The organism is Vibrio nereis NBRC 15637, assembly GCF_001591105.1.
Classification (GTDB): Bacteria; Pseudomonadota; Gammaproteobacteria; order Enterobacterales; family Vibrionaceae; genus Vibrio; species Vibrio nereis.
Window position 1 is genome coordinate 461372 of record NZ_BCUD01000001.1, and the last position, 57671, is coordinate 519042.

Consider the following 57671-nt stretch of genomic DNA (forward strand, 5'->3'; position numbering starts at 1 on the left):
TTTGATTTGCCCAGCGAACATAGGCTTAATAGCGTACGAATCATTGTCAAACAATATTCTTAACTTGCGCTCTTCTGCTGCTTTTCTAGCGGCTCCACAGCCATCATTGTCGACAAGAGACCCTAGAGGAGTTTCAGGACATATATCTCGTGCATTGACAACGCCATCGCGATCATCGTCAGTGAGGTCAGAAATCTGATCAGCAACCGGAGGGGGCATATAATCGTACTCTTCTTTCATATTTTCAGCGCTGGCTTGCAGTGAAAAAATAAGAGCCATAGAGAGCGGGATGAGGTATAGCTTTTTCATATTAATACTCCACTCGTTCAGACCATTCTTCAGGTGTATCAACCAAGAGTGCGTCAAGCAACGTTCCCGTCGCGTTCATCACCCTGTATTTTGCATATTGTTCAGCGTAATGCGCGTCTAGGTAATCTTTTCGAGCCTCGAAGAGTTCATTTTCGGTGTTGAGCAAATCGAGTAATGTGCGCTGTCCAATCCGATATTGTTTTTCATAGGCGATAACGGTTTTAGACGCCGAGTCCACATGGTCAGCCAAGAACTCTTTCTGCTGAAGTGTTAAATCCAAAGCACTCCAAGATAGACGTAAGCCTTCTTCAACTTGTCTAAATGCATTGTCACGAAGATCTTTTGCTTGGTTGAGCTGGAAAGCGGCTTTGTCTGCAAGGTCCCTATCTGAACCACCATTAAACAGGTTATATCTCATTCTTAGCATGGCGAGTGTTTCATCGCTTCGGCCTTCATCTCCGCCTGCATCATCCCGCCATGATTGACTAGCCTCAATGGAAAACGTGGGATAATAAGTACCTTTCGATTGCTTGTACTGGAAGCGGGCAGAATCTACGTCAACCTGGGAAACCTTAATTACAGGATGGTTCTCAAAAGCTTCGTCCAATGCTTCCGTCAGTGACAGAGGCAACTTAGATTCGTCGGCTCTTGGATAAATTAAGCCTGATGGAGATTGCCCAACTAAGCGGGTAAATTGCGTGTGGGTATCAATCATGTTGTTCTGTGCCGCCAGCAAATTGCCGTGTGCTTTGGCTATTCTAGCCTCAACTTGTGACACATCGGCGGTTGAACCTACGCCAGACTGAGCGCGGCGTTTGATGTCACGATAGATATCTTTGTGCACGGCTAAATTGCTTTCTGAAAGGGCCAGTACTTCTGTCGCTTTCACTGCTTCTAGATAGACACTGGTTACTTTGAGTGCCAAGTCTGAGGCATCCGAAATCAATTGTTGTCTGACAGACTCTGCATCCGCCGCGGTTCGGTCCATATCATTAAGCGTAGCAGATCCGTCCCACAGCAACTGGTTTAAGCTTAGCGTGGCTTCTTTACGCGTTAGATCCGTGTCCTGTCGCCCTGTTGAGTCAGCAGGGTCTATTCCTTCGTAACCAATGCCAGCATCTAAGTCCAAACTAGGTAAATAGGCACCACCGGCAGCAGAATTTTCTTTTACAGCACTTTGGAATTCGTTATATGTCGCTTTTATTTCTGGATTAGTCGCTAAGGTGATTGCGACCGCCTGTTCTAGTGTCTGGCCATAAGAGTTCATACTCGCCAAGAGAATGCAGCTCGCCAGCATTGATTTTTTCCAATTCAAAGTAGCCTCCTTAATCGTGACTGCCAACCTTTTGAAGTGTGGAATCAAGCATTAAAAGTGATAGTTGCAAGTGGGTGTTTAAGAAAAGCGTAGCCTATAAAAAATGGAAAGTTAGACGCTCGACAAAAATAAAGGCCATTTAAATTATCAAATTATCATTTTTCGTTAGGACTTTTATGTCATTCGGTGGATTGTCGCTTTGTGGAACACTAGCTTTAAAGTGTGCATAAATGCGCTGAAACGGTGGCTGTGCAGTGATTTTTAATAACAGCATCGTGAGCCAAATAACTAGGAAGTCTGGCTATGAAAACGAACAACCTTGCAACATTATTAGCACTATCAAACACCACCGTGGTGATTGATATCAACGGACAAATTCGAGAGCTACTACCAGGTGAAGTTCCAGGTCCTGGAGAGGTCATCGTGGTGTTGGGTCAAGGTGCAACGGCTGTATCCGATCTTGAAGCTCAGTTGGTTGTGGATGATGGCACAGCAACGAATATTAATATCGATGATGAGATAGCAGCTGTTATACAGCAAATTGAGCAGGGTGGAGACCCGACTCAAGACCCGGAACTAGCAACCGCAGCTGGCGGAGAAGGTGGATCTAGCCCTACAACTACAGGGGCCATTCAAAGAACAGGTGCCGAGACACTTGCTTCCACTATGTTCGAAACAACAGGCTTAGAATCTCAAGGTCTTTCTGAAACGCAAAGCTTGGCGCTTTTGGATATCCTTCGTCAAAACGCGGTTTTAGGGGCGGACGATGGTGGTGATGACAACGGCGGTGGTGGTGACAACGGTGGTGGTGGTGACGAGCCGCCAGAGGAAGACAACACGCCGCCTAACGCAAACTCGTTTGAAGTCGATGTTGATGATTCGGAGTCAGTGCCTATCATTTTCGACTCTGACAATCAGTGCCTAGATAATATATCCGATTTAGAAGATGATGCAGCTGGCATTCAGCTTAGCATTATGATCACGAGTCTTCCTGCCAACGGCACACTGTTTTATACGGATGATGAAGGGGCAACCCGAGCACTAACTGAAGACGACTTACATGTGCTAGGAGCTGAGGTTGACCCAAATAAATTATTCGATCCAGACAGCATTAGCTATGTGCCAGATAGCAATGACGACTCAGTCGAAATAGGCTGTATTGGTGATCCGAGTGACGTTGTTTCAGGAGAGGACGGTTTTTACAACTGGGGTGAGTTTGTCAGTAAAACTGAACGTCTGGTAACACTAGAGAACGGTAATACGATAGGTATTTCTCTGGTAAACAATAATGGTAAAGAGTTGGTTCAGTATGACGATCTTGACCCGCACATAGGCTGGGGGCTTGGGGACAGTGATGGTAATGGCTTAAACAAGGACGAGACGCTAATTATTGACCTAAGTGATAACCCTCTGGAGACAGTTAGCTTTGGACTCGATGGCTGGGGTGGGCATTTTGTTTCCACCAGTAATCTCTATGTCGAAGTTACCTACACTTTGCAAGACGGCTCCGTTTACGTTGAACAATATCAGAAAACAGAAGGTGATGTAGGGAATGACACTATTCTCTACGAATTCAGTTATGCGTCACTAGACAACCCGATAGTACAGATGGAAATGACGTCAAATGGTGGTAATTGGGTTTTAAGATACTTGTCGAGTGAGCCTGACGTACCTGAAGATGACTCTTTTACCTATGTTGCAGTCGACTCTGAGTTAGCAACCAGCGAAGAAGCGACGGTTACTTTAGATATGGATGATTCATCGGACTGCACAATTGTATGGGCAGAGCACGGGGATGAGGTGATTGTTGGTGATGAAAGCGTCAACTGGTTCACTTGGTTGGACGATGCTTTGGATAATGGTACCGATGTTGTGCAAAACTTTGATTTAGGATGTGACTTGATTGACATTACAGACATACTTGAATCAGACGAAAATATCTCACTTGAAGCACTGATAGAGCGGGTGGATGTAAGTCTTGATGAAAATAATCTAGTGTTCACAGTCAGTGACAATGGCAGCGAGCAAACCATCGTGCTGGAAGACTGTGTTGACGCATTTGCTGAAGCGGGATTTATTCAGGATAACAGCATCACCAACGAGCTGGAAATGCTTGCGCAAGTACTGAAAACAGATGCCGCATAGATCTAAGAAAACGACAAATATTTAAGCTGGCTTTTGGGCCAGCTTTTTTTGTTAAAGCTAATAACACAACTGTAGTTTAGGTATAAAAAATGGTTGCCAGAATATTTTAATTTGTGATATTTTCGCGCGCAATCTCGGAGTTGAGTCTAAGCAGACATTCTGGGGGATACGCGAGGTGACTATTCGGGCTGAGTAGGCAGCACGTAGGGTAGGTATCGATAAGGCCTTTTATCGATAGACGGGATACTATTGTCGCGTTGCGACAAGTGAATGGGAAACCCAACATTGAACTCACTTAATAAACACACACTAATCAGCTTAGTTCTTCCTGAATGCCCTGTTTTAGAAGACAGATGCATTACTGAACCTTGATTTGTTTACCGGACAAGTACTCCATCTAATGATGGAGCAATTTTGCACGCACGTTGTTTAAAATAACGTGAAATGATCTGCTTTATTTCTGTAGGTGAATTCCTGCAAGAAAGACGAACTCATTTCAAGGGATAATCATGAGCACAGCCTTTGAAGTCGATACGAATACTATCGCAACCCCATTTTCTACTCAGATCCCAGCAGTAGAAGGTATTTATGATCTAACTCCAGACCAAGTGTTGTTGGATCAAGAGCAGCACGAATCTGAAGTTCGTTCTTATCCGCGTCGCTTACCGATTGCTATTAAGCAAGCGTATGGCGCGTTGGTTGAAGATACACGTGGCCAGTTGTTCTTAGACTGCCTTGCTGGTGCCGGTACGTTGGCATTGGGTTACAACCACCCAGAAATCAACCAAGCGTTAAAAGATCAACTAGACAGCGGTTTGCCTTATCAGACGCTTGATATTGCGACCAAAGCAAAAACGGACTTTATCCAAGCGGTTAAAAACTTCCTGCCACAGCAACTAGCAGATAACTGCGTAGTGCAGTTCTGTGGTCCTTCAGGCGCAGATGCAGTAGAAGCTGCGATTAAGCTGGCAAAACAAACCACTGGCCGCAATACCATGTTTGCGTTCCGCGGTGCCTACCATGGTATGACTAATGGCACCATGGGCATGATGGGGAACTTGGGCACTAAAGCGCGTCGCACTGGCTTGATGTCAGACGTACACTTTATGCCATTCCCATATAATTTACGCTGTCCGTTTGGCCTAGGTGGTGATGAAGGTGCGAAAGCAAGCATCCGATACATCGAACGTCTTCTAAACGATGATGAAGCGGGCATTATGAAGCCAGCAGCGATTGTTGTTGAGCCCGTACAAGGCGAAGGCGGTGTTATCCCGGCTCCGGCTTTCTGGTTACGCGAACTTCGTCGTATCTGTGATGTGCACGGTATTCTTCTTATCCTTGATGAGATTCAATGTGGTGTCGGCAAGACGGGCTATAACTTCGCCTTTGAAGAAGCTGGTATCGTTCCTGATGTTCTCTGTTTGTCAAAAGCGATTGGTGGTGGTATGCCAATGTCGCTTCTTGTGATCAACAAGCAGCACGATACTTGGAAGCCAGGCGAACACACAGGGACTTTCCGTGGTAACCAACTGGCTATGGTCTCTGGTGCAAAAGCCTTAGAGATCATTGAACGCGATAACTTGGTTGAACACGCCAATATTGCTGGTCAATACTTACGTCATGGCCTAGAAGCGATGCAAAAGCGCGTAGACTGTATTGCAGAAGTGCGCGGTAAAGGCCTGATGCTGGGTGTTGAAATCCGCAAGCCAGGTAATGAACTTAATAAATTTGGTGAGCCAGTCGCGGACGGTGAACTGACGCTGAAGATTCAGCGTGCAGCGCTAGAGCGTGGCTTAATGGTTGAGAAGGGTGGTCGTGAAGGCTCGGTGATTCGCTTCCTACCTCCGTTAATCATCTCTTTTGAACAAATCGACTTTGCGCTGCGCGTCATGGAAGAAGCAATTCTTGTGGCTGGTGGCAACAAGGTTGATGCTGAACACACGAATGAGAGCTGGAAGCAACATTTCATCCATACGGGTGAGATGGGCAGTGCAGAGTTCTCTAAAGTGATGAATCACACCACAGCAGCGATGAAGTCTGTATTTGAGCAAGTAAAAGCGCCTTACTCGGGTCTTGAACCTAAGTTGTTAGAACACGCGATTAATGCGGTAGACCTAGATAACAAGAACGCGCCACTGATCGATGTTATCGGTGAAACTGCGGACTTGGTAGCGAAGAATTCTATCTTTGTTCAGCATCCAGATTGCATTGCGCACCTGCACACTCCACCGTTGATGCCAGCAGTAGCGGCAGAAGCAATGATTGCGGCTCTTAACCAATCGATGGACTCTTGGGACCAAGCGTCTTCTGCGACTTATGTAGAGCAGAAAGTGGTTGATTGGTTGTGTGATAAGTACGAGCTAGGCGAGAAATCAGACGGCATTTTCACTAGTGGCGGTACGCAGAGCAACCAAATGGGCCTCATGCTGGCTCGTGACTGGATTGCAGATAAGTTAAGCGGCCATTCTATTCAAAAGCTAGGGCTTCCCGATTACGCCGACAAGCTACGTATTGTCTGTTCGAATAAATCGCACTTCACGGTACAAAAGTCAGCGTCTTGGATGGGGTTGGGTGAAAAAGCGATTCTTGCCGTCGATGCCAATGCTGATGGTACGATGGACGTAACTAAGCTAGATGCTGTGATTGAACAAGCGAAGTCAGAAGGTTTGATTCCTTTCGCTATTGTGGGCACTGCTGGCACGACTGATCATGGCGCTATTGATGATCTCGACTTCATCGCCGATATGGCTGAAAAACACGAAATGTGGATGCACGTTGACGGCGCTTATGGTGGTGCATTGATTCTAAGCAGCCATAAAAATCGTCTGAAAGGCATTGAGCGCGCAGAGTCAGTCAGCGTGGATTTCCACAAGCTGTTCTACCAAACAATCAGCTGTGGTGCGCTGTTGGTTAATGACAAAGCCAACTTCAAGTTCTTGCTTCATCATGCAGATTACTTGAACCGCGAACACGATGAACTACCAAATTTGGTAGACAAGTCTATCGCAACGACTAAACGTTTTGACGCCTTGAAAGTCTTTATGACGATGCAAAACGTAGGGCCGAACACACTTGGTGAGATGTACGATCACTTATTGGGTCAGACGCAACAAGTTGCAAATCTTGTGCGCAACAGTGATGGATTTGAGCTATTGGCAGAGCCAGCTTTGTCGACTGTATTGTTCCGCGCGGTAAGCAGCGAAGCTGTCGATTTAGATGAACTCAACAAAGCTCTAAGACTGGAAGCGCTGGTTCGTGGCGTTGCGGTACTTGGAGAAACGGTAGTGGACGGCAAATCGGCGCTGAAATTCACTATTCTAAACCCTTGTTTGAAGATTTCGGATTTTGAATCTTTACTTAATAAAATCAACATTCTAGCGGCTGAGCTAGTTAAATAAAGGTAACGGAAAACTATGGCAGTTCTACAGATTGGTGCAGGCGGCGTTGGCTGGGTAGTTGCACACAAAGCAGCTCAAAACAACGACGTTCTGGGTGATATTACAATCGCATCACGTACCGTTGGTAAGTGTGAGAAAATCATCGGGTCTATTCAGAAGAAAAACAACCTGAAAGATTCAACTAAGAAGCTAGAAGCTCGCGCAGTAAATGCTGACGACGTAGATTCATTGGTTGCTCTTATTAAAGAAGTTCAGCCTGACCTTGTGATCAACGCAGGTCCTCCATGGGTAAACATGTCCATTATGGAAGCGTGTTACCAAGCGAAAGTGTCTTACCTAGATACTTCAGTAGCGGTTGACCTATGTTCAGAAGGCCAGCAAGTTCCACAAGCTTATGACTGGCAGTGGGGCTACCGTGAGAAGTTCGCAGAAGCGGGCATCACAGGTATTCTAGGGGCTGGTTTCGATCCGGGCGTAGTGTCTGTATTTGCTGCGTACGCAGTGAAGCACCTGTTCGATGAAATCGACACAATCGACGTGATGGATGTAAACGCAGGTGACCACGGTAAGAAGTTCGCAACGAACTTTGACCCAGAAACCAACATGCTAGAGATCCAAGGCGATTCTTTCTACTGGGAAAGCGGCGAGTGGAAACAAGTACCTTGTCACTCTCGTATGCTTGAGTTTGAATTCCCGAACTGTGGTTCACACAAAGTGTACTCAATGGCGCACGATGAAGTTCGCTCTATGCAGGAGTTCATCCCAGCTAAGCGTATCGAGTTCTGGATGGGTTTCGGTGACCGTTACCTGAACTATTTCAACGTAATGCGCGATATTGGCCTATTAAGCCCAGATCCGCTAACGTTGCACGATGGTACAGTGGTACAGCCTCTACACGTATTGAAAGCGCTACTACCAGACCCAACGTCACTAGCTCCGGGTTACACTGGCCTAACGTGCATCGGTACATGGGTTCAAGGTAAGAAAGATGGTAAAGAGCGCAGCGTGTTCATCTACAACAATGCTGACCACGAAGTGGCTTACGAAGATGTAGAACATCAGGCAATCTCTTACACCACTGGTGTACCAGCGATCACTGCTGCGCTGCAATTCTTCCGCGGTAAGTGGGCAGACAAAGGCGTGTTCAACATGGAGCAACTAGACCCAGATCCGTTCCTAGAAACAATGCCATCTATCGGTCTCGACTGGCACGTTCAAGAGCTGGAACCAGGTCAACCTGTGATCCACAAATTAAAATAAGAACTTAACCACTCTTATCTGAAATATAAATTTAAGCCGATGCGTTTGCGTCGGCTTTGTTCGATTTTATAGTGCCTCCGTTTAGGCGAGGGGCCCAAGGTAGTAACATGCAACAAAACGAACTAAAAACCCCGTACTTCATGATCAATGAAGACAAGCTGATTGCAAACCTAGAAAAAGCGAAGCAGCTAAAAGAAATCTCAGGGGTGAAGCTTGTCTTGGCACTGAAGTGCTTTTCGACTTGGGGCGTATTCGACATCATCAAGCCATACCTAGATGGGACAACCAGTTCTGGTCCGTTTGAAGTGAAGCTTGGCCACGAAACCTTTGGTGGCGAAACACACGCTTACAGTGTCGGTTATAGTGAAGATGACGTCCGCGATGTGGCTGACATCTGTGACAAGATGATTTTTAACTCACAATCACAACTTGCGGCTTACCGTCATATAGTAGAAGGCAAAGCTTCAATTGGTCTGCGTCTAAACCCTGGTGTGAGCTACGCTGGACAAGACCTGGCAAACCCTGCTCGTCAATTCTCTCGTCTTGGTGTTCAGGCTGATCATATCAAACCGGAAGTCTTTGAAGGGATTGACGGCGTGATGTTCCACATGAACTGTGAGAACAAAGATGTCGATGCGTTTATCGGCTTGCTTGATTCAATCTCTGAGCAGTTTGGTGAGTACCTAGATAAGCTGGATTGGGTGAGCATGGGCGGTGGTGTGTTTTTCACGTGGCCGGGTTACGACATTGAAAAGCTAGGTCTAGCACTGAAAGCCTTCTCTGAAAAACACGGCGTACAAATGTACCTAGAGCCGGGCGAAGCGATCATCACCAAGACGACTGACCTTGTCGTAACAGTGGTTGATATTGTGGAGAACGTGAAGAAAACCGCGATCGTGGATTCAGCAACAGAAGCACACCGTTTGGATACCCTTATCTATGATGAACCTGCCTCGATACTTGAAGCTTCAGAAAATGGTGAACACGAATACGTGATCGGTTCATGTTCTTGCCTAGCCGGCGACCAGTTCTGTGTGGCGAACTTTGATCAGTCTCTTGAGATTGGTCAGCGTCTACACATTTTGGATAGCGCAGGTTACACCATGGTTAAGTTAAACTGGTTTAATGGTTTACGTATGCCTTCGGTTTATTGCGAGCGTTCAAATGGTGACATCCAGAAGTTGAATGAATTTGACTATTCAGACTTTAAACGTTCACTATCGCAGTGGTCAGTAAAATAAAAAAGAGCAGCTTCGGCTGCTCTTTCTGTATCTACCTTCTATTTTGGTTTTGAGCTATGCTTCTACCATCACTTTGGTATCTTCACTCAGTGATTCAAGCTCATTGGCGATGTCATCAATGTCGACTTCAGCGGGTAACCTAATGGCCATGTTTGCGGTAAATAGGCTTGAGCTGACTCCACCTCCACCTGCAATGAATACGCGTTGGCAATCCATATCTAGAATACTCACTCCTTGTCCATCCAAGATATGAGTGATTTCATTAACAATACCGGCGCGATCATTCGAGTCTAATCGGAGTTGGTAGATAGTGTCTGTATTGTAGTTGTGTGCTTGCGAATCAATAATCTGAACAACCAAGCCTTGCTGATCTTGGAAAGCATCTTTCACGAGGTCGGCATTCTGCACAGGCACCTCAACTTTGATGACCGCGGCTACTTGATCTTCTATAAAGTTCACTTTGCTGATCAACCATTTCCCACCGTTCTCGTGAGTGATTGCAGCGAGCTGTTTGATCGTATTGGGCGTCGCTCTACCGACAAAATTAACAATGAATGTACTGTTCACGTGCGGACTCCTACAGGAAATAGAATTAACGGCTTAAATCCAAGTGTAGGGTAGCAGGCACAATAAGGCATGACAGAGTTCAAGATTTTAAGCTAATCCTTTGTCCGATATACAGTTATTATACTGCGAGCACAAAAAAGCGACGTCGTAACGTCGCTTGTAGTAGTGAATTGTGATGGTTGTCTGTTGGGCTAAAAGCTTATCTTCATTTCAACACCGTAGAACACGTTGTCGTACTGAGCACCAGACTCCAACGCAAACTTGGCAGCTTGATCATTACCAAACCAAGGATTGCTGCTATATTGCAGTTCTGCACTACCACCCCAAGTATTGCTTACCCAACCATGGATGTGGCCCACAGGGTTGAGGAAAAACAAAGTCACGTCGCCCATGGTGGCAGAACCCAAGACTTCACCGCCCGAAGTAATGATATCTTGCTCGGCTTCTAACATCAGCTCACCAACAACAGCACCAAAAAATGGGGTAATGAATACATCTTGCCAGGAAGGAACTTCAGCAAATGCTTCTACGCCATACTCCCAAAAGAAAGTCGACATGGTTGCGGAGTATAGGAACGACTCAAACTCATTAAACCCTGCATGACGCGCAGCAGTATAATAAACACCACCAAAGTATGGATGCATAACATAGTTAAGATAATGTTCATCTCGGTCCCACACGGGGCCTGCTGTTACATTGTCTTTCCATTTTGAGCCTAATCCGCTGAGGTTACGGTCTTCTTCATCCCATTTGGTGATGGATTCTGGAAGTAGAGTCATTAAACCTACTGTTGCGACACTTAGGCCCAAAATTGTGTAAGTTTGGCCTTTTAGGTACTCCCAGTCTCTTTCGTCTTGTACCGTAAGGTATTTGGCTACGGGTTCTTCATCAAGCTTCAATGCGCTTTCATTTGCGTTGAAATTATATGGGTCTAATAGAGCGGTAGAGTTGCCATTGGTATAGAAAGGGTAATTTTGAGCTTGATCAACCGTGTATGACAACTCAATATGTTGACTTGAGTAATCCATACTCGCATTGCTAAAAGTCGAGTATGACAAGATTAAAGCGGTTAGGCCGGTCTTTAACACGGAAGGCTCCAATAGCGGTTTTTAATGATCTGGCTCACAATTATCTATTAAAGTCAGTTCAATGAAAACATGAATTTAGGCTAATAGTCTACTTCGTGTACTTTTCTTCGCTAAGAATCAAAAATACAACAAGCATGTTTACACAGCATGCAATCAGAAAGGATGAATAATGTTAAAAATTGCAATGTTAAGTACAGGGGAAGAAGTCCTTCATGGAGACATTGTAGACACCAATGCCGCTTGGCTATCTCAGTTGTTTTTTGAAAGTGGTTATTCATTAACAAAGCGCTCAACGGTAGGAGATGAAAAGTCATCTTTGGTCGAAGAACTGGTGATGCTTAGTTTCAACAGCGATATTGTTATCGTTAATGGTGGGTTAGGCCCAACAAGTGATGATTTAAGCGCAGAAGCGGCTGCTCTTGCGGCAGAAACAGACTTAGTTGAATGCTCAGAGTGGGTTGAGCGTCTTAAGGCGTTTTTTGCTGCTCGTGGCGTAAATATGCCAGCAAGCAATATGAAGCAGGCGATGTTACCTAGAGGCTCGACCATGGTCGATAACCCAGTTGGCACCGCTTGTGGTTTCAAAGTAACCATTAACGATTGTTGTTTTTATTTTACGCCAGGTGTGCCGAGCGAGTTTAAGCGCATGATTGAAAGCGAAATCTTGCCGGATATGAGAAAGCATTTTCCTATTGAAAGTGGGATGGACTGTAGCAAACTGCATACGTTCGGGACTTCAGAGTCGGCACTGTCCGATAAGCTAGATAAAGTTGAGCTTCCTGAGGGGTACTTCCTTGGTTATCGCTCTTACATCCCATACATTGAAGTTAAGTTATTCGGGCCGAAAGGGGATGTGGATCGCAGAGTTAAGCTCCTGCAGATCATCTATAAGTTAATAGCGGAGCATGTAGTGAGTGTTGATGAGTCCATGCAGCAACATGTCGCTCATTTGATGCTAGAAAAGAAGCTGTCGATTTCAACGGCGGAGCAATCGACACACGGTAGTCTGTCAAAGTGGCTGCATTTCGACGAAGCCGCCGCGCAATTCTGTGGACATGGGTGGGTTTTGAGTAGTCAAGTGGATGTAGGACAAGAGGAAGGAGACTCACTTGCCGCTGCATTTGCACTTGCTGGTGCGACTAAGGAAAAATGCGGGACTGATCTATCTATTGTTACAGGTCATGTATCGGACAGCACTTTTTCGGTTGCTATTGCGAGTAAAGAGGGAGAATGGGGGCAAACGTTGACGTTCGGTAGAAAATATTCGAGAGACGATCAAACGTTAGTTATCACGACAGTTGCAGCTGACATGCTAAGACGTTACTTCGCTGGTCAGGCTATGTTCCCAACCTATAGCTCCCTAAAACGCGTCAAAGAGATGTTTGTGCCACAAAGTGCGATTCAAGGCTAGTTATGACAGATAACATTATTTAACTCTATGAATAACTTATTTATTCGTTTATCACTCGAAAGTCAGGATCTTAGAATAAAATAGTATAATAGCTATGTCATTGATTTAAATAATAAATATTAACTTACTCCAGATTGAGCCGGAAGTTTTAACATTTGCGTCTTAGACTTACTATTCGTCTAATTTTCACTCTGTGAGGTAGTCATGTTCCATCACTCAAAAATTTTAGTTTGGTATCAGATTGCTGGTCAAAAGGTTATTTTAGGGGAAGCGGTGAGTAATGAGTGCTTTGATGCAATTTCTTTGTGGCTAACTGCACCTGAAGAGGCCGATCAGGAGGGAGGGCTGGGCTACCGTTTATCATTATTTGATGATGATGGCAGACAAATCGCGAATAAAGCAGTCTCAATGTTGACGGCTGATGCATTACTTTCAGGCAGTAACAAAACGAGTGTGACACGCTATTAAAAAGCCCGGTAATCCTACCGGGCTCAATCCACACAATTGACGCGTTATGCGCGTTTTTCTTTCAAGGTGTAATTGACATTTTCAAGTTGAACGTCAGATTTAGCCTTTGAGATGCATGGCAAGATTTCGTCTGTTTGCGTATACGCCATAGCAAAACCAACGTACTCTACCTCTCCTGAAACCAACTTACATCGACACGCACCACAGTGACCATCTCGGCAGTTATATTCAGGTTCAATACCAGCTTTTTCCATCGTTTCTAAAATTGTATTAGAAGGGTTGGACTGAATAGCTGAAATTCCGTTGATTTTGATACTGGGCATTACAGTTCGAAGTCCTTAAAGTCATCCGCACGTACATCACTATCGATTTGACCAACAAGGTAAGATGAAATCTCAGCTTCTTGAGGGGCAACCTGAACGTTGTCAGAAGATAGCCATGCATTGATCCAAGGAATCGGGTTCGTGGTCGCCTCTGGGTAAGCTGCACCTAAGCCAACTGCTTGCATACGTATGTTAGTAATGTACTCAACATACTGGCACAAGATGTCTTTGTTCAAACCGATCATTGAGCCATCTTTGAATAGGTACTCTGCCCACTCTTTTTCTTGCTCTGCTGCGGCTTTGAACAAATCAAAACACTCTTGCTTGCACTCTTCAGCAATCTGCATGAACGCAAAGTCATCTTGACCGTTGCGTAGCAAGTTGATCATGTGCTGTGTACCAGTTAGGTGCAGTGCTTCATCACGAGCGATAAGCTTGATGATTTTCGCATTACCTTCCATCAGTTCACGTTCAGCAAACGCAAAAGAACAAGCGAAACTTACGTAGAAACGGATCGCTTCCAGCGCGTTCACTGACATCAAGCACAAATAAAGTTGCTTCTTCAGATCTTGCAGACTGATCTTCACCTCTTCACCATTGATTTGGTGCGTACCTTCACCGTAACGGTGGTAGTCGTTAGTCAGTTGAATCAGCTTATCGTAGTAGTGAGAAATGTCTTCTGCACGCTTTAGGATGTGCTCGTTTTCAACGATGTCATCAAACACGATGCCCGGATCGTTCACGATGTTACGGATGATGTGCGTGTAAGAGCGAGAGTGAATAGTCTCAGAGAATGACCAAGTCTCAATCCACGTTTCTACTTCCGGCAGAGAAACCAGTGGCAGCAGTGCTACGTTAGGACTACGGCCTTGAATCGAATCAAGTAGAGTCTGGTACTTCAAGTTAGAGATGAAAATGTGCTTTTCATGATCTGGAAGCTTGTTGTAGTCGATGCGATCACTTGATACATCGACTTCTTCTGGACGCCAGAAGAAAGAAAGCTGTTTCTCGATCAGCTTTTCAAAAATTTCAAATTTCTGTTGGTCGTAACGAGCGACGTTAACGGATTGACCCAAGAACATTGGTTCTTTTAATTGATCGTTCTTGTTTCTGTTAAAAGTACTGTAAGCCATAGTGCCTCAATTCCTTTTAAGCCCCTCTCGCTGAGGGGCATAATTTGTTAAACCTGAATAAACCCTATTAAGTGTGGGTTATGGATTAAATCTTACAACCGCCGCCTGAACAATCGTCGTCTTGTGGTTGTACTGCGTCTTTCTGGTCATCACTCGCGCCATCACGAGTGTTATGGTAGTAAAGTGTTTTCACACCGTACTTGTACGCAGTCAACAGGTCTTGCAGCAGTTGTTTCATTGGAACTTTGCCACTTTCAAAACGCGTTGGGTCGTAGTTGGTGTTTGCTGAAATCGCTTGGTCGACAAACTTCTGCATAATACCAACTAGGTGCAGGTAACCATTGTTTGAGCCAATGTTCCACAGCAACTCGTAGTTGTTTTTCAGGTTAATAAAATCAGGTACAACTTGTTTTAGGATACCGTCTTTTGATGCTTTAACAGAGACATAGCCTCGTGGTGGTTCAATACCGTTTGTCGCGTTAGAAATCTGCGAAGAGGTCTCCGATGGCATCAAGGCTGTTAGCGTAGAGTTACGCAGGCCGTGCTCCATGATCTCTTCACGTAGCGTGTCCCAGTCGTAATGAAGCTCTTCGTCACAAACCAGATCGATATCTTTCTTGTATGTATCGATTGGCAACAGACCTTTCGCGTAGTTCGTTTCATTGAACGATGGGCATTTACCTTGTTCCTTTGCCAGCTCTACTGATGCTTTTAACAAGTAGTACTGAATCGCTTCGAACGTGCGGTGAGTCAGACCGTTTGCGCTACCGTCAGAGTACTTAACGCCATTCTTCGCTAGGTAGTATGCAAAGTTGATTACACCTACACCTAGAGTTCGGCGGTTCATTGTAGACTTGTATGCCGCCGGAAGAGGGTAGTCTTGGTAGTCAAGCAGTGCATCCAGAGCACGTACAACCAATTCAGAAAGCTCTTCAAAGTCATCTAGAGACTTAATCGCGCCCAAGTTAAAGGCCGATAGAGTACACAGTGCAATCTCACCAGAGTCATCTTCAACGTTTGTTAAAGGTTTCGTTGGCAGTGCGATTTCCAAACACAGGTTAGACTGACGAACAGGTGCCACTTTCGAGTCGAACGGGCTATGAGTATTACAGTGGTCAACATTTTGAATGTAAATACGACCTGTAGAAGCACGCTCTTGCATTAACAGAGAGAACATCTCGACAGCTTTAACGGTCTCTTTCTTAATCGAAGGATCGTTTTCGTATTTCACGTATAGACGTTCGAATTCGTCTTGGTCTTCAAAGAACGCGTCGTATAGACCTGGTACGTCAGATGGCGAGAACAACGTAATGTTGCCACCTTCCACTAGGCGTTGGTACATCAAACGGTTTAGCTGAACACCGTAGTCCATGTGACGAACACGGTTTTCTTCAACACCACGGTTGTTCTTCAGAACCATCAGAGCTTGAGACTCACCGTGCCACAGTGGGTAGAATACTGTCGCTGCACCGCCACGAACACCACCCTGAGAACAGCATTTCACTGCTGTCTGGAAGTATTTGTAGAATGGGATACAACCAGTGTGGAACGCTTCACCGCCGCGGATTTCAGAACCCAGCGCACGAATGCGACCCGCGTTGATACCAATACCTGCGCGTTGAGATACGTAACGAACGATAGAGCTTGCCGTTGCGTTAATTGAATCTAGGCTATCACCACACTCGATCAGCACACATGAGCTGAACTGGCGAGTAGGGGTACGTACACCAGACATGATCGGTGTAGGTAGAGAAATTTTGAATGTTGAAGTCGCATCGTAGAAACGCTTGATGTAATCCAAGCGCGTGTCTTTTGGATACTTAGCGAACAGACAAGCGGCAACCAGAATGTATAAGAACTGAGCACTTTCGTAAATTTGGCCTGTTACACGGTTCTGAACGAAGTATTTGCCTTCAAGCTGTTTGACTGCTGCGTAAGAAAAATCAAGATCGCGCTTGTGATCAAGGTAGGCACCTAGCTCATCTAACTCTGCTTTCGAGTAATCTTCCAGAATGTGCTTGTCGTATTTTCCTAATTCAACCAGTTTTGAAACATGGTCAAACAGTGTTGGTGGCTCATATTGGCCATAGGCTTTTTTACGCAAGTGGAAGACGGCCAGACGCGCCGCCAGATATTGATAATCTGGAGTTTCTTCAGAGATCAGGTCTGCCGCAGACTTGATGATCGTTTCATGGATATCTGTGGTCGTAATGCCTTCGTAAAACTGGATGTGAGCGCGCAGTTCTACCTGAGATACAGAAACGTTATCTAGGCCTTCCGCGGCCCATGTAATTACTCGGTGGATCTTTTCTAGATCAATATTTTCTTTGCGGCCATCACGTTTAGTAACGGTTAGTCGTTGGTTCATTCTGCTTCATTTCCCTAGAAAAACTGATAAAAGCCGTATTTATGTATAATTCTTGTAAAATATGTACGGGCTTTGTGATCGAAGTCTATCTATATATTGTAGTTCAAACACAACATATAGGGGTGCATGTGATTGCGGGTTACAAGATAGTGCTATCGATGGCTATTTTCAAGTTACAGATCTTGGATGACTTGTGGATAACTGTGAAAATAAAAAAAATCTGTAAGTAACTACTAACCGATGAAATTAGGGCGGACAAGATTGTAGAAAAACACGAGTTGAAGATCGCTTCAGAAGTAACCGAGAGTAAAAAAAAATATCTTGATCTTTAGCAAAAACTAAGTCCGATTTATGGCTTGGTTAAATTGAGAACAAGAACTCAAAAATTGTTTAAAAATGCACTAAAAAAGGCGGAGATCTTGTGCTACCGCCTTAAAAATAACCACTACATCTAGATGGTGAAAAATGTTAAAACTTCTGTGTATGCACGATATAGTTTACATCCACATTGTTGCCCAGTTTGTAGGTGTCCGTTAACGGATTGTAGTGTAAGCCCGTAATTCCCATCTCTGTGAGATCGGTACGGTCGATCATTTTGATTAACTCGGAAGGGCGGATGAACTTTTCATGCTCGTGTGTACCTTCTGGTACAATTTTCAATAGTTTCTCTGCACCCACAATCGCAAAGAGATACGATTTGATGTTGCGGTTTAGAGTCGAGAAGAAAACGTGGCCACCTGGTTTCACAAGTGCCGAACACGATCGAATAACAGAAAGTGGGTCTGGCACGTGTTCCAACATTTCCATGCAAGTGACGACGTCGTAGGTGCCCGCATTTTCGGCTGCATGGTCTTCAATTGTACTTTGGATGTAAGTTAGCTTGGTGCCCGTTTCAAGGGCATGCAAGCGAGCAACTTCTAACGGCTCTTTGCCCATATCAAGGCCAGTCACAGTCGCTCCCTCTTTAGCCATACTTTCGGCTAAGATGCCTCCACCGCATCCGACATCAAGAACGGTTTTGCCAAACAAGCCTTCAGCATTCTCTAAAACATAGTTCAAGCGCAGTGGGTTAATTTGGTGAAGAGGTTTAAACTCGCCTTCCAGATCCCACCAGCGTGAGGCCATTTCCTCAAACTTCTTGATTTCCTTTGGGTCGACATTTTGTGATTGGGTCATAACTACTCTGTTCTATATGTTAAAGGCTTCCATAAAATATGAGTGCATTATAACCCCGAATATTGAGTAGCGCATAGACTAGGCCACTTTTATCTAATTTTGGCTAAAATATAGCCTGTAATCAGAAACATAAATTTAGAATGTGCAATTTCTCGGCATTTGATTCACAACCAAGCTCACAACCTGATAAAAGGCGAGGGAAAGTGATGCCGAAGAGTTAATTTGTGTGTTATATTTTTGCACCTTAAACGTATTGTACATACGATCAAAAAATAGAGGGATAATGGCTCTATGAGCGATCTAGCTAAAGAGATCACGCCCGTAAACATTGAAGATGAGCTAAGAGGTTCGTACCTCGACTATGCGATGTCCGTAATCGTGGGTCGTGCTCTTCCAGATGTGCGTGATGGCCTAAAGCCAGTACACCGACGCGTACTTTATGCGATGAATGTGCTGGGCAATGATTGGAATAAACCATACAAAAAATCTGCCCGTGTTGTTGGCGACGTAATCGGTAAATATCACCCACACGGTGATAGTGCTGTGTACGACACTATCGTACGTATGGCTCAGCCGTTCTCACTACGTTACATGCTCGTTGATGGCCAAGGTAACTTCGGTTCTATCGATGGCGACTCAGCGGCAGCAATGCGTTATACCGAAGTTCGCATGGCAAAAATTGCTCATGAACTTTTGGCTGACCTAGACAAAGATACCGTCGACTACGTACCTAACTACGATGGTACCGAGCAGATCCCAGCGGTTCTTCCGACTAAAATTCCAAACCTACTGGTTAACGGTGCTTCTGGTATCGCGGTAGGTATGGCAACCAACATCCCGCCACATAACCTTGGCGAAGTGATCGATGGCTGTCTTGCTTTCATCAATAATGAAGAAATCACTATTGATGAACTAATGGATTATATTCCTGGTCCTGATTTCCCAACGGCAGCACTTATCAGTGGCCGTAAAGGCATTGTAGACGCGTACAAAACAGGTCGCGGCAAAATCTACATGCGCTCAAAAGCGGATATCGAAGTGGAGAAGAATGGTAAAGAAACCATCGTCGTCACTGAAATCCCTTACCAGGTAAACAAAGCTCGCTTGATTGAGAAGATCGCAGAGCTAGTTAAAGATAAGAAAGTAGAAGGCATCAGTGCACTGCGTGACGAGTCTGATAAAGACGGTATGCGTATTGTTATTGAATGTAAGCGCGATGCTGTGGGCGAAGTGGTTCTAAACAACCTTTATGCTCAAACTCAGCTGCAGACCACTTTCGGTATCAACATGGTGGCGTTAAACAATGGCCAGCCTCAGTTATTCAACCTGAAAGACATGTTGAAGTGCTTCGTTGATCACCGTCGTGAAGTTGTAACTCGCCGTACTATCTTCGAACTACGTAAAGCGCGTGAACGTGCACACATCCTTGAAGGCTTAGCGCTAGCGCTTGCCAACATTGATGAGATCATTGACCTTATCCGTAAAGCGCCAACACCAGCGGAAGCAAAAGCGGGTCTTATTGCACGTGGTTGGGACTTGGGCAACGTTTCGGCAATGCTTGAACGCGCAGGTACGGATGCGGCTCGTCCAGAATGGTTAGAGCCTCAATACGGCATCCGTGATGGCCAATACTTCCTAACGGAACAGCAAGCTCAAGCAATTCTAGATCTACGTTTACATAAACTAACAGGTCTAGAGCACGAGAAGATTCTTGGTGAATACAAGACGCTTCTAGAAGAAATCGCTGAACTAATGCATATCCTTGCAAGCACTGAGCGTTTGATGGAAGTGATCCGAGAAGAACTTGAAGCCGTTCGTGATGGCTTCGGTGACGCTCGCCGTACTGAAATCACAGCAGCGAGCCATGACATTGACATGGAAGAGCTGATTGCACGTGAAGATGTTGTGGTTACTTTGTCTCACGGTGGTTACGTTAAGTACCAAGTACTGAGCGACTACGAGTCACAGCGTCGTGGCGGTAAAGGTAAGAGCGCAACTAAGATGAAAGATGAAGACCACATTGAGCGTCTTCTAGTGGCGAACACCCACGACAACATCTTATGCTTCTCTACTCGCGGTAAGACATATCGTCTGAAAGTTTACCAATTGCCTCTAGCGAGCCGTACTGCTCGTGGTAAGCCAATTGTGAACATCCTTCCACTAGAAGAAGGTGAGCGCATTACGGCGATTCTACGTGTTGATGAGTTCTCTGAAGATAAGTTCATCTTCATGGCAACTGGTGACGGTACTGTTAAGAAGACGCCTCTGAATCAGTTTGCAAACGTACGTTCAAACGGTCTGATCGCGGTGAACCTACGTGATGACGATTCACTAATCGGTGTCGATATCACTAACGGTAGCAGCGATATCATGTTGTTCTCTAAAGCCGGTAAAGTGGTTCGCTTTAGCGAAGACAAAGTACGTGCAATGGGTCGTACTGCTGCTGGTGTACGTGGCATGAAGTTAGGTGAAGAGGACCAAGTGGTATCTCTCATTGTTCCTTCAAACGAAGGCGACATCCTAACCGTAACTGAGAACGGCTACGGTAAACGTACAGAGCTTGCAGAGTACCCAACAAAAGGTCGTGCAACTCAGGGTGTTGTATCTATCAAAGTTTCTGATCGAAACGGCCCGGTAGTTGGTGCTATTCAGGTTGTAGAAGGTGACGAGATGATGATGATCACTGATGCAGGTACGCTTGTTCGTACTCGTGTTGGTGAGGTAAGTCAGGTTGGCCGTAACACGCAAGGTGTGACGCTGATCCGTACTGCGGAAGACGAATCTGTGGTTGGTCTGCAACGTATTGAAGAAGTTGATGAAGCTGATTTGCCAGAAGGTGAAGAAGCTCAAGAAACGGAATCAAATGTTGAGAACACACCTGAAACTCCAGCAAATGATGAAGACGCGCAAGAATAACTTCTAAGTGTCTTAACTAAAAACCGAGCATCCTAGCTCGGTTTTTTTGTGTCTGAAATTGAGCATACGAAATTACCTTACTTTTTCAGTCTTTGAATTTAAAGCCCATGGTGAGAACTTGGTTCAATCATGTGCGCAACTAATATTCTAAATGACGTGCATAGAGGCGAGTTTGTCTATAGAATTTGCGCAACTTGTCGCATCTTCAATCAAAATAACTAACTCAAATGAAAATATCACTCAAACAAAAACTGATTGGTGCCAGCTTATTAGCTGTCGTGCTAATGGCTAGCGCATTAACTTGGCTTTCTGCTGTTAAACTCATGAATCAAACTCGTCAGAGCGTGCAAGAGCGTGCGGCCAGTCTAGCAACAACAGCGACTGAAGGCGTTTCAGATTGGATCACTATTCGTAAAAATATCGCAAAAGCATTCAATGACTATAGTGAAGAAGCCGATGTTGTACCGTACTTGCAACAAGCGAGAAAAGCGGGCGGATTTGACGACATCTTTTTAGGCACCCCATATGGCGGTATGTACCGTTCTCACCCTGAACGAAATCGCGCAGATTACGATCCTCGTACGCGTCCATGGTACAAAGACGCCAATGCGGCAGGTAAGCAAATTATCACGACGGCCTATAAAGATGCGATCACTAGTGCTCTATTGGTCACGATTGCAGAACCTGTTCGCTTGAATGGTCAATTCGTTGGTGTGGTTGGCGCAGATGTATTGCTTGAACAGTTGATTGAAGATGTTATCAATCTTGATGCGGGTGACAATGCTTATGCGATGCTTATTGATGGTCAAAATGGTACGTTTTTGGCCCATCCAAATAGCGACCTTCTGCTTCAGCCAGTGTCGACGCTTTCTAAAAATATGACGATGAATGTGATTGAAAATTCAGAACGTGATGGCGTGATGAAGTACATTCAGCGTGATAACACGGATAAGATTTACTTCTTTAAAGCAGTACCAAATACTCAATGGATTTTAGCTATTGAGATGGATCGTAAAACGGAAGAGGCAGCTTTCTCTGCGCTTCTTACTGAGCTGGTGATTACCGCTGCTATCATTACGTTGATCGTTGTACTGGTTGTCTCGTGGTTGGTTAGCTTCCTGTTCCGAGATCTTGGCCGCGTATCAAAAGCGCTTGAGGAGATCGCATCAGGTGAAGGTGATTTAACGCAACGACTAGAACCAAGAAGTGATGATGAAGTTGGTCAACTAGCTACAAATTTCAACACCTTCGTTGCGAATATGCACGCCATGGTTTCTAAACTTAGCTTAGTTTCTTCGTCACTGTCAGAGCAGTCTAAGCAAACAGCTCAACATGCAGAAGAGCGTAGCGCGCGTATTCGTCATCAGCAAGACGAAATCAACATGGTTGCTACGGCGATTAACGAAATGGCTGCCGCGACTCAAGAAATAGCAGGTAATGCAGATCACACAGCGCAAAACTCGTCAGAAGCTGTCACAGCTTGTGTACACGGTGGTGAGCAAGTCGTTCAAACTCAAAGCTCTATTCAAAACTTGGCGCAAGAAGTACAAGTAGCGACAGGTGTTATCCAAGAGCTTGAAGAACATGGCAATAGCATCAATACGATTCTATCAACAATTCAAGGCATTGCTGAGCAAACGAACTTGCTTGCATTAAACGCGGCGATTGAAGCGGCGCGAGCAGGTGAGCAAGGACGCGGTTTCGCTGTTGTTGCGGATGAGGTGCGAGTGCTTAGCCAGCGCACACATGCTTCGACTCAAGAGATTCAGCAAATGATAGAAACGCTGCAAGGGACAACATCGAAAGCAGTAGGTATTATGGGCGATAGCCGTCAACTGGCAGATACTAGTGTGGCAGACGCGGATTCCGCAGCAGTGAGCTTAACGCAAATTCAAACGGCGGTTGAGCGTATCAGTGATATGGCCACTCAGATTGCCTCAGCAGCAGAGGAGCAAGCGTCAGTTACCTCTGAAATCACACGTAACACCGTTGGTATTCGCGACGTTTCGAATGATTTGGCTGATGAAGCGCACGATGCTGCAGCCCAAGCAGCTCAGCTATCTGAACTGTCACATCAACTTGAAAACGAAATTCAACGTTTTAAGTTGTAACCAAGCTCCAAATCGTAGACAAATAGAAAAGAAAAACGCCCGGCTGACAGCCGGGCGTTTTGTTAACGACCAAATTTAAGAATCAAGGAATTAATCAATTAATCCGTATTGGGCACTTAATATATCAATGATTTCTTGCTTTGGGTTAGCACTCAGGTTGATTGGCTTGCCAGTAATTTTTTCTGCAATACCAGTATATGTTCTTGAAATATCCATCAATGCATCGAGTGGAAGGGCATTATCACGTGCGAGTGCTTCACGCTCTGGCATACGCTCTTTATTTAAAAGTATATCTGGATCAGGGAAGTGGTTGAGCAAGAATTGGCGGAACCCTTCTTTTGAGTTCTCGACGATGTTTCCAGCCTGATATTCTTTCTCATCCCAAATGCGAGAAGAGTCTGGGGTACCGACTTCATCCATGTAGATAAGCTTTTCGTTGCCTTCGGCATCTGTTACGTAGCCAAATTCGAATTTGGTATCAACAAAGATTTGCTCAACCTTAGCGAGAGCATCGCTAATCACACCAAAACCTTCGCGAAGTAGCTTCTCATATTGGGCGATGTCTTCCGCTTTAGAAAAGTTAAACGCCGCAAAGTTATCTTCAATGTTCTTGCGTGTAATGTTGACATCATCCGCTTCTGGTACGCCAGGGATGCCTTTTAGGATCCCCTTTGTGGAAGGCGTCATTAGCAAGTCTGGAAGCGCTTTATCTTTCTCTAAACTTTCAGGAAGCTGGATGCCACAAAATTCACGTTCGCCTTTTTCATATGCGCGCCACATTGACCCCGTGATGTACTGACGGCAAATGGCTTCTATCATGATCGGTTTCGCTTTTTGAACGATCCAAACCAGTGGGTGAGGGATATCAAGGATATGGCTATCGGCTAGACCGTTATCTTTGAACAGCTTAAACCAATGGTTTGAAATAGCATTAAGTGCGGCCCCTTTTCCTGGCACCCCTTGCAATCCACCTTCTGCGTGCCAAATGCAATCAAAGGCTGATATTCTGTCGCTGATCACCATGATAGCTAACGGAGCATCCGGGGCGACATTGTAGCCTTTCTCTTTTATTAGACGTTTGCTGTCTTCCTCGGTCAGCCAATACACTGAACGTACTTTCCCGCTATGAACAGGCTTGTTAGTACGAATTGGAAGATCATCATTTACGGCAAGAACTTGATCTGCAAGACTCATTTAGACATTCCTATCTTTGTCAAAAATGGGGTGACAGCCTGAATTAGGCAATCGATTTGCAGTGCATGATACCAGAACTATTTTGTGCTGCCAGAGAAAAAGCAAACGTTTGCTTTGTTTTTTAAAATGCCAAGAAAGAGATAAAAAGAAGCCTCCCAAGATAGAGAGGCTAAAGACAGTGTTGTTGCCAAGCTTGTTAGTGATACTTATATGAGCTGCCCTCGACAAAAAATACTTCGCATTGATATTGACGCCCCAAACTGCGAAGAAGCACTTGGTCGATGCTTGTAATGTTTCTGGATGCGACAACGGCACTGGCATTGCCTGACTTGATCGCCTTCATCACAATTTCCAGTTCTGATTGGGTTTGTGACGGCTTCATGTGAATGATCTTTGTACAGCTGATCTTGTATGAAGAGAATTGAGCGAAATCTGGACGAGGACACTCTGCAGTAAATAAAATCCACTGATTCTGATTAGACAAACCCGCCAAGCGAGCAAGGGATGAATCATCAATATCAAGGGGATGTGTTGGCTGAGCGAGAGCATTAAATTTTGATACTGAACGATGGTGTGGCTGTTGCTGAATCATAATACTGTCCCTATACACATGCTGTATGTGTGTACAGTAGTTTGTTTGAGGTAAGGGATCAAGTACTTTGGGATATAATATGAACGCTAATATCAATGTCTCATTAAGAGATTTATTGATAACTAATTGAATTTATTGTTTATTATTCTATTGAGTTTTCTTTGTGCTAGATACGCTGATATAAAAAATGTGAGGTTGAACACGTTAATATATACAGTGTTATACAGTGCTTTTAGGGAATGACAGTGTCTAGGGGATTATTCGCCGTCAATATCTCATTATTATTGACGGCGCAGAGAGCTATAAGAATCTTTCAGGATAGTCACTGAAAATGGCATCTAGCCCAGGTAGGTACTTTAAACGATTGGGATTATTCACCGTGTAGCACCATACCTGGTAGCCATCCGCTTGTAGAAGTTCGATGTGTTTTTTATTTGTTCTGAGGTAATTCAAATTGCAGCTAATGGCGGAGACTTCATCTAACAGCTGTTTAACCTTAGAGGTGAGCCGGTCACTTAAAACACCCAAATCGTACTCCGGTAAGATACTATGTAGTTCTCTAATAATATCCGGGCTAAAACTAGATAGCACAATGTCGTCTCGATTCGCGTTGTGCTTGAGTAAACAATCTTTGACCAAGCCACACACCTGCTGAACGTTATGCTGGTCAATTTTCACTTCTAGATTGAGCTTTAAGTGGTGTGCTTTTGCTAAAGAGAGCAGTTCACCTAACGTTACAATAGACTCACTTTTAAACTCAGGTGAAAACCAGCCACCAAAGTCAAATTCGCGTAATTGATCCAGAGTGAAAGAGTCCACTCGACCTTTACCATTGCTACACCGATCGATTTTATGATCATGGCAAACGACGAGTTCGCCGTCTTTTGTCGGTTGGATATCGACTTCCACCCACTCCAAACCTAATTCAATGGCAGCCAGAATACTGGCCTTGGTATTTTCAGGGAAACGCCCTGCAATTCCTCGGTGTCCCACGATAATCATTGGTCGCTTAGCTCTCTGTTACGTGATGTTAATAGATTACTCTTAATACTTGATAACAGACAGATATTTCTTGGTGTTGTACGGTCAAATCTGACACTATCGTCATCTACAAATAATAATGATAGTGAAGAGAATAAAGAGTGAACGCTGAACATAAGTCTGCCTGGATACTCGTGATGACAACCGCTCTCGCAGCGTTTGGTTGGATTTTCTCCAAAGAAACCATTCAGGGGTTACCTCCTTTTGGTTTTGTGGGCCTACGTTTTTTAGTTGCCTCAATATGCTTGGTTCCACTCAGTTATAAAAAATTTCGGCAGCTTACCTTCAGCTTATTTTTACAAGCTGCGGGGGGAGGAGCAATTCTTGCTGCGGCTTTAATGGCTTGGGTCTATGCGATTTCTGTTAGCGAAACACTTGGTGAGGGTGCATTTATTGTTAGCCTTTCAATGATTATTGTGCCTATCGTTGCTTGGGCACTATATAAAGAAAGGCCAAAACGAGCATTTTGGGTTTCTATGCCAATCGCCATATCCGGCCTCGCTTTGTTGTCTCTAAAGGGAGGCTGGAATAGCTCTGCTGGCCATATTTGGTTCTTTGCCAATGCGTGTTTACTGGCGCTTCATTTCAACGTGAACAGTAAACTTGCGCACAAATTGCCAGTGTTATTACTTACTTGTATTCAGCTATTTGTCACAGGGGTCATTGCACTGATTGCTTCCGCGTTATTTGAAACTTTTCCAGCGAGTATTGCCCCCTCCATTTGGGGATGGTTTGCTCTCAGTGCTTTGTTGGCAACCAGTTTACGTTATGTCATGCAAACCTTAGGTCAGAAGGGAAGCAACCCAGCGAACGCGGCATTAATTATGTTATTGGAGCCTATCTGGACGGTGATCTTGAGCATTCTTTGGTATGGAGAGTCATTGTCTGGAAGCAAGGTAGCAGGGTGTAGTCTTATTCTTGTTGCGCTCATTTTTTATCGGACCGATGGCCGTTTCATCAAGCTTAGAGAGTAAAGTTAACCTCACTCCCACTTAAACAACTGCTAAAATTTAGTAAGTATAAATGAGTTAAGCATCAGTTAAATCTCATTTTATGATTGCCTGTATAAGGATAAGAGAATGAAGATAGGTGTGATTGGGGCAGGAGCTGTAGGAGTAGAGATATGCAATTATCTTTTAACTCTCGGCAGTGTGAGCGAGCTGGTGTTGCTGGACAAGAACCTTGATCGCGCAGAAGGCGAAGTGTTTGATTTTCGACATACAACAGCACTGACGTTTACCAAAAACACCCACATTTTTCCTACTGATGATTACCTATCCTTAATTGGGGCAGACATTGTCGTGATCACCGCTGGAGAGCAGATCACACAAGGCCAAACTAGGATAGAATTGGCAGAAGTGAACAGTAAAATTGGTGTCGAGATTGCGACAGAAATTGAGCGCGTTGCTCCAACAGCGACCTTGATTGTGGTTACTAACCCTTGTGATATTGTTACTCACTTCATTGTAAAGAATACTGGTTTTTCACCTTCTCAAGTGATTAGTAGTGGCTGCGTGATTGATACTGCCAGGCTGATGAGCATTATCGCCAGTCGCGTAAACCTAGATCCGAAAAACATCTTTGGCTATGTCCTGGGCGAGCACGGCTGCAATTGCTTTGCACCTAAAAGCCTAATTTCAATTGCAGGCCAACCCGCAGACTATTATTGCGATACGCACAAGCTAGGACTGATTTGTTCAGATGAGTTATTAGAGTCGGTGAAGCAAGCGGGCTATGAAATCTTTAAGCGCAAACAGAACACCACTCATGGCATTGCAGCCAGCGTTTTTCGAATAATCCAGGCAATAATGATTAATGAACGTTCGGTACTTCCAGTTGCGACGTTATTGGAGGGGCAGTACGGGCTGAGAGACGTTGTGTTAAGTTTGCCCACAGTTGTGGGAAAAAACGGTGCAGAACTTATCCTAAACCACCCCTTTACTGAAGAAGAATCAGAGACATTATCTCTGATAGCAATAAATGTAAGAACCGTTGTGGATCGCGTCGCGATTGCCACTGGGCTACGAGTGTAATTCCTCCCTGTTTTATTAATTCCAACCAGTATCTACGTCGCAGTCAGCGATAGGGCTAAGTTGAACTTTGGCACAATCTCTTTAGTATGTGACTCTATAAACATACCGTCGACCGACACTGACACTTTCAAACCGAATGTAGCCCATGAAATTACGCAAAAATGCTCTCTTTGTCTGTAGCTTATTACTGAGCTGTCATGCTCATGCTTCTGGAGTCGACAAAGCCCTCACGATCCAGAGCCATACTCATAAAGCATCTTCTGCTAGCCAAAAAGAAATCGATAAAAGTGATCAGCGTATTCAGTTACTCAAAGCTGAAATCGAACAGCTTGAATCTGATGTGAAAAATCTAGAAGTGTATCGAAACCACCTTACTGCATTGGTAGCAAACCAAGAACAGGAAATGACCAGTCTTCATGATCAGGTTGAAGAAGTTAAAACCACTCGCCAAGGCATTGTTCCGCTGATGTACTACATGCTAGATGGGCTCAAACATTTTGTGGAACAAGACATTCCTGTGAAATCTCACCAGCGCGCTGAACGAATAAGTAAGTTGGAGGCGCTAATGACCAGAGCCGATGTCAGTGATGCTGAAAAATATCGACTTATTCTGGAGGCTTACCAAATTGAAGTGGAATATGGAAATAAAGTGGGGGTGTACAACAGCCAGATATTGGATGGCGACACGCCACGAGAGGTGGAAGCCTTGCACTTAGGTCGGGTTGCTTTAATTGCCCGCAGTCTGGATGGTCAGCGCTACTGGTATTGGCAACAAAGTGCAAAACAGTGGCAAATGGTGAAAAGCGAGTGGCATAACGATATTGAAACCGCGTTTGATGTTGCCTCGAAACGTATTGCGGCACAAATGGTTACTTTACCCGTGACATTGAATGCAGTGGAGGCTCGTTAATGTTTATACGTTGGATCGCCACACTCGTTGTAATGATGTGCCTGCCTTTTTCTACTGTTGCCGCCACTGATATCGTTGAAAAAACCGTTGCAGAGCAAAAACAGCAACAACAGCACAACGTAGAACGAGAAGCGAAATTTGATCAGCAACTGCAAGCGCTATTAACGCGTAAAAAATCGCTTCAGCAAAAAAAACAGACACTAACGGCACAAACCGACACTTTAAGTCAGACTTTTACGGCCAATGAAAAGACGTTGGCCGAGTTAGAACAAACGCTACAACTTGAATCTGGCAGTTTAGGTGAAGTGTTCGGTACGGCAAGACAAAGCGCAAAATCTTTAAAAACCGAGTTGGATTCATCTATCTCAGGTATCGGGGCTGAGGAGCATTTATCTCACTTGAATGCGATAGTTTCTGAAACACAGCTGCCGAATATTGAGCAACTGACTCAATTATGGCAAGCGCTAGAACAAGAAATTCGTGCCAGTGGAGTGAGCCAAGCGTATACGCTTAAATATGTCGATGGAGAGGGACTCGTTTCACCGCAAGAGTTTATTCGACTTGGTTCGATCGCGTTAGTGGGCGAGCGTGGCTTTGCGAAATGGGATGGCGACACACAGCAAGCGCTCTCGTTTGCCAATCAGCCGGAGAATACGCTGCATCGAGATCAACTCATGACGTCGTTAGCTAACCGTGAACCTGTGATGATGAGTATCGACCCAACACGAGGTGCGGTTTTAGATCAGTTTGCCTATCAGCCTTCGATGGTTGATCGCCTTGAAGCAGGGGGCATGGTCGGTGGCGTGATCGTGGCTTTACTTGTCGTTGGGATGCTAATCGCCATCGTACGAGGTGTGACGGTATTCAATATCAAGCGCCAGGTCAGTGCCCAGCTAAAAACGCCTGAACACCCTACCAATAATCCACTCGGTCGTGTGTTGTCTGTGTACAGCGAAGATAAGACAAGAAGTGTTGAAGCGTTGGAGCTACGTTTGCTGGAAGTCATCGTAGATGAACAAGCCAAATTAGAAAAAGGGCTGTCTATGCTCAAACTTCTTGCTGCATTGGCACCCATGCTGGGGCTGTTGGGGACAGTGACAGGGATGATCGAGACGTTTCAAATCATGACTTTATTTGGTACGGGTGACGCGAAAGTCATGGCAGGCGGGATTTCGACCGCGCTAGTGACGACAGTTATGGGGCTTGTGGCGGCAATGCCACTATTATTGGTACACAATATTTTGACTACCCAAGCAGAAAACTTACGCAATATCCTTGAGAAACAGGGGATAGCGCTTGTTGCTCAGCAAGCCGAAAATAGCACGCCACTCGTTGCCGAGAACATTGCATAATGATTGATTCACTTGCCGCTTTATCATCGCTACTGGGCGGTCACATTTGGTGGAGCGAATTTACCCACTTCATGCAACAAGGCGGTCCAGTGCTTTGGTGTCTTTTTGCTGTTGTGCTGCTGTTTTGGTTGCTGGTGGTAGAAAGAGTGATCTATTTACTTATGTATTACCCCAAAGTTAAAGCCAGTTGGGTGAGTACATGGCAAGCTCGCAGTGAGCATCACTCCTGGTACGCAAAATCCGTTCGTGATGGTTGGATAGCCCAAGCGCACATTGGCATTTACCAAAACACGAATACGATAAAGTTGCTCGTTTCGTTGTGCCCTATGCTCGGTTTACTCGGTACGGTTACGGGAATGATCAGTGTTTTTGACTCCATGGCGTTAGAAGGTAACAATGAGCCTAAATTGATGGCATCAGGTATTGCGCTGGCAACCTTACCGACTATGGCGGGTATGGTCGCGGCATTAGTGGGGATATTTATCCATGCGCGTTTAATTAAGATTTGCAAAACAAAAGCTTATCAACTGGAAAAAGAATTAAGGATTCAACAATGAGACTTGGCCGACGAGTGCATAAACAGGACGAAGCGCAGGTCGACTTGACGCCAATGCTCGATATTGTGTTTATCATGCTGATTTTCTTCATTGTAACCAGTTCTTTTGTTCGAGAGTCAGGTATTGAAGTCGATCGCCCTAGCGCGACAAATATTGTGAGCCAAGATAAAGCGGGTATCCACGTTGCGGTGACAGCGAATAATGATATTTATATTGATAAACGTATGGTGGACTCTGAAAGAGTGCAGGCAACACTCGAAGTATTACTGGTTGAAAAACCGAATAGCGGATTGGTTATTCAAGCCGATGAACGTGCTCACAGTGGTATCGTGGTTAAGGTGATGGATGCCGCCAAAAGTGCCGGTATAGAGAATATTGCTTTAGCCGCGGAAGCGAAATAATGATGCGGTTTTTATTTGCAATTCCGGTCTCTTTGGTACTAGCAATGCTGCTGTTCCTGTTGATGGCCTGGTTAGTGGGGGCACCTAAGCAACAATCACAACCCATGTTGGAACTCACCGCTGTCAATTTCGTTGTTGAAGAACAAGAGCAGAATGTCGCGCATCGCACTCGGGCTTTGCCTCCACCACCAACACTTGAGCCGCTGCCAACTGATTACATGACCGCTCCCGAACCAGCCATGCAGCTGAGTGCACCAATTACACCGAGTCAGATCTCAACTTCTGCATTAAACATTGAGGTTGGTAGCGTTGATATTAATGCGCCGGAAATCGGCAGTTTCGAATCGGCCAGCCCAATAATGCCTATTCATCGAGTGGAACCGCGCTACCCGTATAAAGCGAGCCAACGTAGAATTGAAGGGTACGTCGTCATTAGATTCAACATTGATGAAAAAGGGCGGCCAGTGGACCTTGAAGTCATTGAAGCCAAACCCAAACGGCTTTTTGAAAGAGAAGCCGTAAAAGCACTCAAGCAGTGGCGTTATCAACCTATGCTAGAACAAGGCCAACCAGTGACGCATCACGGACAAACAGTGAAACTCGAGTTTAGGCAACCAAAATGAAAAACTTAATCCTTGCTCTGTGTGCGATTATTCTGACTAACGCGGCAATAGGCCGTGAACTTAGTGTATTTACCGCGTCTAAATTGCAGCAAGCGCAAAAATATGACTCTAAGGGCCAGTTGGAAAAGGCGATCGGTATTTTGCAGCCACTGACAATTTCACGTAGCTATGATCGCGCTATGGTTGATCGAAGTTTGGGTGTCTACTTTTGGAAGAATAACCAGCTTAAGTTGTCAGCACACCATTTACAAAAAGCACTAGAAACAGACGCCATCGAAGGAAAACAGCAGACGGAGCTGAGAAAAATGCTGGCAGATGTGCTGTTTAATCAAAGAGAGTTCCGAGAAGCTCTACAACATTACGCTCAGTTAACCGCTGTAACTCAAGAGCCCACTCGTTCACAGCTTTGGTTAAGTATGGCAAAAGCTCATTACCAATTAGAGCAGTGGCAACAGACTATCGATGCTGCAAATCGAGTTGTGGGGGCGTCAAAACACAATTTTGAGCCACTCACTATCAAGCTGAGTGCGCAAATACACTCTTCTCAATGGCGCGGTGCAGAAAAAACGTTAAGGGCTCTGCTCAAATACCAACCTAAAAACCCAAACTGGTGGCGACAGCTAGTGAATGTCAAACTTCACTCTGGTGATACGCGCGGGGCTTTAACGGCGTTGTCATTGGCCAAAAATCAAATCGCATTGAATGTTCAAGATCGAAAACTATTGGCAAGGCTATTTGATAAATCTGGTATTCCAGAGCGAGCAGCACTAGAGCTTTCTTTGTTACCGGCTTCTGAACAAAATATCGATCTGCTGGTTGAACAAGCGGGCTATTGGCAGAAGGCAAAAGAGTGGGGGCATGCGGCTATTGTCTGGGAAAGCTTGTCGAAAAAGGACGAAAAATACCATCGGCAGCTAGCGCTTGCTTTGACACAAAATGGCGATCATCAAAAGGCCTTAAACGTGCTTGAACGTTACCAAGTAAAGCGCGCTGACATCGCGTTGCTCAAAGCCAAAGTGCACGACAAGTTAAACCAGTTGGATGAAGCATTAGAGGAAGCGAAAGCCGCTCAAAAAATCGAGCCTTCCGCGAGCGCGGAAAGTTGGATTGAGTATTTAAGTAATAAAAAGATGGTGTCTAACAAGCTTAAACAACAAGCTCGTTATCAAAAAGAGGGAAGAAATACTTCCGCTCTTTGACTCACTGGGCAGTGACTATTTCATATCTAGGCAAGCAAATTCTGCCCGCCACAATAACGACTTAGATGACTCCATGTTTGCCAGCACTTCTTTACCAGAAAGCTGAGGATAAGCCTGCATGACTTTCGCGTCTTCCTGCCTTCTGGATTTGGAGTAAGCCCGTACGTGAGTGAATGTCCCTGACAAATTATTCGACAGCATAGCTCTAGAAAGACAGATGCCAAATATATCCTTTTCCATTTTTAATAGCCCTCATTTTGAGACTAGGACCTAGTTTTCTATATGTTTTTATTAAGCCTCTAGACAGTGACGTTGGATACTTCTACCAGTGCTTAGTAAGTATACTAGATGTTGTCTTTCAGTGTGCAAAAATTAGCCACTAAAACACTTGATCGAAATCAACTTTTCTCCTGTTTAAGTACTCTGTGCTGTTAAAGTGCGTTTTGAGTAAAGTTTTGCAACAAAACAATCAAATTCATTAACGACATACACACTCCATTCACAGTTCAGGCTGAGTATGCTCGTGACAAGCTGCAAGCAGTGTTAGCCTATTCCAGCACTAAGGAGAAGGTATGAAATGGAGCAGCATCAGCTTCCGGAAAAGGATGCTGATTATCATGACTTTATCTGGGCTAATTGAGCTACTTTTGCTTGTAGCCGCTGGTTTTATGTATGTAAAGCATGAGCAAGAACAAGAAATGGGTCGCAAGGCGTTAGGGGTAGCTTCCTTTCTGGCTGAGTCACCCTACGTTGTGGAAATGATTCAAACTGGCGTGAACGAAGAATATCAAGAACGCTATCGTAATTTGACCGAACTGATTGGTGCTGCATTTATTGTCATTGGTGATAAGGATGGAATACGTCTAGTTCACCCGGTTGAAGAGCGAATTGGGCTACCTATGAAAGGGGGGGATAACGATCGCGCATTGATAGAAGGTCAAGCTTATATTTCCGTAGCTAAAGGATCTTTGGGCTACTCGGTGCGTGGTAAGTCCGCCGTGTTTGACTCAAACGGGAATATTATTGGAGTTGTCTCTGTTGGTTACTTAATTGATAGACTTCAGGATAGAATCGAGCCCTTCTTAGCTTATTTGACCCTTATGGCATTTTTGGTGGTAGGTGCCAATGCTGTTGTCTCAAGCTATGCATCACGCCGTTTTCAGAAAGCCATTTTAGGCTTTGAGCCAGAAGAAATTGGCCGTCTTTACGTTGAGTTAGACGTGACGCTTGAAACCTTAAAAGAAGGAATACTGAGCATTGATGGAGAAGGGCGTCTTCGTTCTATTAACCGCAGTGCATGCCAGATTCTTGGACTGGAAAAAAGTGAGTGTTTGAATAAGCCACTGAATCAGATCTTGCCGGAAAGTGATTTACATATTGTGCTGCAAACCGCTAGAACGGATCACGACATCAATTTATACCTAAATCAACAACGCCTTATTGCTAATAGAAGCCCGATTATTGTTGATGGTAAAGTCGTGGGAGCGGTATCAAGTTTCCGACTAAAAGATGATTTAACGGAATTAACCGAGCAGTTGGCAAAAACCAAAGAATACGCCGACATGCTTCGCTCCCAAACTCATGAGCACCGTAATAAGCTCAACACGATCAGTGGCATGGTACAAATGGGCGAATTAGATGCAGTCCAGCATTTGATAGGCCAAGAAACGGACCACTACCAAACGCTGATCGAGTTCTTACGGGAAACCATCAAAGAGCCACTAATTGCTGGCATGTTATTAGGTAAAACTGAACGAGCACGTGAACTAGGTTTAAAGCTTGTCGTCGAAGATGGCTCACGTTTAGAGCCTCTGCCTGACCGCATTAACGCTGAAGATGTGGTGACTATTTTAGGAAACCTAATTGATAACGCATTTGATGCCACGCGAGAAGCATTATCTAGTGACCCTAACTTTTCACTAAGTCGGAGAGTTATCGACGTTTCTATTAGTGATTTTGGTAATGAGGTGATTTTAGAAGTTCAGGACCAAGGATGCGGTTTGCCACAGAACATGAGTGTGGCATCGCTGGTAAAAAGAGGTGTTTCAAGTAAAGACGACAACACTCGCGGTGTCGGGCTGCATTTAGTAAACGAACTTGCCTTGCGTTATCAGGGTGAATTAGAAATGGCGAACAATAAGGAGCATGGAGCCAGAATGACGGTCTATCTACCTAAGGAAGATCTGGTATGACACGTAAAACCAAAGTAATGATTGTTGAAGATGATATTGCTATCGCTCAACTACACCAGAAATACCTAGAGCAAATCGACAGCTATCAAGTGATTGGAATTGCAACCAATAAAGCAGAAGCAAAGCTGCAATTGGAAATATTGGAGCCTGAACTCTTGTTACTGGATGTGCACCTACCCGATGGCTCAGGGTTGGATATACTGCAAGATCTGCGTAGCAACAATATCAGTTGCGACATCATTCTCATTACTGCCGCAAGAGATGTAGATACGCTGCAGCAAGCAATGAGAGGGGGCGTGGTCGATTACTTGCTTAAGCCAGTGATGTTCCCACGTTTGGATGCCGCGCTGAAAAAATACGTTGCTCAGAAACACCACCTCAATCATGTGGATGATCTAGACCAGACACTGGTGGATAAAATGCTTCAATCTGCCACGACTTCAGAGCCGTCGAAAACGCGCTTACCTAAAGGTATTGATGGCGTCACGCTCGACAAGATTAAATCATTGTTTGCAGATAAAGTGAGCTTAACCGCGGATGAAGCGGGTGAAAAAATTGGTGCTAGCCGTACAACCGCAAGGCGCTACTTGGAGTTTCTTATCAGCACTGGCGAGCTGGAAGCTGACCTCAAATATGGATCAGTTGGGCGACCAGAAAGAAGTTATAAGAAGGCTTTGGTGAAATAACAAAGTATCACGTGATAAATAATTAACGGCTTTGCGCGCTAAGTGTATAAAATAGGGTGTTTAATTGTTTTTAGCTAAGTGAGTATAGATGGAAAGTGTTTTTATTGTTGTTGGCTTGCTAGTGCTTTTTTTCTTGGTAGTGCAAAAGCGCTATTTAAAACAAGAAGAGCTTAAAGATAGCGCCTATAAGAAGAAAGGCCCTATTCTTTCTATGCAAGAGTCTGCTTTTTTCAATGCATTAGTGACAGCGGTTGGCTCGCATGGCGTTGTACTTACGAAAGTTAATATGGCAAACGTATTGTCACCGCTAGAGACAGATAAAAAGCGCTGGTTTATCGCGAATAATCGTATCGCTAAAAGCTACTTTGATTTTGTTGTGTGTGATCCAAGAACGTTAGATATACGAGTTATCATCGAATTCGATAATGGTAAGCCATTAGATAAAGGTAAGATTGAGCGCCAAAAACTCCTAATGCATGTCTGTAAGTCGGCATCTATTCCTTTAATCGGTACCACGATCAAGCACAGCTACCAAGTGGGAAGATTACGTCGCTTATTAGCGGCTCATATTGACCTTATCGAACCTGAAAAAGAAGTGCGTTTTTGTAAGCGTTGTGGCAGCCCTATGGTGATTAAAATTGCCAGTGTGGGAGATCATAAAGGTCGACGTTTTTTCACCTGTAGCCGACAGCCACAGTGTACTTATACAGAAAATTACAACGTCGTTTTTGATGAAGAAGATTCACCGAATCAGTAAGTAAAAACTCTCACAGTCACATCAATCTAATCGTTAATTAGATCAACTACATCTATGCGGCAGCAATAGAGCTTTGGTTGCAAACCATAATTTGATTTCTGCCGTTCTTCTTCGCTTTATACAACTCTTTGTCCGCTTGTCTGAGGACGCTTTCCAAGTTGTCGTAATGGTCGCATTGGTAGACACCGATGCTGGTGGTGAGCGAAATAGGGCAGTCGCGTTCATTAAAGCGAAACCGTTCGATTGATTCACGAATTTGCTCAGCTTTACGGGTCGCGTGATGAATATCCGTATTGTGTAGGGCAATACAGAACTCTTCTCCTCCAATACGATACACAAGATGCTCTTCGCTGAGCGAGTCGATCAACGCTGCGGTTTGGATAAGAACTTTATCGCCAATATCGTGCCCGTGCATATCGTTTACTTGCTTGAAGTAATCAAGATCCAGGATCAGCAATGAAAGAGGCAGCTTGGCACTTTCACTTCGGTAACGGTCAAAGTTATGCACCAGCGCATGGCGATTGTAAACACCCGTTAACGCATCTCTGCATGCCAATTGGCCGAGTGATGCTTCAGAGGATTTGCGCTTTACTTCGAGAATGTGTGAAGCCAGCCAAACAGCGGCATAGGCGAGTAAAAAGTTTAGGTTAAGCGCAATAAAACTGTGCGAGTGTATGTCACTGGATTTCTCCAACACCAAACTAAACTGACATATAAATCCGATGCTGGTGGCAAGAAAGCCATTCCGTTTGCCTAGGATCAAATAAAACAGAACTGGGCAAAGAAAGCTCCATAAAAACAACCCTTTCTCAATAGGATAAGCGGCGGTTGCTAAATACAGAACACCAATTGCCATATAAACATAGGCAATAGATAAAGGCTGGGGCACGTGGTTGTGATAACTGCGATAAGCGATGAATACAGAAAATGCAGAAAATGCCAATTCAATCGTGGCTAACTGAATGTGGGAAGAAATAGAGATACTGACGATCGCAGTGATTAGAGAAACAACAGATAACAGCATACTGAACCAGAACAATACAGTACTACGGAGTAGTCTAGAGGGATTGAATATGTCTAGTTCCATGACGTGTGCCTAAATAGTCACTATGCGGTAGTTTGAATATCACACAATAGTATGCCTTTTCCGTTCAGAATCAAGATTTAAACTGAATCAAGATCACGTTTCTAAGCGCATATTTTTTCATCAAGATCAAATATTGAGCAATAATACAATTTAATAATATGAAATTTAATGAGTATTATTCGGATAGGTATGTTATTGCTTATTTCAACTAAATTACCACTAAAGTTTAACTATGGAATAAGTATCACTAATTTGAATGGGTGCTAACTTATTCATTTGGCTCGTTTTCCTATTCAACAATATGATCAACTTCTCAAATGAATAACTCCTCCCGTAATTAACACAGAGGGCAGGACGTGAGCATACTTTTATGAATTTATAACCCAAGAAGACTCGAGTACGTCCTTACGGGATTCGACGCTGCTTCTTAGAATCAATGACGATCAGCCTTTACCCGCTCTTCTACTAGTCTTGTCAGAAATTGTCTATTCATTGTGTTGGCTAAAAATAAAAAATTAGGCAATTAATACTGTCATACAGTGTAATAAGTCGTTTTGGGTTTATAGCTCATATTGCTGATAAATAGTCCCAATAAAATCAATTATATATATTTAAAATGGATTTCTTTTTTTTGGGGTTTGATTATCATGCCTAGTTCGAATTTCCGTTAAGTTGCCAGAAGCTTGGAGGATTGTGCAAGGAATCCGTAGTATTCGGATAACTAATAGTTGGTGCACTGGTTCATTATAACTAGCAGAAAAAGGCGCTAGGAGAACTACTCTCCTAAACGTTGTCAGCTTTCATGCTAACGATGTTATCTCCGTCTGGTACGGCTGACCAAGCGAGTATCGAGATTGAGATGACAAAATTAGCAGGCTTACTCGGAGAAACTTGATGAACAAACACAACGATACCAACGACACAGCTACCAACCAGGACTTGCTTGATGCTAGTCGCCGAAACGCAATAAAAATGGCTGGTGCAGGCGCCGTTGCCCTAAGCGTTGGTGCACTGACAGGAGGCCAGGCGATGGCAAGCTCGAATTTAGAATTAGGTAATAACTGGGACAAGACTTTCGCTAAAAGCGACAAAGTAGACCATAAAAAAGTGACGTTCAAAAACCGTTATGGAATTACGCTTGCCGCTGACCTTTATCAGCAAAAAAAACAGTTCTGGCAAACAAGCAGCACTTGTTCTTAGCGGCCCATTTGGTGCTGTAAAAGAGCAATCATCTGGCCTTTATGCACAGACCATGGCAGAGCGCGGGTTTGTAACGTTAGCATTTGACCCTTCATACACAGGTGAAAGTGGGGGTGAGCCGCGTAATGTTGCGTCGCCAGACATTAATACAGAAGACTTCAGTGCGGCTGTTGATTTTATCGGTTTGCAGTCAAATGTTGATCGCGAGCGTATTGGTGTGATCGGTATTTGTGGCTGGGGCGGCATGGCATTAAATGCGGTAGCAATAGACAAACGTATAAAAGCGGTTGTTGCTAGCACAATGTATGACATGACTCGTGTGATGTCTAAAGGCTACAACGACAGTGTCACGCTTGAACAACGTACGCAAGGTTTAGAGCAACTGGGGCAACAACGTTGGAAAGACGCAGAAAGTGGTAACCCTGCGTATGGTCCAGTTTCCCTTGAATTGCAGGGCGGTGAACCACAGTTTGTTGTTGAGTACGCAGCTTACTATAAGAACCCGCAACGTGGATTCCATCCAAGAGCAATTAATTCAAATGCTTCTTGGACAATCACGACGCCGCTGTCGTTTATGAATATGCCGATCTTAACTTACATTGCAGAAATATCACCACGCCCGATGTTGCTTATCCATGGTGAGAAGGCACATTCGCGCTACTTCAGTGAAACTGCGTATGAGGCGGCTGCCGAGCCGAAAGAACTCATGATTATTCCTGACGCAAACCATACTGATCTTTATGATCAGATGGATGTGATTCCTTTTGACAAAATAGAAGGTTTCTTTAAGGAGCATTTAGTTTAGTAAGAAGAATAAAACTGAAGCCCAATAATTAAAGGCAATGCCGCTCAAGTTATATGGAGCGGCTTGCTGGTACTAATGCCATTGTGAAAATTATTGGCATTAATCAAGTTGTAGCGGTTGTGAAAATGCTCAGCTCCAGTTTTTCGGAGTACTACTTGTCCAAAACTGCTAATCGTGAATCTTCACACCCAGACAACCTCGAACAAAGTCAGGGTTAAAGTGTTTCACTGCTTCGCCAACATACCCCAGATCAAGACGATTGATTCTCTCCATTTCTTGATCGGACAGAGTAAAGTCCCAGACGTCGAAGTTTTCTTCAATACGCGCCTGTTTGACGGATTTAGGGATCACGGTTACACCACGCTGTAAGTTCCAACGTAAAATTACTTGAGCGATTGTTTTATCGTGTGTGTCAGCAATACTTTTTAGCGCTTCGTTATCAAAAGGTTTGTGACGGCCGCCGCCTAACGGTGCCCATGCCTCTGGTTGAACTTGATAACGCTTCATTGTTTCGAGTGCAGCAGGTTGAGCAAAGTATGGGTGTAGCTCAACTTGGTTGACCATTGGTTTGATTCTGACGGTTTCGCAGAAGTTCGCCAAAACATGAGCATAGAAATTTGATATACCAATCGCTTTTAGCTTGCCGTTTTCGTAAGCATCTTCAAGCGCACGCCAAGCACTAAAGTAATCTCCCATTGCTTGGTGTAGCAGATATAAATCGAAATACTTCAGACCAGATTTTTCAAGTGATGCTTCGATACCAGCCTTCGCCATATCGTAGTTTGCCATGTCTTGAACCCACAGCTTTGACGTAATAAATAGCTCTTCGCGAGTGCAAATTCCTTCTTCAATCGCTTCACGTATCGCGTCTCCAACGGCATCTTCATTACCATAAACGGCGGCAGTATCAATCAGACGATAGCCAGTACGGATAGCACTGAGCACAGACTGCTTGCATTCTTCTTTATCGGTTACCTGAAAAACACCGAAGCCTAGCATCGGCATCTCTAGATTGTTACTTAATGTCGTATATTCCATCGTCGAACATCTCTATCACTTAGATTGAATGTAAGGGGGCGAGTTCTATCAGAAACTAAGTATGTTTACTCAATTTCTCCCTTATTGCGGCTCTTCCAGTATGGCATGCAACAGTTAGCTTTGAATTGTCCAATACTCGCAATTGTTTGCCTAAAAATTTTATTTTTCCTGAGTTGCTAGTATTGATTAAAAGGAATGAAATTAAAGATGCACTCAAGCGGCTGACTTCTGGTGACTCGGCGCATTGTTTTGTTATTGATATGTCGACTTTAGTGTAAAAACGTCAAGGTAGAATAAGCGAGCTGCTTTAATTAGCAAGGCTCGCTTTTTTCAAAGCTTTAATATCTTTCGAAGGTGGTGCTCCGAAAAGGCGGCTGTATTCACGGCTGAATTGAGAAGGGCTTTCGTAGCCAACTCTAAATGTCGTCGCCATTGCATCTAAATTCTCTGTTAGCATGAGTCTGCGAGCTTCACTTAATCGTAACTTTTTTTGAAACTGTAGAGGTGTCATTGAGGTCATAGAGCGGAAGTGCGCGTAAAAAGCGGATTTACTCATTCCACTGTATGCTGCGAGATCTCCCACGCTTAAAGGCTTTACAAAGTTGTTCTTTAGCCAGTCAATGGCTTTTGCAATTTGGTGGCTGTGGCTGCCTGCCGTAACGATTTGGTTTAGGCGCGCACCTTGTTCGGTCATCAATAGTCGGTAAAAAATTTCTCGCTTAATTACTGGCGCGAGGATCTTTATACTAGCCGGCTCTTCCAATAGCGCAATTAGGCGAATAAACGCATCTTGTAAAGAGCCAGGAAGCTCACCTACCGCCATCCCTTTTTGTGCTTCTTTGTTGTTACGAAAAGAAAGTTCACTATCAACAATGAGTTGGGAAATTTCTTGTAAATCCAACTCCATAATCAACCCAAGATATGGATATTCTTCGCTGGCTTCCATGATGTTAGCGGTAATGGGGAGATCAACTGAAGAGATCAGAAAGTGGTTGGCATCGTAGATGTAGCTATCTTCACCAAGCAAAACTTGTTTCTTGCCTTGCGCAATTAAGCAAATGCTTGGATTGTGGGCGTAGCTTGTTGGTGGTGTAGGTGTTGTCCATCTACTCAATCTAAGCCCAGGAATTTCGGTATCAAATAGTGTGGCGTCGCCAGTCCACCTTTGGATTTTTTCAGCAAGGACTGATGCGGCTACAGCAATGTTGTGCGAGTCGTTCATAGTTACTCCATGGGCAACCAAAGGGTTGGATTACTTCTGGTCTGGTTCCTTAGTTATATCAGCTATGTCTCTTAAGTAAAGACTAATAGGCAAACTGGCATTAGTGGTTCTGTTGATCTTTCTTTGAATGATCGCTTCGTTGCTAACAAGTGAAAGTACAGTTAGTTCAGCTTCAATCGTTTGTATGGCATTGGATTACATCAAACTTGTATGGTTGAGGAGTGACTAGGAAAGTTTTAATGTTAGCACTAATTTTTGGATGATTAGGCAAAAGTTAGCGAGCATTAGGCTAACGGATTTTGTCATATCGGGGTAAGTTTGTTCATGTTGTCACCGTAAACATGCGCCATGATTGGAAGCTGAGTTGTTTGCGAGGTTTTTCTGAACTGCAAAACAGTCCAACTTACTATCTAATTTTGTTTGGCGTGAGCGGGGTACTTATATGCTTTTCGAAAACTGGCGCAAAGCTATTTCATTTACGCTCTCAGTGTTACCTGTATTACTTGTTAGTCAATTTGGCTTTGCTTCTAATAATGTGACTGAGAGTAAAGCTATGACCGAGGAAGGTACAATGAAAATTCAGTTTGTATTTGATGATAGCACTGTCACTGCAACCTTAAATGATAGTCCGAGTGCACGAGACTTTGTTGCTATATTGCCGCTAACACTAGAACTAGAAGACTATGCAAGCACAGAAAAAATCGCTTACCTACCATCAACGTTAACTAAGGAAGGCGCCCCGACAGGTGTAAGCTCAACGGCGGGGGATATTTCTTACTATGCTCCTTGGGGAAACTTAGTCGTGTTTTATAAAAATTTCGGGTATGCGGCAGGGTTGATAAATCTTGGTAAAATTGACGGAGACTTATCCCGATTCACTTCGAGTGGTTCAATGAAGGTGACCATCGAGGTTGTTGAATAATACACATCATTTGTAAGTAGAGACTTGTTAATCCAACCGATTAACAAGTCTTTATGCTAAGTCACCATAAGAGTAATAAATATAATATTTATTACTCTCATGAATGGGATGTTTATTTTTATGCTTTAAATTGCCTCATGAGCCTCTCTAAACCTTCTAACCGATCAACCAACTGTTTAATTCGAGTAAGTGAAGTATGCGAGATTTCGGAAGTACCATCAGCTAGTGTTTTTATATTCGTAATATTGCGGTTGATCTCTTGGGTCACTTGAGCTTGTTGTTCAACAGCACTCGCGATTTGAATACTACTGTCTGTAACGAGATTCAACTTCGTTGAGATGGTATTGAGTACGTCACCAGTTTGGTTTGCTCTTTCCTTACAACTGCTAGAAAGCCCTATACCTTGCTCCATCGCGCTAACCGCGTTTTCTGCAGTGTTTTGCAGTTGGCGGATCATGGCATGAATTTCATTGGCGGAGTCGCCAGTTTTAGATGCTAAACTTCTTACTTCATCAGCAACGACCGCAAAACCTCTGCCGGCTTCACCAGCGCGCGCTGCTTCAATAGCGGCATTCAGAGCCAATAGGTTGGTTTGCTCTGTGATCGCAGTAATAACTTCCAGAATACTATCGATTTGTTGTGTGTCATGAGACAGCTTATTGATGATGCTTTGAGCATGATCGAGCTTTTCCGCCATCAGGTTAACTTCATCGATGGTGGATTGAATACTATCCAAGCCCGTTGAGGATTCTTTATCTGCTTGCTCTGCGAGTTTAGATGCTTCAGAGGCCGCGTCTGCGACTTGATTAATAGAGTGGGTAAGCTCTTCAACAGCAGCTGCGACGCTCTCTGTCTCTTGGCATTGCTGGCCAAGGCTTTGGCCAATGTGCTCACAGGTTTTAAGTTCTTTCGCAGAGGAAGAATGTATTTCACTTGAGGTTTCACTGGCCCTACCGGTTACAGCACGTAGCTGAGCTTTTCTCATTATTAACGCAAGCTCAATTTGAGAAAAGTCGTCGAAATGACTGGTATAAGGACGCTCCATTAAAGAGTTAGAATACGCGTCAGTCGCCAAATTACGTACCGTATTAAAACGCTTAGACTGGAAAAAGCAGCACGCAATAGACAGTGTGCTGACAACCATCAGCGCAATATTCAGGATTGACGGGTTCTGAGCGGTGACTAAAGCAGCTAGAAGAAAAATGAGTGAAGCCAAACTCAGCGAAATAGCGTGGTATTTCAGCCTCAGTGGCGAAACGTTTTTACCGTTTCTTAGCTCTTCATATAACTTATCTGCACGTTCAATTTGCTCCGGTTCGGGTTTTGAACGCACGGATTGGTATTCAATGATACTGCCATCAGGGCCAGTGATCGGGGTAGCGAAAGCAGAAACCCAGTAGTGTTTGCCATCTTTACAACGGTTTTTAACCAGTCCCATCCAGCTTTGACCGGATTTTATATAGCTCCATAATTGTTCAAATGCCTGTTTGGGCATGTCTGGATGGCGTACGATGTTGTGAGGGTTACTGACGAGTTCTTCTTCTTCATACCCTGCGATGTCACAGAATACATCGTTGGCATAGGTAATATAACTTTGGGGATCTGTGGTCGAAATTAAATTGGCGCTAGCGGAAAAGTCTTTATTTAAATGCTTGTCTTTCATTGTTATTTAGTTCTCACTGCGGCTGTCGCTATCGAAATTAAAAGTGGCCATTCTGTTAGCGTTCAGTTTCTTTTTTATGACATATCGCGCACATCCTAGTTGTGGAGTAGAAGTTCTACAAATGACTTGTATCAAATAAGTATCAATCGTGATAAATATCTGCATAAACATTGAGGATATTCAGGTTTTTCTGCAAATACCCCGTAGTTTCAATGGTTTTAAGTGTGAAAATGATCATTGCCTCACGCTTTGCAAATAGAGTTGTAATATTTATGTTATAGCCAGAAAACCTATTCGTATAACATACGGAAGAAGGTAAGCGGGGCGTGATTCTGATAAACTTCTTCTATCACTCATTATTAAAAAGTAGCTATGGAAAGAATTGCCATCTTTGTCGATGTACAGAATGTCTATTACACGACACGTGAAAAATACAAAGCGAATTTCGACTATAACCAGTTTTGGTATGTCGCTACAGAGGACAGAGAAGTCTTAGAGGCAAGTGCCTACGCAATCGCATCGAATGATCCGAAACAGAGGCAATTTCACCATATCTTGCGCGGCATTGGCTTCAAAGTTAAGTTGAAGCCTTATATCCAACGTCAAGATGGCAGTGCGAAAGGGGACTGGGATGTAGGAATTGCGCTCGATGTGTATGAGGCCGCGTCTAAAGTCGACCGTATTGTCTTACTATCAGGAGATGGAGACTTTGAAATATTGGTGACGCGTATCCAAGAAAGGTTTGGCACCAAAGTGGATGTCTATTCAGTCCCCGGTCTTACCGCACAATCACTCATTGATGTGTGCGATAAGCATGTTCCTATCGAAGAGGATTTACTCCTCAATCGTTTCTGATTCTTCAGAGAGCTGCTCAACGCTTTCTGCATTTTGTTCTTGCTCGTTTTGAGCTTCAAGCTTGGCTCTTTCGGCTTTAGAAATGTAGCGAGGCTTGTTGCTTTTATGCAGCTTCGCGTTTTGCTTTTTCTGCTTTGATTTTAAAATCTGATTGATTCGTTTCTTACGGTTCATATGTGCAGCCTAGGCTCGTGCTTTAGGGGACGCGCATAGTAGCAAATTAAAATATGTATGGCACGAATTACGCCATGCGTGCCTTTAAGACAAAGAAACCCGCTGTGAAAGCGGGTTTATTACGTTAGGTAATGACTAAAGCATACTTGGCAGCCAGAGTGATAGTGGTGGAATCAGCAGTAACATCAAAAGTCGAACAATGTCTGCGCACCAATATGGTGTTACCCCTTTGAATATCGTGCTGGTTTTGATGTCTTTTACGACACTACTTAGCACAAAAATATTCAAACCAACGGGCGGGGTAATGAGGCTGATCTCAGTCACAACCACAACCACAATACCAAACCACACCAGGTCAAAGCCAAGGCTTGCCACCAGTGGATAAAACACAGGTACTGTGAGCAGCAGCATTGATAAGCTCTCAAACACAGTGCCTAGCAGGATATAAACCCCCATGATCGCCAAAATGACGTAAATAGGCTCTGCACCGAATGTTTCCATCCAACTGACCAGTTCATGAGGGAGCCCAGTCCGGTTAACAAAGTTCGAGTAAATAAGTGCACCGATAATGACACCAAACAACATGGTGGATGTTCGTGCCGTATCAATCAGAATCTCTCTTAATACTGGTAAAGTTAATGAACGGCGATAAATCGCGATAGCAAATGCGCCACCTGCACCGATACCTGCGGCTTCGGTTGGGGTAAACACGCCCAGGTAGATACCGCCCATCACCAATGCGAACAGTCCAAGAATGCCAGAGACCGACTTTAGCGCGGCACGTTTTTCTTCTTTAGACATCTTTGCCCCTTTAGGTCCGGCATTTGGGTTTCGCCAAACCACATACTTGGTGGCTAAAAGGTACATAAAGATGCCAAGCATGCCAGGGATAAATCCAGCGGCGAATAAATCGCGGATGCTTTGCTCGGTCAGTACGCCGTATATGATGAGAATAACACTGGGTGGAATCAAAATTCCCAACGTGCCACCTGCAGCGATAGACGCGGCCGCTAAACCGTCTGAATATCCATATTTACGCATCGATGGCATGGCAACTTTCGCCATTGTTGCCGAGGTCGCCAGGCTTGAACCAGAAATCGCAGAGAAACCACCGCATGCCGCGACAGTTGCCATTGCTAAACCGCCGCGATAATGCCCCAAGAAGGCGTAGCACGCTTTGTATAGTTCTTGGGACATACCAGCGCGAGTGATCAAGTTACCCATCAAAATAAACATCGGAATTACAGACAAGCCATAGTCTTGCGCTGTATCGATCAGTCGTTTGGCGCTAATGGTAAGTGCGCCATTAAAATTCCAATCGCCAAGTGCGGCGTACCCGACAAAACCGACAACCCCCATCGCAAAAGCGATCGGCATCCTTAGCAGTATTAATATCATCAGTACCGCGAAACCAATTAAGGCAATAGTCATATTAATCCCTCTGATTCAAATACTCTTTGTTAAAGATGCGTGTCACTAATAGAACAAGTGATGTTACCGCGGTAAGCCAGCATGAAATTGCTAAAAAGTAGACAAAATAATACGTTGGGATCTCAAGGTATTCGGTCATTTCACCGTACATAAGCGCTCGGTTACCTAACTCCCAGACCTTGAAACCAATCACTGCCAGACTAACAGAGACCACCGCATCAAAACCCATATCACGAATGTTTTTTACCTTCGTAGGGATGATACTGTCGGTGAGGTCGACGCTAATGTGTTCTTTACGCCACGTGACCAGTGGCATTGTTGAGAAAATTAACGCGCCCAACAGGATCTCCGTGAGTTCGACACTTCCGGTGACTGGCTTTTCAAACAGATATCGGCCCACGACATCAATGCAAGTGAGCAGCATCATTGAAAGTAAGATTAGGCACGCGCATAGTTTCAGGAATTTATCCAAAAGTTGGGCTGTTGACTCCCAACTTCTGGTAAACCAAATCAATGAACTTCTCATCATTCATTCCTAAAGTTCGATTGGTTCGTAATCGTTAACGATTTTTCTAAACTCAGTTAAAGCGGCTTGAGCATCGACTTTGCGAGATTTAACAGACTTAATCCATTTGTCGTCTAAACCTTGCGTTAACTGCTCAAAATACTGCGCATCATCATCGGATAGATTTTCTACTTTGCTACCTGAAGCAATAATATCCGCTTCACCAATTTCATCGGCTTTAGACCAGTAACGTCCCGCAAGAGCAGAGAGTTTTTCCCCAGAGACATCTCGTATCGCTTGGCGATCTTCTTCAGATAGCTTGTCCATAAATTGAGGGCTAATAAAGATACCGAATGAACCTAAGTACAAACCGGTCGGTAATTTATAGCTGTACGGCGCGACATCTTTAAAGCGAGCCGCTTTCATCATATCCATCTGCATGAATAGACCATCGGCGACACCTTGAGAAAGCATTTCGTACGCTTTGGTTGCGGGTGCACTTACGCCTGAAACTTCCAGTAGCTTGCCGACTTCAGTAGAAATCCCACCGCCAACGCGCATCTTTTTTCCTTTAAGGTCTTTCAGCGAATCAATGGGCTCGCGCATGTGCACTTGGCCAGGCCCATGGACGAAAACACCTGCTAATTCGACACCGTTATACTCAAAAGAATCTTTGAAATACTTTTCGTTTACTCGCCAATGAGCGACGGACGCGGCTTCACCTGTGGCTTTGTTTCCTGGCAGTTCCGCAATTTGCGTTAAGCGAAAGCGTCCGGGTAAATAACCGTGAAATGTCCATGCTGCATCAACCGCGCCGTCTTCCACCAACTCAACCAGACTTTTTGGATGCGCTAAGTCGTACTCCAGTTTGATGGTGACACGACCATCAGTGGCTTCTTCTACCCATTTTCCCCAAGTCGGTAAAACGTCGGCATTCATGGTTTGCATAGGGCTAAGCCACGTTGCCACTTTGAGTTCGTGTGTTTGTGCTTGAACGCTGTGACTCACCCACATAGTGGAAGCGAGTAATCCTGCTACGCCTTTAGCTACGGTTGATTTAAACATACTGATTCCTTTGTAAGTCCCGTTGAAATAAATTAATCTCCTCACCAAGTGACACGTAAATATGTCAATTGATAATTTAAACGTATCATTTAAAATTCTAGTTGTGTATCATGATTGTTAATGAATTGTGATTTTGTGAATCAGGTTATGTTTTACAGGTGAAGATCACCGCCATTTCATCAGTGACGTGCCGTTGTCAAAAAAGGCATATCACTCTGTGAAAAACTCTAGAGAGTAGATTGCTACGGCATTAAGGATTAACGAGGTAGAAAAATGGAACAATTAACCAGCTATGTAGCCGGAGAATGGTATTTTGGGACGGGAAAACCACGCGTGGTTTCCAGCGCGATAACAGGTGAAATGCTGTATCACGTGAGTGCGGATGGTATGGATACCAATAAAGTTCTTGAATATGGCCGGGAGCGTGGAACGAAAGCGCTGTCAGGTATGACGTTCTTAGAACGCGCCAATATGGTCAAAGATTTGGCTAAGTACCTGCTGTCTCGCAAGGAAGAATTTTATGTCCTTTCTCAACATACAGGGGCAACCAGAGTCGACTCTTGGATTGATATTGAAGGCGGTATCAGCACTTTATTTAACTACTCAAGCCTTGCTAACCGCGAGCTACCTAACGACACCATTTGGCCAGAAGACGATTTGATCCCACTGTCTAAAGAAGGTGGTTTTGCAGCCCGCCACTTTTTAACGAGTAAAACTGGCGTGGCATTGCATATTAACGCTTACAACTTTCCATGCTGGGGAATGTTGGAAAAGCTGGCACCGACGTGGTTAGGTGGCGTTGCGGCTATCGTGAAGCCCGCGACAGAAACTGCCTATCTTACCCAAGCGATGGTTAAGGTGATGTTAGAGAGTGGACTGTTGCCAGAAGGTGCCATTCAGGTCGTTTGTGGATCGGTTGGCGATATGTTTGAGCACCTAGATTATCAAGATGTGGTGACGTTTACGGGTTCGGCGCAAACAGGCCAAATGTTGCGCTCTCATCCATCCATCACTCAAAAATCAATTCCATTTACCATGGAGGCGGACTCGTTAAACTGCGCCATTTTGGGTTCAGATGTGACGCCTGAGATGCCTGAATTTAAACTGTTTGTGCGCGAAGTGACGCGTGAAATGACAGTGAAAGCGGGACAAAAGTGTACAGCCATTCGTCGCGCCATTGTGCCAGAATCGTTGATTGATGATGTCGCTAAAGCATTAACCTCAAAACTTGAGCAAATTACGGTCGGCGATCCAGCCCTAGAAGGCGTCAAAATGGGGGCATTGGTCAGCAAGAGTCAGCTGAACGACGTGAAAGAAAAAGTCACAACGCTCTCGAATAGCTGCGAAGTGCTGACAGGAGGTAATGAGGCCGAACTGATTGTTCAAGGGTCGGCTGACGGCGCGTATTATCCACCAACACTGCTGCGCTGTAACAACCCACATGATGTTGAAGAAGTTCACTCGGTAGAGGCGTTTGGCCCTGTGTGCACTCTCATGCCATACCGCGATCTGACCGATGCTGCGGCGCTAGCGAAGAAAGGCCAGGGCAGTTTAGTGGGCAGTATTGTCACCGCTTGCGGCAGCGTTGCAGCGAGCCTTGCACTTGAAGTGGGCTCGTCACATGGACGTTTACATGTCTTGAACGAAGAGTCCTCGAAAGAATCGACAGGTCACGGTTCCCCTCTGCCAATGCTGGTGCATGGTGGCCCAGGGCGCGCTGGTGGTGGTGAAGAAATGGGTGGTCTGCGTGGTGTAAAACACTACATGCAACGTACGGCTATTCAAGGTTCCCCAACCATGTTAGCGAAGATAGGGAGAGAGTGGGTTCGTGGCGCAGACACCGTCAGTGATCCTATTCACCCATTCAAAAAATACTTCGAAGACCTAGAGATTGGTGAAACGCTAACAACAGCGCGAAGAACGATCACCGAAGCAGATATCGTCAACTTTGGCTGCTTAAGTGGCGACCATTTCTACGCCCACATGGACAAGATCGCAGCCAAAGAATCCATGTTTGGTGAGCGTGTTGCACACGGGTACTTCGTTATCTCTGCTGCCGCTGGTTTGTTTGTCGAAGCTGCTCCAGGTCCTGTGCTGGCCAACTACGGAATGGAAGGGTTGAGATTCATCGAACCCGTTAAAATTGGCGACACCATCCAAGTGCATCTCACGTGTAAGAAGAAAATCAAAAAGCGCCAGCGTTCAGCCGAAGAGCAAGCGCAGGGCGTGGTCGCATGGGATGTTGAAGTGTGCAACCAAGATGATAAACCTGTTGCGCTGTATACGATTCTTACCTTAGTAGCGAGACAGAATGGTGATTTCTAACTTCCCCATTTTTGTATAAACACATCCAAATATTTTAGCAGGGCCATTTGGCCCTGTTTTTTTATCACAAAATTAACAATCAAAATCATGATTTTTTACTTTTGTTTAAATATTGTGTTGCGATTGATGAATTACATGATACATTAAATCTAACAATAACATTTAAAGTGTATCAAATGGAGGAAGGATGTCTTCAGAGCAAACGTCATTCGAGCGTAAGATCGAACAAGAAATTGCTATCGAGCCTAAAGATTGGATGCCTGACGGCTACCGCAAAACTTTGGTGCGTCAGATAGGCCAGCACGCTCACTCTGAGGTAGTTGGAATGCTGCCGGAAGCTAACTGGTTGACCCGTGCACCATCACTACGCCGTAAAGCGGTACTGCTGGCAAAAATTCAAGATGAGGCTGGTCATGGTATGTATCTCTACAGCGCAGCGGAAACGCTGGGTGGTGAGCGTCATGATCTCTACGAAAAAATGCTCTCTGGTGAGATGAAATACTCATCCATTTTTAACTACCCAACGCTTAGCTGGGCCGATGTTGGAGTTGTTGGTTGGTTAGTAGACGGTGCGGCGATCGTTAACCAAGTTGCGCTGTGCCGTACTTCTTATGGGCCGTATGCACGTGCCATGGTGAGAATTTGTAAAGAAGAGAGCTTTCACCAGCGTCAAGGATATGAAGCGTGTCGTGTGCTGGCTGATGGCAGTGACGAACAAAAAGCCATGCTACAAGACTCCATCAACCGTTGGTGGTGGCCTGCATTAATGATGTTTGGTCCGAATGACAATGACTCTCCAAACTCAGCAAAAAGCATGGGCTGGAAAATCAAACGTGTCAGTAATGATGACTTACGTCAGAAGTTTGTGGATAACACCGTTCACCAAGTCCATGCGCTGGGCATGACGATTCCGGATCCAGACCTCAAATGGAACGAAGACACTGGTCACTATGAATTTGGCACCATTAATTGGGAAGAATTCTACCAAGTGATCAACGGACACGGCATGTGTAACCACGAGCGCTTGAAAGATAAACGCGCAGCATGGGAAGCCGGGGAATGGGTTCGTGAAGCCGCGATCGCTCACTCGCAAAAACAGATGGAAAGCGCAGCCTAACAGCGCCGTAAAGCATTAAACAGATTAAGGAGAATCAAGATGAGTTCATTGAACTGGCCGCTGTATGAAGTGTTCGTACGAAGCAAACAAGGTTTGGATCATAAACATGTAGGGAGCGTACGCGCGGCAGATGGCCAAATGGCACTCGAAGCAGCACGTGATTTGTACACTCGCCGCAACGAAGGTTGCTCAATTTGGGTGGTGGAGTCTGAGCAGATCACGGCGTCACAGCCCAGTGAACAGGGGCCACTTTTCGACCCAGCTGAAGATAAAGTCTATCGCCACGCGAGTCATTACTCCATTCCTGCTGACATCAAGCATATGTAGGGGGAATCATGACTGGGCAACAAACAAAAGTAACCTACTTACTGCAACTGGCCGACACCAATTTGATCCTTAGTCATCGCCTGTCTGAGTGGTGTGGCGTGGCACCTGAGCTAGAGATCGACATGGCGTTGGCCAATATCGGTCTAGACCTGCTTGGAGAGGCTCGTAACTTATACCAATACGTTGCAGAGATAGAAGGTAATCATAAAACAGAAGACGACTACGCTTATCTGCGTGAAGAGCGCGACTACAAAAATCTTCTATTGGTAGAGCGCCCAAACGAAGGCTTCGATATTTCGATTGTGCGTCAATTCCTTTACGACAACTTCCACTCACTGCTTTTGCAAGAACTCGCCCAGAGCAGTGATGAGCAGTTGGCTGCAATTGCTAAGAAATCCCTAAAAGAAGTGGCTTACCACTTAAGGTACAGCGCAGGTTGGATTGAACGTTTGGGGGATGGTACAGAGCTTAGCTATAACAAAGTGCAGATGGCATTGAATGAGCTTTGGCGTTACACCGATGAAATGTTCGAACCAAGTGATGCAGAGCTAGCCCTTGTACAGCAAAACATCATCACAGATGTGGCGGGCTTAAAAGAACAGTGGCTTAGCAATGTACAAGCAACACTAACTAAAGCGACGTTAACACTGCCGGAATCGAAGTACTTTTTGCAAGGTGGCAAGTCGGGCCAGCACAGTGAGCATTTAGGTTTCATCTTGTCGGAGCTTCAGTACATGCAGCGAACTTATCCAAACCAACAGTGGTAGGGCAAGCGGATGATTGAACAAAAACTCGACACGCTTTCTGATCCAGAGATGCACCGCGTGTGGCAGTTAGTCAGTTCGATTCCCGATCCTGAAATACCGGTTATCACCATTGGCGAGCTGGGCATGGTTCGCAACATCGCAAAAGTCGGAGAGTCGTGGATAGTGAAGTTCACGCCAACCTACTCAGGTTGCCCAGCCACAGACATGTTGATGAGTGATATCCGAACCACCTTGTTCAACGAAGGGTACAAGGATGTTGCGGTGGAAGTTCAGCTAGACCCAGCGTGGACAACGGATTGGATTCAAGAATCGAGCAAACAAAAATTACGCGAATACGGGATCGCGCCACCAGATAGAAAAGCGTGTATGCACAGCACCATTAACGCACAGCCTGAATGCCCGCATTGCGGTAGTGCAGAGACAAAAATGGTCAGTGAATTTGGTTCCACAGCCTGTAAAGCGCACTTCCAATGTAAAGCGTGCTTGGAACCATTTGATTACTTCAAGTGCATATAAAGTAAGGGATTATTATGACAGATTTCTACCCATTAAAAGTCGCTCGTGCAGACAAGGAAACGCCAGATTCGGTGGTGCTGCAATTCGACGTACCCCAAGAGCTAAAAGACCAGTTTCGTTTTCACCCAGGCCAGCATCTTACGATCAAATCTACCATCAATGGCGAAGAGCTTAGACGTTGTTACTCAATTTGTTCCGCACCAAGTGAGGACAACTTACAGGTTGGGATTAAAGCCATTGCTGAAGGTCGCTTCTCAAACTTTGCGGTTAATGAGCTTAAACCAGGGGATGAACTGGAAGTCATGACGCCGCAAGGCCATTTCGGTTTTACGCCTAGCTCGGACCGCAAAGTAAATTATCTTGGTATCGCTGTCGGTTCAGGCATTACTCCGATTTTATCGATGCTTAAAACAGCATTGGAGAGTGAACAAAACAGTACCTTCACTCTGCTTTATGGTAATCGCAACGCGCACAGCATGATGTTTAAAAACCAGTTGTTGGGCTTAAAAAACCGTTACCCAAACCGTTTACATATTAGTTATTTCTTCTCACGCGAAACTAATGAAGTTGAGCTTTGGAATGGCCGACTGGATGGCAAAAAACTACGAGAACTCGGTAAAGAGCTTTTCAAATGGAGCGAGTTTGATGCGTGCTATGTCTGTGGCCCAGAAGAGATTTTGGAGTCTTGCTATACCGCGTTGGTTGAAGGTGGGCTAGGTGAAGAAAACTACCACGTAGAACGATTCAACACCGCGACTAAATCGAAGGAAAAACCTGCAAATCAATCTGAAAATACGCAGGTTACGCTTAAACGCGATGGTCGAATTATGAATATTGACATGACATCGCAAGACGACAGTTTACTGGATGCCGCGCTTCGCCAAGGGGTAGACCTGCCGTATGCATGTAAAGGCGGTGTGTGTGCAACGTGTATCTGTAAGGTGAAATCCGGCCACGTTGAAATGGGCACCAACTACAGTCTGGAAGCCGATCAGGTTGAAGACGGTTACGTTCTAAGCTGTCAGGCGGTACCGACAACCAGCGAAATTGAAATCGACTTTGATGTGTAGGTGAAGCCATGCCATTTCAAACGGAATACCCAGATCTTAAGTGCGATATTTCTAATCAAGGTGTGTTAACCATCACTTTGAGCCGTCCTCAAAAGCGAAATGCGCTCAGCAACGACGTCTTAAGCCATTTGGCTGAAATATTGGAAGAGGCATCGCTAGACTCATCAGTGAAGTCGGCGGTGATTTATGGCGGTGAAAGCATGTTTGCGGCGGGCGCGGATTTGCATGAGATGTCGAGTCAGCAGTCGATTGAAACTTGGTTAAATCCAAGACCGAAACTGTGGCAACGCATTGATCAGTTTGAAAAGCCGCTCATTGCCGCGGTCAATGGTTACGCACTCGGAGCGGGCCTGGAGCTGGTATTACTTTGTGATGTCGTTGTCGCGGGTGAGGGCACGTTGTTTGGCTTGCCGGAAATCACTCTAGGTTTAATGCCGGGAGCGGGTGGCACACAGCGTCTCGCTCGAACGGTTGGTAAGTCTTTAGCAAACCAAATGGTGCTGACAGGTCAGCCGATTTCTGCTCAAAAAGCACTGAACTCAGGCTTGATTAGTGAAGTGACTATTGCACAAAACACGCTCAACAAAGCACAGGAAATAGCAACCACAATTGCCCAGCGTGCGCCGTTGGCAGTGCGTGCCGCGAAGACCTCTTTAAAGTCTGTCCCTAATGGGACCTTGGGCCAAGGGCTCGTGATGGAACGACAATTGTTCAGTCTGTTAGCGGAAACTCAAGACAGAGCGGAAGGGATCCAAGCTTTTCTGGATAAAAGAAAAGCGACATTCAAAGGGAAGTAATCAATGGAAGAGTCAATCTTATTTCAGGTAGAAGCTGGCGTAGCAGTTATCACACTCAATCGTCCTAAACAATTGAACAGTTTTAACCCTGAAATGCACAAAGCACTTAAGCGTGCGTTAAAACAAGCAGAGGCAGACGACTCGGTACGCGCGGTACTACTGACTGGTGCAGGGCGTGGGTTTTGTGCTGGCCAAGATCTGAATGATCGCAACGTTAATAGCGGTGCGGAAATGGCAGATTTAGGCGAAAGCATCGAGAAATATTACAACCCGCTGATCAAACAAATTTCAAATATGCCAAAGCCAGTCATTGCAGCAGTCAACGGTGTTGCTGCGGGGGCGGGGGCAAATATTGCGTTTGCTTGTGACATTGTGTTTGCAGCGCAATCCGCAAGCTTTATTCAGGCATTTTGCAAAATAGGCTTGGTACCAGACTCGGGTGGAACGTGGGTTTTACCGAGATTAATTGGCTCAGCACGAGCAAAAGCACTGATGCTGCTTGGTGATAAAGTCACGGCCAGTCAGGCGCAAGAGTGGGGCATGATCTGGCAGTGTGTGGAAGATGAGGCCTTAATTGAAACCGCAATGTCAGTGGCTAACCACCTTGCAACTCAGCCAACCAAAGGGTTGGGATTCATTAAGCACGCATTGAATCATTCCAGCGAGAATAGTCTCGACGATCAGCTAAACATGGAAAAAGATCTCCAGCGACTGGCAGGCCAAACGGATGACTACCGAGAAGGCATAGCCGCGTTTTTTGATAAGCGTGCGCCTGAGTTTAAAGGGAAGTAAATCATGGAATATATGATCAAAACCGTTGCCGTCATTGGGGCAGGAACCATGGGGGCAGGGATTGCACAGGTAGCGGCGCAATCAGGGTACCAAGTCGTCTTGTTCGACCTAAAGCAAGGTAAAGCAGAGCAAGCGAAAGCAACCATCGCCGCTCGACTGGAAAAGCGCGTCGCGAAAGGCAAAATGTCGCTTAATGAAAAGGATGCGTTGCTCAACGCGATGTTTTGCTCTGAAGCATTACATGACGTTGCAGGTGCAGATCTTGTCATCGAAGCGATTGTGGAAGATCTTGCTATAAAGCAAAGTCTGTTCAGAGACCTAGAATCGATTTGCCGGGAAGACTGCCTGTTGTCTACGAATACGTCGTCGATTTCTGTGACTTCAATTGCTAGTGCCCTAGCCAAGCCAGAACGATTTGTTGGACTGCACTTTTTCAACCCAGCCCCATTGATGAAGCTTGTGGAAGTAGTGCGCGGCATCGCGACGTCACCCAGTGTGACAGAAACCGCGAAGACGTGGGCAGAATCCTGTGGTAAGCATGCTGTTATTACGCGTTCTATTCCTGGCTTTATTGTTAACCGTGTAGCAAGGCCATTTTATGCAGAAGGGTTACGAGCCTTGGAAACGGGCGTGGCACAAGTGCAAGACATTGACCATATCATCAAAAAATCCGGGCAGTTCAATATGGGACCGTTCGAGTTGATGGATTTGATAGGCCATGATGTTAACTACGCTGTGACCAAAAGCGTGTACGACGCGTACTACCAAGACAAACGTTTCTTACCATCTTTGACACAAAAAGAGCTGGTCGAGGCGGGCTACTTAGGGCGTAAGTCTGGTCGCGGTTTTTACCGTTACGATGAAGCTGCCGAGCAGCCGAGCATTAATTTCTCTGACGCATGTGCATTGCCAGAATCGTTAACGGTTTCCATTCAAGGCGATTGGAACGTGGCTCCTAGCTTTGTTGAACTGACTCAGCTGCCTAATAGTCATCCTCACGGTGAACCTCGCCTCAACATTAACGATATTGTCGTTTTACCTACTCAAGGCATGACGGCGTCACAACTGTCAGAAGAGCTTAACCAAGCGGTAGTGGTTGTCGACTACTGCCATCATTATGGTGACAGTGAGGTTATTGCCATTGCACCTGCATTGCAAAATACACCGCAGCAGACAAATACTGCCATTGCTTATTTCCAATCGAAAGGTAAACAAGTGCTGGTGCTG

52 protein-coding genes (2 of these 52 running past the window's edge) are annotated in these 57671 nt (G+C 44.9%); 32 read left to right on the forward strand and 20 right to left on the reverse strand.

Annotated features, from left to right (window positions below; all coding sequences use genetic code 11):
* Both VNE01S_RS02025 and VNE01S_RS02030 read right to left on the reverse strand, forming a co-directional pair.
* A protein-coding gene (locus VNE01S_RS02025) for an OmpA family protein (RefSeq protein WP_373278525.1) crosses the window boundary here: on the reverse strand, positions 1-240 show its beginning. 312 nt of this gene lie to the left of the window's left edge; the window shows 240 of its 552 coding nt (coding positions 1-240); it begins with the start codon at positions 238-240; its stop codon lies off the left edge, out of view.
* Between the two features lie 70 nt (positions 241-310).
* Complete coding sequence (locus tag VNE01S_RS02030; RefSeq protein WP_156309849.1) at positions 311-1624, reverse strand: TolC family outer membrane protein; 1314 nt, start codon at positions 1622-1624, stop codon at positions 311-313.
* 303 nt (positions 1625-1927) lie between these two features.
* Between VNE01S_RS02030 and VNE01S_RS02035 the strand changes: the two genes are divergently transcribed.
* The 4 genes from VNE01S_RS02035 (at position 1928) to nspC (ending at position 9668) form a co-directional block, all read left to right on the forward strand.
* The gene (locus VNE01S_RS02035) at positions 1928-3769 is read left to right on the forward strand and encodes a M10 family metallopeptidase C-terminal domain-containing protein (RefSeq protein WP_053395513.1); all 1842 of its coding nucleotides are present in this window, start codon (positions 1928-1930) and stop codon (positions 3767-3769) included.
* Between the two features lie 509 nt (positions 3770-4278).
* Entirely contained in the window at positions 4279-7167 is a 2889-nt protein-coding gene (locus VNE01S_RS02040) for a pyridoxal phosphate-dependent class III aminotransferase (RefSeq protein ID WP_053395512.1), read from the forward strand.
* A gap of 15 nt (positions 7168-7182) precedes the next feature.
* A complete protein-coding gene (locus tag VNE01S_RS02045) occupies positions 7183-8427 on the forward strand; it encodes a carboxynorspermidine synthase (RefSeq protein WP_053395511.1) in 1245 nt (414 codons plus the stop codon).
* Positions 8428-8534: 107 nt separating this feature from the next.
* Positions 8535-9668, forward strand: a complete 1134-nt coding sequence (nspC, locus tag VNE01S_RS02050) for a carboxynorspermidine decarboxylase (RefSeq protein ID WP_053395510.1) — start codon at positions 8535-8537, stop codon at positions 9666-9668.
* 54 nt (positions 9669-9722) lie between these two features.
* On the opposite strand, the gene VNE01S_RS02055 is transcribed toward nspC, so the two are convergent.
* Together VNE01S_RS02055 and VNE01S_RS02060 are read right to left on the reverse strand one after the other, a co-directional pair.
* The gene (locus VNE01S_RS02055) at positions 9723-10235 is read right to left on the reverse strand and encodes a glycine cleavage system transcriptional repressor (protein WP_053395509.1); all 513 of its coding nucleotides are present in this window, start codon (positions 10233-10235) and stop codon (positions 9723-9725) included.
* A gap of 191 nt (positions 10236-10426) precedes the next feature.
* Complete coding sequence (locus VNE01S_RS02060; protein ID WP_053395508.1) at positions 10427-11323, reverse strand: DUF3943 domain-containing protein; 897 nt, start codon at positions 11321-11323, stop codon at positions 10427-10429.
* Positions 11324-11492: 169 nt separating this feature from the next.
* Here VNE01S_RS02060 and VNE01S_RS02065 point away from each other — a divergent pair, with 169 nt between their 5' ends.
* Both VNE01S_RS02065 and VNE01S_RS02070 read left to right on the forward strand, forming a co-directional pair.
* Positions 11493-12734: a CinA family nicotinamide mononucleotide deamidase-related protein gene (locus tag VNE01S_RS02065; RefSeq protein ID WP_061781623.1), complete on the forward strand. Its 1242-nt coding sequence runs from the start codon at positions 11493-11495 to the stop codon at positions 12732-12734.
* A gap of 204 nt (positions 12735-12938) precedes the next feature.
* Positions 12939-13202, forward strand: a complete 264-nt coding sequence (locus VNE01S_RS02070) for a hypothetical protein (protein WP_053395506.1) — start codon at positions 12939-12941, stop codon at positions 13200-13202.
* A 44-nt stretch (positions 13203-13246) separates the two neighbouring features.
* On the opposite strand, the gene yfaE is transcribed toward VNE01S_RS02070, so the two are convergent.
* From yfaE to ubiG, 4 genes are all read right to left on the reverse strand, one after another.
* Positions 13247-13525 carry a class I ribonucleotide reductase maintenance protein YfaE gene (gene yfaE / locus VNE01S_RS02075; protein ID WP_053395505.1) on the reverse strand — a complete coding sequence of 93 codons (279 nt, stop codon included), beginning with the start codon at positions 13523-13525 and terminating at the stop codon, positions 13247-13249.
* Complete coding sequence (gene nrdB / locus VNE01S_RS02080; protein ID WP_053395504.1) at positions 13525-14658, reverse strand: class Ia ribonucleoside-diphosphate reductase subunit beta; 1134 nt, start codon at positions 14656-14658, stop codon at positions 13525-13527. The genes yfaE and nrdB overlap by 1 nt, the downstream gene beginning before the upstream one ends.
* 85 nt (positions 14659-14743) lie before the next feature.
* Complete coding sequence (nrdA, locus tag VNE01S_RS02085; protein WP_053395503.1) at positions 14744-17026, reverse strand: class 1a ribonucleoside-diphosphate reductase subunit alpha; 2283 nt, start codon at positions 17024-17026, stop codon at positions 14744-14746.
* A 468-nt stretch (positions 17027-17494) separates the two neighbouring features.
* Positions 17495-18202 carry a bifunctional 2-polyprenyl-6-hydroxyphenol methylase/3-demethylubiquinol 3-O-methyltransferase UbiG gene (gene ubiG, locus VNE01S_RS02095; RefSeq protein WP_053395501.1) on the reverse strand — a complete coding sequence of 236 codons (708 nt, stop codon included), beginning with the start codon at positions 18200-18202 and terminating at the stop codon, positions 17495-17497.
* Between the two features lie 291 nt (positions 18203-18493).
* On the opposite strand from ubiG, the gene gyrA reads away from it, so the two are divergent.
* Together gyrA and VNE01S_RS02105 are read left to right on the forward strand one after the other, a co-directional pair.
* Positions 18494-21118: a DNA topoisomerase (ATP-hydrolyzing) subunit A gene (gyrA, locus tag VNE01S_RS02100; RefSeq protein WP_053395500.1), complete on the forward strand. Its 2625-nt coding sequence runs from the start codon at positions 18494-18496 to the stop codon at positions 21116-21118.
* Between the two features lie 227 nt (positions 21119-21345).
* Positions 21346-23229 (forward strand): methyl-accepting chemotaxis protein, encoded by a 1884-nt coding sequence (locus tag VNE01S_RS02105; RefSeq protein ID WP_053395499.1) that lies wholly within the window; start codon positions 21346-21348, stop codon positions 23227-23229.
* A gap of 90 nt (positions 23230-23319) precedes the next feature.
* Here VNE01S_RS02105 and VNE01S_RS02110 read toward each other — a convergent pair whose 3' ends face one another.
* The 3 genes from VNE01S_RS02110 to VNE01S_RS02120 form a co-directional block, all read right to left on the reverse strand.
* Complete coding sequence (locus VNE01S_RS02110) at positions 23320-24423, reverse strand: phosphoribosylaminoimidazolesuccinocarboxamide synthase (RefSeq protein WP_053395498.1); 1104 nt, start codon at positions 24421-24423, stop codon at positions 23320-23322.
* A 196-nt stretch (positions 24424-24619) separates the two neighbouring features.
* Positions 24620-25015 carry a hypothetical protein gene (locus tag VNE01S_RS02115; RefSeq protein ID WP_053395497.1) on the reverse strand — a complete coding sequence of 132 codons (396 nt, stop codon included), beginning with the start codon at positions 25013-25015 and terminating at the stop codon, positions 24620-24622.
* Positions 25016-25315: 300 nt separating this feature from the next.
* The gene (locus VNE01S_RS02120) at positions 25316-26017 is read right to left on the reverse strand and encodes a glycerophosphodiester phosphodiesterase family protein (protein ID WP_053395496.1); all 702 of its coding nucleotides are present in this window, start codon (positions 26015-26017) and stop codon (positions 25316-25318) included.
* A 140-nt stretch (positions 26018-26157) separates the two neighbouring features.
* Between VNE01S_RS02120 and VNE01S_RS02125 the strand changes: the two genes are divergently transcribed.
* The 8 genes from VNE01S_RS02125 to VNE01S_RS02160 all read left to right on the forward strand — a co-directional run bounded on the left by VNE01S_RS02125 (position 26158) and on the right by VNE01S_RS02160 (position 33131).
* Positions 26158-27030: a DMT family transporter gene (locus VNE01S_RS02125; protein WP_053395495.1), complete on the forward strand. Its 873-nt coding sequence runs from the start codon at positions 26158-26160 to the stop codon at positions 27028-27030.
* A 105-nt stretch (positions 27031-27135) separates the two neighbouring features.
* Entirely contained in the window at positions 27136-28089 is a 954-nt protein-coding gene (locus tag VNE01S_RS02130) for a lactate/malate family dehydrogenase (protein ID WP_053395494.1), read from the forward strand.
* A gap of 145 nt (positions 28090-28234) precedes the next feature.
* A complete protein-coding gene (locus VNE01S_RS02135; protein WP_053395493.1) occupies positions 28235-28999 on the forward strand; it encodes a DUF3450 domain-containing protein in 765 nt (254 codons plus the stop codon).
* Complete coding sequence (locus VNE01S_RS02140; RefSeq protein WP_053395492.1) at positions 28999-30351, forward strand: MotA/TolQ/ExbB proton channel family protein; 1353 nt, start codon at positions 28999-29001, stop codon at positions 30349-30351. Before VNE01S_RS02135 ends, VNE01S_RS02140 begins: the two co-directional genes overlap by 1 nt.
* Positions 30351-30908 (forward strand): MotA/TolQ/ExbB proton channel family protein, encoded by a 558-nt coding sequence (locus VNE01S_RS02145; RefSeq protein WP_053395491.1) that lies wholly within the window; start codon positions 30351-30353, stop codon positions 30906-30908. The genes VNE01S_RS02140 and VNE01S_RS02145 overlap by 1 nt, the downstream gene beginning before the upstream one ends.
* Positions 30905-31309, forward strand: a complete 405-nt coding sequence (locus VNE01S_RS02150; RefSeq protein ID WP_053395490.1) for an ExbD/TolR family protein — start codon at positions 30905-30907, stop codon at positions 31307-31309. The genes VNE01S_RS02145 and VNE01S_RS02150 overlap by 4 nt, the downstream gene beginning before the upstream one ends.
* Positions 31309-31932, forward strand: coding sequence for an energy transducer TonB (locus tag VNE01S_RS02155; protein WP_053395489.1), 624 nt, complete (start codon positions 31309-31311; stop codon positions 31930-31932). The genes VNE01S_RS02150 and VNE01S_RS02155 overlap by 1 nt, the downstream gene beginning before the upstream one ends.
* Entirely contained in the window at positions 31929-33131 is a 1203-nt protein-coding gene (locus VNE01S_RS02160; RefSeq protein WP_053395488.1) for a tetratricopeptide repeat protein, read from the forward strand. Before VNE01S_RS02155 ends, VNE01S_RS02160 begins: the two co-directional genes overlap by 4 nt.
* A 15-nt stretch (positions 33132-33146) precedes the next feature.
* Here the strand turns inward: VNE01S_RS02160 and VNE01S_RS02165 are convergent, their stop codons facing one another.
* Positions 33147-33371 carry a hypothetical protein gene (locus VNE01S_RS02165; RefSeq protein WP_053395487.1) on the reverse strand — a complete coding sequence of 75 codons (225 nt, stop codon included), beginning with the start codon at positions 33369-33371 and terminating at the stop codon, positions 33147-33149.
* A gap of 332 nt (positions 33372-33703) precedes the next feature.
* Here VNE01S_RS02165 and VNE01S_RS02170 point away from each other — a divergent pair, with 332 nt between their 5' ends.
* The 3 genes from VNE01S_RS02170 to VNE01S_RS02180 all read left to right on the forward strand — a co-directional run bounded on the left by VNE01S_RS02170 (position 33704) and on the right by VNE01S_RS02180 (position 36766).
* Entirely contained in the window at positions 33704-35323 is a 1620-nt protein-coding gene (locus VNE01S_RS02170; protein ID WP_053395486.1) for an ATP-binding protein, read from the forward strand.
* Positions 35320-36009: a response regulator gene (locus tag VNE01S_RS02175; RefSeq protein WP_053395485.1), complete on the forward strand. Its 690-nt coding sequence runs from the start codon at positions 35320-35322 to the stop codon at positions 36007-36009. Before VNE01S_RS02170 ends, VNE01S_RS02175 begins: the two co-directional genes overlap by 4 nt.
* An 88-nt stretch (positions 36010-36097) precedes the next feature.
* Positions 36098-36766, forward strand: a complete 669-nt coding sequence (locus VNE01S_RS02180; RefSeq protein WP_053395484.1) for a DUF2726 domain-containing protein — start codon at positions 36098-36100, stop codon at positions 36764-36766.
* A 52-nt stretch (positions 36767-36818) separates the two neighbouring features.
* Here VNE01S_RS02180 and VNE01S_RS02185 read toward each other — a convergent pair whose 3' ends face one another.
* Positions 36819-37853, reverse strand: coding sequence for a GGDEF domain-containing protein (locus tag VNE01S_RS02185; protein WP_053395483.1), 1035 nt, complete (start codon positions 37851-37853; stop codon positions 36819-36821).
* 894 nt (positions 37854-38747) lie between these two features.
* On the opposite strand from VNE01S_RS02185, the gene VNE01S_RS19550 reads away from it, so the two are divergent.
* A complete protein-coding gene (locus tag VNE01S_RS19550; protein ID WP_245649858.1) occupies positions 38748-39053 on the forward strand; it encodes a twin-arginine translocation signal domain-containing protein in 306 nt (101 codons plus the stop codon).
* Complete coding sequence (locus VNE01S_RS02190; RefSeq protein ID WP_245649859.1) at positions 38992-39858, forward strand: alpha/beta hydrolase; 867 nt, start codon at positions 38992-38994, stop codon at positions 39856-39858. The genes VNE01S_RS19550 and VNE01S_RS02190 overlap by 62 nt, the downstream gene beginning before the upstream one ends.
* Positions 39859-40026: 168 nt before the next feature.
* Here the strand turns inward: VNE01S_RS02190 and VNE01S_RS02195 are convergent, their stop codons facing one another.
* Together VNE01S_RS02195 and VNE01S_RS02200 are read right to left on the reverse strand one after the other, a co-directional pair.
* Entirely contained in the window at positions 40027-40896 is an 870-nt protein-coding gene (locus tag VNE01S_RS02195; RefSeq protein WP_053395482.1) for an aldo/keto reductase, read from the reverse strand.
* Between the two features lie 307 nt (positions 40897-41203).
* On the reverse strand, positions 41204-42118 hold the full coding sequence (locus VNE01S_RS02200) for an AraC family transcriptional regulator (protein WP_053395481.1): 915 nt from the start codon (positions 42116-42118) through the stop codon (positions 41204-41206).
* 442 nt (positions 42119-42560) lie between these two features.
* On the opposite strand from VNE01S_RS02200, the gene VNE01S_RS02205 reads away from it, so the two are divergent.
* Entirely contained in the window at positions 42561-43040 is a 480-nt protein-coding gene (locus tag VNE01S_RS02205; protein WP_245649860.1) for a cyclophilin-like fold protein, read from the forward strand.
* 118 nt (positions 43041-43158) lie between these two features.
* Here VNE01S_RS02205 and VNE01S_RS02210 read toward each other — a convergent pair whose 3' ends face one another.
* Positions 43159-44703, reverse strand: coding sequence for a methyl-accepting chemotaxis protein (locus VNE01S_RS02210; protein ID WP_053395480.1), 1545 nt, complete (start codon positions 44701-44703; stop codon positions 43159-43161).
* A 372-nt stretch (positions 44704-45075) separates the two neighbouring features.
* On the opposite strand from VNE01S_RS02210, the gene VNE01S_RS02215 reads away from it, so the two are divergent.
* Complete coding sequence (locus tag VNE01S_RS02215) at positions 45076-45558, forward strand: LabA-like NYN domain-containing protein (protein WP_053395479.1); 483 nt, start codon at positions 45076-45078, stop codon at positions 45556-45558.
* Here the strand turns inward: VNE01S_RS02215 and VNE01S_RS02220 are convergent.
* From VNE01S_RS02220 to VNE01S_RS02235, 4 genes are all read right to left on the reverse strand, one after another.
* Positions 45538-45732 carry a DUF2986 domain-containing protein gene (locus tag VNE01S_RS02220; protein ID WP_053395478.1) on the reverse strand — a complete coding sequence of 65 codons (195 nt, stop codon included), beginning with the start codon at positions 45730-45732 and terminating at the stop codon, positions 45538-45540. The two genes, VNE01S_RS02215 and VNE01S_RS02220, sit on opposite strands and share 21 nt — an antisense overlap.
* Positions 45733-45867: 135 nt before the next feature.
* Positions 45868-47163 (reverse strand): TRAP transporter large permease, encoded by a 1296-nt coding sequence (locus VNE01S_RS02225; RefSeq protein WP_053395477.1) that lies wholly within the window; start codon positions 47161-47163, stop codon positions 45868-45870.
* Position 47164: 1 nt separating this feature from the next.
* Positions 47165-47689: a TRAP transporter small permease gene (locus tag VNE01S_RS02230; RefSeq protein ID WP_053395476.1), complete on the reverse strand. Its 525-nt coding sequence runs from the start codon at positions 47687-47689 to the stop codon at positions 47165-47167.
* Positions 47690-47698: 9 nt separating this feature from the next.
* Entirely contained in the window at positions 47699-48733 is a 1035-nt protein-coding gene (locus VNE01S_RS02235) for a TRAP transporter substrate-binding protein (RefSeq protein ID WP_174522323.1), read from the reverse strand.
* Between the two features lie 273 nt (positions 48734-49006).
* Here VNE01S_RS02235 and paaZ point away from each other — a divergent pair, with 273 nt between their 5' ends.
* The 9 genes from paaZ to VNE01S_RS02280 form a co-directional block, all read left to right on the forward strand.
* Positions 49007-51058, forward strand: a complete 2052-nt coding sequence (gene paaZ / locus VNE01S_RS02240; protein ID WP_053395475.1) for a phenylacetic acid degradation bifunctional protein PaaZ — start codon at positions 49007-49009, stop codon at positions 51056-51058.
* A gap of 187 nt (positions 51059-51245) precedes the next feature.
* Positions 51246-52175 carry a 1,2-phenylacetyl-CoA epoxidase subunit PaaA gene (paaA, locus tag VNE01S_RS02245; protein WP_053395474.1) on the forward strand — a complete coding sequence of 310 codons (930 nt, stop codon included), beginning with the start codon at positions 51246-51248 and terminating at the stop codon, positions 52173-52175.
* Positions 52176-52214: 39 nt separating this feature from the next.
* Positions 52215-52502 carry a 1,2-phenylacetyl-CoA epoxidase subunit PaaB gene (paaB, locus tag VNE01S_RS02250; RefSeq protein WP_053395473.1) on the forward strand — a complete coding sequence of 96 codons (288 nt, stop codon included), beginning with the start codon at positions 52215-52217 and terminating at the stop codon, positions 52500-52502.
* A gap of 8 nt (positions 52503-52510) precedes the next feature.
* Positions 52511-53269: a 1,2-phenylacetyl-CoA epoxidase subunit PaaC gene (paaC, locus tag VNE01S_RS02255; protein WP_053395472.1), complete on the forward strand. Its 759-nt coding sequence runs from the start codon at positions 52511-52513 to the stop codon at positions 53267-53269.
* A 9-nt stretch (positions 53270-53278) separates the two neighbouring features.
* Positions 53279-53785, forward strand: coding sequence for a 1,2-phenylacetyl-CoA epoxidase subunit PaaD (paaD, locus tag VNE01S_RS02260; RefSeq protein WP_053395471.1), 507 nt, complete (start codon positions 53279-53281; stop codon positions 53783-53785).
* Positions 53786-53799: 14 nt separating this feature from the next.
* Positions 53800-54855 carry a 1,2-phenylacetyl-CoA epoxidase subunit PaaE gene (gene paaE, locus VNE01S_RS02265; protein ID WP_053395470.1) on the forward strand — a complete coding sequence of 352 codons (1056 nt, stop codon included), beginning with the start codon at positions 53800-53802 and terminating at the stop codon, positions 54853-54855.
* Between the two features lie 8 nt (positions 54856-54863).
* Positions 54864-55652: an enoyl-CoA hydratase-related protein gene (locus VNE01S_RS02270; RefSeq protein ID WP_053395469.1), complete on the forward strand. Its 789-nt coding sequence runs from the start codon at positions 54864-54866 to the stop codon at positions 55650-55652.
* A 3-nt stretch (positions 55653-55655) separates the two neighbouring features.
* Positions 55656-56444 carry a 2-(1,2-epoxy-1,2-dihydrophenyl)acetyl-CoA isomerase PaaG gene (gene paaG, locus VNE01S_RS02275; RefSeq protein ID WP_053395468.1) on the forward strand — a complete coding sequence of 263 codons (789 nt, stop codon included), beginning with the start codon at positions 55656-55658 and terminating at the stop codon, positions 56442-56444.
* Between the two features lie 3 nt (positions 56445-56447).
* Positions 56448-57671, forward strand: partial view of a 3-hydroxyacyl-CoA dehydrogenase gene (locus VNE01S_RS02280; protein ID WP_053395467.1) — the 5' portion only. It continues 282 nt past the right edge of the window; the window shows 1224 of its 1506 coding nt (coding positions 1-1224); the start codon lies at positions 56448-56450; the stop codon falls past the right edge of the window.

Coding starts and splice junctions, on each gene's coding strand:
- ubiG (WP_053395501.1), bottom strand. CDS start 18,202: ATGACCCAATCACAAAATGTCGACCCAAAGGAAATCAAGAAGTTTGAG.
- VNE01S_RS02155 (WP_053395489.1), top strand. CDS start 31,309: ATGATGCGGTTTTTATTTGCAATTCCGGTCTCTTTGGTACTAGCAATG.
- nrdB (WP_053395504.1), bottom strand. CDS start 14,658: ATGGCTTACAGTACTTTTAACAGAAACAAGAACGATCAATTAAAAGAA.
- gyrA (WP_053395500.1), top strand. CDS start 18,494: ATGAGCGATCTAGCTAAAGAGATCACGCCCGTAAACATTGAAGATGAG.
- VNE01S_RS02140 (WP_053395492.1), top strand. CDS start 28,999: ATGTTTATACGTTGGATCGCCACACTCGTTGTAATGATGTGCCTGCCT.
- VNE01S_RS02165 (WP_053395487.1), bottom strand. CDS start 33,371: ATGGAAAAGGATATATTTGGCATCTGTCTTTCTAGAGCTATGCTGTCG.
- paaE (WP_053395470.1), top strand. CDS start 53,800: ATGACAGATTTCTACCCATTAAAAGTCGCTCGTGCAGACAAGGAAACG.
- VNE01S_RS19550 (WP_245649858.1), top strand. CDS start 38,748: ATGAACAAACACAACGATACCAACGACACAGCTACCAACCAGGACTTG.
- VNE01S_RS02070 (WP_053395506.1), top strand. CDS start 12,939: ATGTTCCATCACTCAAAAATTTTAGTTTGGTATCAGATTGCTGGTCAA.
- VNE01S_RS02040 (WP_053395512.1), top strand. CDS start 4,279: ATGAGCACAGCCTTTGAAGTCGATACGAATACTATCGCAACCCCATTT.
- VNE01S_RS02135 (WP_053395493.1), top strand. CDS start 28,235: ATGAAATTACGCAAAAATGCTCTCTTTGTCTGTAGCTTATTACTGAGC.
- VNE01S_RS02185 (WP_053395483.1), bottom strand. CDS start 37,853: ATGGAACTAGACATATTCAATCCCTCTAGACTACTCCGTAGTACTGTA.
- VNE01S_RS02210 (WP_053395480.1), bottom strand. CDS start 44,703: ATGAAAGACAAGCATTTAAATAAAGACTTTTCCGCTAGCGCCAATTTA.
- VNE01S_RS02230 (WP_053395476.1), bottom strand. CDS start 47,689: ATGAGAAGTTCATTGATTTGGTTTACCAGAAGTTGGGAGTCAACAGCC.
- paaB (WP_053395473.1), top strand. CDS start 52,215: ATGAGTTCATTGAACTGGCCGCTGTATGAAGTGTTCGTACGAAGCAAA.
- paaC (WP_053395472.1), top strand. CDS start 52,511: ATGACTGGGCAACAAACAAAAGTAACCTACTTACTGCAACTGGCCGAC.
- VNE01S_RS02180 (WP_053395484.1), top strand. CDS start 36,098: ATGGAAAGTGTTTTTATTGTTGTTGGCTTGCTAGTGCTTTTTTTCTTG.
- VNE01S_RS02220 (WP_053395478.1), bottom strand. CDS start 45,732: ATGAACCGTAAGAAACGAATCAATCAGATTTTAAAATCAAAGCAGAAA.
- VNE01S_RS02035 (WP_053395513.1), top strand. CDS start 1,928: ATGAAAACGAACAACCTTGCAACATTATTAGCACTATCAAACACCACC.
- VNE01S_RS02045 (WP_053395511.1), top strand. CDS start 7,183: ATGGCAGTTCTACAGATTGGTGCAGGCGGCGTTGGCTGGGTAGTTGCA.
- VNE01S_RS02105 (WP_053395499.1), top strand. CDS start 21,346: ATGAAAATATCACTCAAACAAAAACTGATTGGTGCCAGCTTATTAGCT.
- VNE01S_RS02225 (WP_053395477.1), bottom strand. CDS start 47,163: ATGACTATTGCCTTAATTGGTTTCGCGGTACTGATGATATTAATACTG.
- VNE01S_RS02160 (WP_053395488.1), top strand. CDS start 31,929: ATGAAAAACTTAATCCTTGCTCTGTGTGCGATTATTCTGACTAACGCG.
- VNE01S_RS02205 (WP_245649860.1), top strand. CDS start 42,561: ATGCTTTTCGAAAACTGGCGCAAAGCTATTTCATTTACGCTCTCAGTG.
- paaD (WP_053395471.1), top strand. CDS start 53,279: ATGATTGAACAAAAACTCGACACGCTTTCTGATCCAGAGATGCACCGC.
- VNE01S_RS02215 (WP_053395479.1), top strand. CDS start 45,076: ATGGAAAGAATTGCCATCTTTGTCGATGTACAGAATGTCTATTACACG.
- VNE01S_RS02235 (WP_174522323.1), bottom strand. CDS start 48,733: ATGTTTAAATCAACCGTAGCTAAAGGCGTAGCAGGATTACTCGCTTCC.
- VNE01S_RS02200 (WP_053395481.1), bottom strand. CDS start 42,118: ATGAACGACTCGCACAACATTGCTGTAGCCGCATCAGTCCTTGCTGAA.
- VNE01S_RS02270 (WP_053395469.1), top strand. CDS start 54,864: ATGCCATTTCAAACGGAATACCCAGATCTTAAGTGCGATATTTCTAAT.
- nspC (WP_053395510.1), top strand. CDS start 8,535: ATGCAACAAAACGAACTAAAAACCCCGTACTTCATGATCAATGAAGAC.
- VNE01S_RS02150 (WP_053395490.1), top strand. CDS start 30,905: ATGAGACTTGGCCGACGAGTGCATAAACAGGACGAAGCGCAGGTCGAC.
- VNE01S_RS02065 (WP_061781623.1), top strand. CDS start 11,493: ATGTTAAAAATTGCAATGTTAAGTACAGGGGAAGAAGTCCTTCATGGA.
- VNE01S_RS02170 (WP_053395486.1), top strand. CDS start 33,704: ATGAAATGGAGCAGCATCAGCTTCCGGAAAAGGATGCTGATTATCATG.
- VNE01S_RS02145 (WP_053395491.1), top strand. CDS start 30,351: ATGATTGATTCACTTGCCGCTTTATCATCGCTACTGGGCGGTCACATT.
- paaZ (WP_053395475.1), top strand. CDS start 49,007: ATGGAACAATTAACCAGCTATGTAGCCGGAGAATGGTATTTTGGGACG.
- paaG (WP_053395468.1), top strand. CDS start 55,656: ATGGAAGAGTCAATCTTATTTCAGGTAGAAGCTGGCGTAGCAGTTATC.
- nrdA (WP_053395503.1), bottom strand. CDS start 17,026: ATGAACCAACGACTAACCGTTACTAAACGTGATGGCCGCAAAGAAAAT.
- VNE01S_RS02110 (WP_053395498.1), bottom strand. CDS start 24,423: ATGAGTCTTGCAGATCAAGTTCTTGCCGTAAATGATGATCTTCCAATT.
- yfaE (WP_053395505.1), bottom strand. CDS start 13,525: ATGCCCAGTATCAAAATCAACGGAATTTCAGCTATTCAGTCCAACCCT.
- VNE01S_RS02115 (WP_053395497.1), bottom strand. CDS start 25,015: ATGATTCAGCAACAGCCACACCATCGTTCAGTATCAAAATTTAATGCT.
- paaA (WP_053395474.1), top strand. CDS start 51,246: ATGTCTTCAGAGCAAACGTCATTCGAGCGTAAGATCGAACAAGAAATT.
- VNE01S_RS02175 (WP_053395485.1), top strand. CDS start 35,320: ATGACACGTAAAACCAAAGTAATGATTGTTGAAGATGATATTGCTATC.
- VNE01S_RS02195 (WP_053395482.1), bottom strand. CDS start 40,896: ATGGAATATACGACATTAAGTAACAATCTAGAGATGCCGATGCTAGGC.
- VNE01S_RS02130 (WP_053395494.1), top strand. CDS start 27,136: ATGAAGATAGGTGTGATTGGGGCAGGAGCTGTAGGAGTAGAGATATGC.
- VNE01S_RS02120 (WP_053395496.1), bottom strand. CDS start 26,017: ATGATTATCGTGGGACACCGAGGAATTGCAGGGCGTTTCCCTGAAAAT.